The sequence below is a fragment of the Pseudomonas sp. PMCC200344 genome (assembly GCF_030053095.1).
Taxonomy (GTDB): domain Bacteria; phylum Pseudomonadota; class Gammaproteobacteria; order Pseudomonadales; family Pseudomonadaceae; genus Aquipseudomonas; species Aquipseudomonas svalbardensis.
The window spans coordinates 6,070,901-6,127,881 of the sequence record NZ_CP125618.1; the positions used below are offsets into that span (position 1 = coordinate 6,070,901).

The window sequence follows — 56,981 nt, forward strand, 5'->3', positions numbered from 1 at the left end:
TCGCCCAGCTCAGGCAAATAGGCCATTAAGCTGGCTGCCGTCACGAGCCCTATTCCCTTGACCGAGCACAAACGGGCTATTTTATCACTGTCCAGGTCTTGGGCACTTTGACGGATCAACTTCTCTATCGACTTTATTGCTTGGCATAAATAGTCGATATGCCTCTGCAGACAGGGTTTTACCCGGTCTACAGAGGCTGTTTTGAGGCGCCGAATATCATCGCTTTGCTGCTGAACAAAGTTTTCACGTTGCTGTACCAGCGCACGCAAATTGTCCTGTTCAGGGCTGGTGATGCGGTTGCTTGGCGACTTTATGACTTCTGCAAACTGCGCGAGAAGTCGCGCATCTATCGGGTCGGTTTTAGCGTGCTGCCCCATCGCCTTGGCAAAGTTCTTGGCGCGACGAGGGTTGATCCGCAAGACTTCGAAGCCCGCGGCCTGAAGCGCTTTCATGGCCTCTCGCTCATAGCCGCCGGTGGCTTCCAGCAATACGCGGTTGACCTGGTAGCGCTTTAACCAATCAATCAGCGCAAGGAAGTCACTGGCGGTATTGAGGTAACTTGCGCCAACGTCTTGCGGGTTAATCCGAACCTCAAGAGTATCTTTGGCAACGTCGATGCCTGCGCAGGAAAACATAGCTGAATCCTCTTACACTCAAAGGTGAGAGCACTCTGGCTGGGCACCACGCTTGTAAATGTTCGAGGTAGGCTCGTTCAACTGTTCGGGCTCAATAACCAGAGTGGAGAGGTGAATGGCAGCATGGGCTCCCACACGTGCTTTAAGCACTCCGGGCATTCAGCTTGCCATTCACCGCTCTCATCCTCAGTCTAATTCCTGCGCAAGACACAAGCGGGCTTGCTCGCGAAGCTTTTAAGACTTTTCCCACACTTCGAAGTTGTACGCCGGCTTGTCATCCACAGCCGGATTCTCGGTGTTCGACACCAGTTTCCACTCTTTCAAATCAAACTCCGGAAACCACGCATCCCCTTCCGGGCTCAGCGCCACGCGCGTCAAATACAACCGATCAGCCCGAGCCATCCCCTGCGCATACAATTGCGCGCCGCCAATCAGCATCAGCTCATCGACACCCTGTTCCCTAGCCCACTCTTCAGCGCGAACCACTGCAGCCTCCAGCGACGGATAAACCTCCGCGCCTTCCAGCAGCAGATCCGCCTGACGACTGACCACGATGTTCAACCGGCCCGGCAACGGACGACCGAGGGAATCCCAGGTCTTGCGACCCATGATGATCGGCTTGCCCAGGGTGGTGGCCTTGAAGTATTTGAAGTCCCCCGGCAAGTGCCAGGGCATGCTGTTGTCGACGCCGATCACACGGTTTTCACCGAGGGCTGCGATCAGGCTGAGGGGGAGTGATTTAGTCATGCCGGCGAGGATACCAGAGCCTCCCGTACCCCGATAAGCGCCACAGCGGTTATGCTCACCGTTCAATTGAGCGACGGGATGCCGCGTGACTGAACTGAATAACCTCTGGTTGACGGAAACCATTCGCCTGCGCGAAGAACACGCCGGCCCCCTGGATGATCTGGAAGCCAACCGACTGGCCCGCAGCGCGGGCGGTGATTTGCCGACACGCATTCAACGCCGCGCCCTGTGGCTGGCGGACCGCGACGGGCTGACCAGCGCCCTCAAACATTGGCTGCAAGGTGCGCGGCTGGCACTGTTGGTATTGGCTGTTCTCGCCGTTGCCAGCGGCGCCGGCCTGGCGCTTGCCGCGCTGGGCGACGGACAACCCCCGGTCAATGTGTTCTGGGCCTTGGGCAGTTTGCTTGGGCTGAACCTGATTCTGTTGCTGAGCTGGGCGTTGGGCCTTGCCTTCGCCGGCGAACACGGCGCCACCCTCGGCCGCTTGTGGTTATGGCTCAGCGAAAAACTCGCTCGCGATGCCAAAGCGGCGCAACTGGCGCCGGCCCTGCTGCTATTGCTGCAACGACAAAAACTCAATCGCTGGGCGGTCGGCGTACTGGTCAACGGTTTGTGGTTGCTGGCGATGCTCAGCGCTCTGGTGATGCTGTTGATGCTGATGGCGACCCGGCGTTACGGCTTCGTCTGGGAAACCACCCTCCTCAGCGGCGACACCTTCGTCGCCATGACTCAGGCTCTCGGAGCCCTTCCGGCCATGCTTGGTTTCAACGTTCCGACCGTAGAAATGATCCGCGCCAGCGACGATGCCGCGCTGAACATCGAAAGCGCCCGTCAGGCCTGGGCAACATGGCTGGTCGGTGTGTTGGTGGTCTACGGTGTTTTGCCGCGTCTGTTGTTGGCGCTGTTTTGCCTGTGGCGCTGGAAAACCGGCCAAGCGACATTACATCTGGATTTGAACCTGCCCGGTTATGCCCAACTGCGCGAACGGCTGATGCCGACCAGTGAACGCCTGGGCATCAGCGACGCTGCGCCAGAGCAATTGCATCGTATTGAAAGCGGCGTCAACGACCTGCCAAGCGATGGCGCACTGTTGGTGGCCATCGAGCTGGACGATCAACGCCCCTGGCCGCCGCCACTGCCGAAAACCGTGGGCAACGCCGGGATTCTCGACAGTCGCGAATCGCGCAACAAACTTCTCGAACAGCTGAGCCGTTTCCCTCCGGCCCGATTGGCCATCGCTTGCGATCCGCGACGTTCGCCAGACCGCGGCAGTCTGGCACTGATCGCCGAACTGGCGCGCAACGCCAGCGCCACCCGCGTCTGGCTGCTGCAAGCACCACCGGGCGAAGCGCTGGATGCCGAAAGGCTGGGCGACTGGCACGTGGCGTTGCAGCAGTTGGACTTGCCGTTCGCCGATTGCGCGCCGTTGAACTGGCTGGAGAGCGGTCATGACTAATCCATGGAAAGCGCCCTTGAAGCTCGCGGTAGTCGGCCACACCAACGTCGGCAAAACCTCGTTGCTGCGCACCCTGACCCGCGATGTCGGTTTCGGTGAGGTGTCTCATCGCCCCAGCACCACACGACACGTCGAGGGCGCACGATTGTCGGTGGACGGCGAGCCGTTGCTCGATCTCTTCGACACGCCGGGCCTGGAAGACGCCATCGCCCTGCTCGACTACCTCGAACGTCTGGAACGACCGGGTGAACGCCTGGACGGCCCGGCACGTCTTGCGCGTTTCCTTGAAGGCAGCGAAGCCCGGCAGCGTTTCGAACAGGAAGCCAAGGTGCTGCGGCAACTGCTGACCTGCGACGCCGGTCTCTACGTGATCGATGCCCGGGAACCGGTGCTGGCCAAATACCGTGATGAGCTGGAAGTGTTGGCCAGCTGCGGAAAACCGTTGCTGCCGGTGCTGAATTTTGTCAGCAGCGCCAACCATCGCGAGCCGGATTGGCGCGAAGCGTTGGCACGTCTGGGCTTGCACGCCTTGGTGCGTTTCGACAGCGTCGCACCGCCGGAGGATGGCGAACGTCGACTGTATGAAAGCCTCGCACTGCTGCTGGAAAACGCCCGCCCGCAACTGGAACGCCTGATCGCCGATCAGCAAGCCCAACGCCAGGCCCGGCAACAGAGTGCGGCGCGGCTGATTGCCGAATTATTGATCGACTGCGCCGCGTGCCGTCGCAGCGTGGTCAGCGAAGCCGAGCAAGAACAGCAGGCCATCAACGAACTGCGCAAAGCGGTTCGACAACGGGAACAACGCTGCGTCGAAGCGCTGCTCAAGCTCTACGCCTTCCGTCCACAGGACGCGGCGGCCAGTGATCTGCCACTGCTCGATGGCCGCTGGGGTGACGACCTGTTCAACCCGGAAACCCTGAAACAACTGGGCGTGCGAGTCGGTGGCGGTATCGCGGCCGGCGCGGCAGCCGGCGCCGGGGTCGACTTGCTGGTGGGCGGCCTGACCCTCGGCGCGGCGGCACTGGCCGGCGCGATTGCCGGCGGCGCCCTGCAAACCGCGCGCAGTTATGGCAGCCGGTTAATGGGCAAGATCAAAGGCCAGCGAGAGCTGACCGTCGATGACGGCGTGCTGCGGCTATTAGCATTGCGTCAGCGGCAACTGCTGCAAGCGCTCAATGCGCGTGGGCATGCGGCGATGGACAGCATTCAGGTGGCCACGCCCCAGGACAAATCCTGGCGCGAAGGCAAACTGCCCGAGGCACTGAACAAGGCGCGGGCGCATCCGCAGTGGTCGCCGCTTAATGCGCATCCGAAGTTGAATCAGGCGCAAAGGCAGGAACAGATCGAAGTGCTGGCGCAGCAGCTCTGAACCTGATCGTTCCCACGCTCCCGCGTGGGAACGATCAAAAGCCGAGCTTCAAAAATTCTCGCACCAGCGACGCGACTCGTCGCCGATCCGTGCGATCAGCACGCCCGTCGTTGTCCACATCCGAACTCAATATCAGCTCGAAATCCCCATCATTATCAAGATCACGGGCAGCTGCTTTATAGGCAATCGTCTGCCCTTCATGAAAATGCAGTCGCACCGTTTCCGGCGTGCCATCACCGCCTGGATTTTCCGAGAAGATCCGTAAGTGGTGCTCCTCGCCTTGCCCCTCGTTGTACCAGGCACACTTCAAATACGTCTTGCCGAAGGTCTTGAGCCACCGAAGTTCAGCGTCCGTAGCCTCACGCTGTAAATGATCACTTTCAGAAAACCGGTAACGCACGATTCCGTCCTGCCCTTGACCGATCGGCGCTTGGGCGATCACTTTCAAGTAGCGCGTCCTCGAGCTCACTTCCATTTGAACTTCAGGTAAGTGGCGCTCAGCAACGACACCAAACCACGGTCCAGTGCATCAATATCGCCATCGTTATCCACATCAAAGTGGATCGACCAGTCCAGTGTGCCGTTGTTATCCGTGTCGTAGGCAGACGCGGTGTAAGTCAGCGTCTTGTCAGTCGGTTTCCCGTTGCCTTCGTGAAAATGCAAACGCACGGTATCCGGGCTGCCATCTTCGGCAAAATCCTCGGCGAAGATCTTCAGATAGCGTTTTGTGGAAGCACCGGGATTGAACCAGTTGAGTTTGAGACAGGCATTGGCGAAGGTTTTCAGCAGACGCTGGTCAACACTGTTTTCCCTGCCGTTGTTAGTGACGTCGCCCATTTTGTAATCGACGTTGCCATCAGCATCGAAATCCAGTGCAAAGGCTTTGTTGGCCAGGACATCTTTCCTGGCGTACAAGCAGGTTCATAGAACTGCAGCAAAACAGAATCCGGTCGTCCATTGCCGATTCGATCCTGAACGGTGACTTTCAAATAGCGCATGAGCATTCCTTGGCAATTAAAGAAGCTCAAACACTAGCGGCTCGAAAACCTCGTAGCCATGGCTCGACTTCGCCGTGACAAGTAAGGAGTTTCGCTAAGCATCCGTCGCAAAAGACGTCTCCGTTGCAGGAGACTTGCTCTTGGCCAGCAACGCTGATGCTTTCGCCTTCAATATTTTGAGGTCGATCACCGGCACCCACATGTCCTTCGCCTGCTCATCCCACTGGCGCATCCGCAAACTGACCTCGCACAACGGATCCTTCTCGAAGGCTTCAGCCTCGGCAGCGGTCATCACCCCGCCCTGATACTCCAGAGTGCGGCGACTGGCTCCACTCAAGCGCTCGTAGTACCCAGGCTCTTTCAGCGTCAGGTAGCGCTTGGCCTGAACGTGGTATTCCACAAGCCGCGCCATGCGCTCGCTGAAACCTGCACGACGCAAGTATTCGGCGCCCAGACGCTCGTGACTGACCACGCCGAAGCCGCCCATGTTCTCGGCACTCTCGGCGCAGATATGCCCGATGTCATGGAAGAATGCCGCCAGCACCACTTCGTCATCGAAGCCCTCGGCCAGGGCCAGTTCGGCGGCCTGGGACATGTGCTCGATCTGCGAGACCGGCTCGCCGATATAATCGCGGTCACCAAAGCGCTCATACAGACCGAACACCTCGGCGATCACTTGCTCATTGCGGTCCATCAACGCTCTCCCAACACAGTCGCTACGTTGCGTTCAGCCATCGCCGGCCCGACGCTCATGCCGACACCACTGTGCATCAGTGCCACGCTCACGCCCGGCATCGGACGCAGGAACGAGAACGGCCCCGGCCCACGAGAACCATAGACACCCTGCCAGCGTTCCACCACTTGCACCTTGCAACCCAACGTCTGCTCGGCCAGTTCAATCATCCAGTTGTCCACTTGCTCGGCGTTGAACGGCGACGGGTCGCTGCCGTAATGGTGGGAGTCGCCGATGATCAATTCACCGTGAGGCGTCGGGCTGATCAGCAGGTGAATGCCGTTTTCATGCAGATGCGGTTCCTCTCGCAGGATTTGCGCGTGCACCGCCGCCGCTTCCGGCAGATCGGCGAAGGCGCCGTAGTGCACGCAGCTCAAACCGGTGAGCAAGGCGTGTTGCAGGTTGAGGTTGATTTGCGACCGAGCGCGGAGCATTTGCAAACGACAAATTTGCGGGTTGAGTTCGGCGATCGGCTCGGCCAGCAACGTCTGATAATCGTGGCCGGAACAGACGATGATCTGTTCGGCAGTGAAGGCCCCGGCGGTGCTGTGCAAGCGGCCAGGCTCGATATCGCGCACGAGTGTGGAGAAGTGAAACGCGACGCCGAGTTCGCGGCGCAGATAGTCGATCAGCGCTGGAATGGCTTCACGGGAATACAGTTGCTGATCGTCCATGCCGTGCAACGCGGCGCGGTGATGGCTGAATTGGCCGCCATACAAGTCACGCAACGCAGCGCCATGCAGCAGGTCGACGCGGTAACCGTGTTCCACGGCGCGGCCGGCGCAGAAGGCTTCCAGCAGGTGTTCTTCGGCTTCGGTGCGGGCAAACAGGTACGAGCCGTTGCGCTTGAGCTGCAGACCGGCGAGCTGTGCCAATTGGCCCCATATTTCGCGACTGGCTTTGGCCAGTTCGAGCATCGGGCCCGGTGGTTGGCCGGTTACCAATGCCTGACCGAAGTTGCGTACCGATGCGCCTAAGGGCGTTTCGCTGCGCTCGAAAACGGTGACTTTCAGACCGCGCTTGGCGGCGGCGTAGGCGTGGGACAGGCCGAGGATGCCGGCGCCGACGATCAGCATGTCGTTGTGTTGTGTCATGGAGTTTTGTCCTGAACTCGAAGCCGCCTTCGCGGGCAAGCCTCGCTCCTACAGGGGAACCCGTATCCCTGTAGGAGCGAGCGGTGCGGCGATCCGACTTGCCCGCGAAAGAGCCCTCACAGCCGATGAAGATCTTACTTGGCAGCCACGTTCTCGGACTTGCCGTCATAGCGCTTGCGCCACTCGGTGAGGATTTCATCGCGATTCTTCGACGCCCAGGCAAAGTCGTTTTTGATCAAACGCTGCTCATAATCCGCCGGCAATTCGGTCTGCGGTTTGGCAATACCCGGTTGCGCGAGCACGGCGAAGTTCTCTTTATAAAGCTCCATCGCAGCCGGGCTAGCAGAGAAGTCAGCCAGTTTCTTCGCCGCCTCTTCATGCGGTGTGCCCTTGATCACGGCGGTGGCTTCGATCTCCCAGCCCAGGCCTTCTTTCGGCAGGATGATGTCCAGCGGTGCGCCTTGGCGTTTCAGTTGAACGGCCGGATATTCAAAGGAAATACCAATCGGGAATTCACCCGCAGCCGCCAGTTTGCAAGGCTTGGAACCGGAGTGAACGTACTGGCCAATGTTCTGGTGCAGGTCGTCCATGTACTGCCAGCCCTGCTTCTCGCCGAAGGTTTGCAGCCAGGCGCTGACGTCGAGGAAACCGGTGCCAGACGAGGCCGGGTTGGGCATGACGATCTTGCCTTTGTACTCAGGCTTGGTCAGGTCCTGCCAGCTCACGGGTTTGCTCAAACCCTGTTTCTCGGCTTCGACAGTGTTGAAGCAAATGGTCGCGGCCCAGACGTCCATGCCGACCCAGGCCGGCGGGTTGGCGGCGTCGCGGTAGTTGCCGCCGATCTTGCCCAGGTCCTTTGGTGCGTAGCTGTGCAGCATGCCTTGCTGATCGAGGATCGCCAGGCTTGAAGCCGCCAGGCCCCACACCGCGTCAGCCTGCGGGCGGGCTTTTTCGGCCAGCAGCTTGGCGGTGATGATGCCGGTGGAGTCGCGCACCCACTTGATCTCGACGTCCGGATTGGCCTTTTCGAAGGCTTGCTTGTAGGTCTTCAGTTGTTCGGCTTCGAGGGCGGTGTACACCGTCAACTCGGTTTTCGCCGCGAAGGCGTTCAGGCTGAAAGCGGTGAGGACAGCAGCGGCCAGGGCCAGGGGCTTGAACATGATCTTTTCCTGTTTTGAGTTGAGGGGTTTTCGGTTTTAGGAGCAGCGAATCAATTGCCAGGCGCGGTCTGCCGCCAGGCCTGGGAACGGCGCAGCAAACCGCGCGAGGCCCAGGCCAGCAGCAGCGACACGCCCGCCGAGGTGAACAGAATCAGGGTCGACATCGCTGCCGCGCCGCCGACGTTGCCGGCGTCGTCCATGTTCAGCACCGCCACGGCCGCAAGGATGGTGTCGGGGCTGTAGAGGAAGATCGCCGCCGAGACGGTGGTCATGGCCGAGACGAACAGGTAGCGCACGATGTCCAGCAGCGCCGGCAGGCAGATCGGCACGGTGACGCGCAGGTAATGCCGATACAGCGGCGCCTTGAGCGACAACGCAGCGGCTTCGAACTCGGCATCGAGTTGGCGCAGCGCGGTGGTGGCGGTCATTTGCGCAGTGGTCAAATAGTGAGCAATGGTGCAGACCACCAGCAGGGTCATGGTCCCGTAGAGCACATGCAGCGGGTTGCCGGTGAGGTTGAAGAAGAAGACGTAACCCAGGCCCAGCACCAGACCCGGCACCGCCATCGGTACGAAACTGAGCATGCGCAGTGTCAGATTCAGCCCGCGTTGGCCCTTGGTTTTTTCCATCAGATAAGCGCCGGTGAAGATCAGCACGCTGCCGATCAACGCCGTGCACAAGGCCATCTTCACGCTGTTGCCATAGGCCAGCCAGCCACCGCCCGCCGTGTCGTTGAACTGGTAATGATTGAGCGACAGCGACAGGTTGTACGGCCAGAACTTCACTAATGACGAATACACCGCCATGCCGAACACCAGCAGCAACACCGCGCAGATCAGCAACACGATGGCCAGGTAGCAACCGTCCCGCAGTTTCGACGGCGCCGGTTGAAAGACTTGCGCCCGACCGCTCATGGAGTCGCCGTGACGCCGACGCAGCCAGGCGTCGACACCAAAGCTGAACAGCGCTGGCAGCAGCAGGACCATGCCGATCAACGCGCCGCGGCCGAACTGTTGTTGGCCAACCACGGCTTTGTAGGCTTCCAGCGCCAGTACTTGATAATCGCCACCGACCACCACGGGCACGCCGAAGTCGGTGATGGTCAGGGTGAACACCAGACAGAACGCCGCGAACACCGCCTGACGAGTCGCCGGCCAAGTGATGCTACGGAAAGCTTTCGCCGGACTGGCGCCCATGCTGGAGGCCGCATCGAACAGTCGCGCATCCGCCAGGGACAGCGCCGACAGCAGAATCATCAAAGCGTGTGGGAAGGTGTAGATGACCTCGCCCAGAACAATGCCCCAGAAGCCGTAGATATTGTCCGAGAGCAAACCGCGCAACATGCCCTGGTTGCCGAACAGATAGACCAGCGCAATACCCGGCAACATCGACGGCGCCATCAGCGGCAACAGCGACATGCCGCGCCAAATGCCTTTGCCCGGTATCAATGTGCGTTGCAGGGCGTAGGCAAACAGGTACGCCAGCGGTACGACAATCGCCGCAACGCTGAGGGAAACCTTCAGGCTGTTGCCCAGCAACCAGTGGAAATTCGCACTGGTCACCAATTCACGGGCGGCCACCAGACCACCGCCCTGCCCCGCCTCAGAACTGAAACCGCGCCAGAAGATCGCCAGCAACGGCATCAATACCGCGACGCCGAGCAACACCAGCAAAAGGACTTTGCCGCCGACCACGAACACCCGGTCGCCGATTTCGGCACGGGAGGTCTGCCGAACCTGCTTGTGCGGTATCGGCAGCGCGAGGTTCGCGCTCATCAGGCAAACACCTGCAGGCTGCGTGGTGGCAAGGCGACCATGATCTGCTGGGCGCCGAGGCGTGGCATGGCTTCCGGCGCGAGCTCGGCCAGCAATGCGTGGCCTGGCAGTTGATCGAGTTCGAAGCTCATGCGGCAGCGGTTGCCGAGGAAGGTGATCTCGCGAACCTTGGCCGGGAACAGGTTTTCTTCATGCACGGGCGGGTTGACGTTGATCGCTTCCGGGCGGCAAAACAGACGACCCGATGCGGCGTTGCCCGAACCGGCGGCCAGGCGCATGTTCATACCGCCGACCTGAGCGTGGCTGTCGCTGCTGCGCTGGAATGGCAGCCAGTTTCCCTGGCCGACGAACTCCGCCACAAACGGTGTCGCCGGGCGGTCGTAGATTTCCTGCGGCGTAGCGTATTGCTCGACCTTGCCGTTGTTCATCACGGCAATGCGGTCGGCCATCAGCATGGCTTCGTCCTGATTGTGCGTGACCATCAGGGTGGTGATGCCGAGGTTGCGCTGCAATTGGCGCAGTTCGGTGCACAGATGCTCGCGTACCCTGGCGTCGAGGGCCGACATCGGTTCGTCCAGCAGCAGCAACGAAGGTGCCGGCGCCAAGGCCCGAGCCAGTGCGACGCGCTGCTGTTGGCCGCCGGACAATTGGCCGGGGTACTTTTTCTCACTGCCGATCAGGCCGACCAGCTCCAGCATCTGAGCGACACGCTTGCGCACTTCATCGCGACCACTGCCGGCGAGGCCGTAGGCGATGTTCGCTTCGACGGTGAGATTGGGGAACAACGCGTAGGACTGAAACAGAATGCCGTAGTCCCGAGCCTGAGGTGCCAGGTGGGAAACGTCGCGATCGCCGAGGTACAACTCGCCGCTGTCCTGCTTCTCAAGACCGGCAATGCAGCGCAGCAAAGTGGTTTTGCCACAGCCCGACGGGCCGAGCAGGCACACCAGCTCACCGGCCGCCACGTCGAGGGACACGTTATCCAGCGCGGTGAAAGCGCCGAAGCGTTTCTGCACGCCGCGCACTTTCATCGGGGCGCCGGGATTGGTCAGGGCAGTTGCGATCGAGTGGTTCATGGACAGGCCTCATCAAGCAGATGAAGGCCATCCTAGATTTGTAATGCGTCCGTCATGTGGCAGTGAGGCAAAAACAGCTGATAGTGGTATTCAAGGATTTGGGTTGCCCGGTCTGACGCCATCGCGAGCAGGCTCGCTCCCACAGGGGAATGCGGTCACCTGTGGGAGCGAGCCTGCTCGCGAAGGCGTCAGCTCAGTCAGCACAAGACTTCAGGCCGGAGCCATTTCCTGCGCCAACCCGAGAAACGCCGCCGGCAGTCGCGCGCTTTTTCGCTCTTTGAGGCAGTACAAATACTCGGGAATCTGCGGCGCATTCTCGATGGTCAGCACGCGCAATTGCGGATCGTGCGGCACTTCCTGCCGGGCAATGATGCTGATGCCGATATTGCGCAACACCGCCTCACGGATCGACTCGCGGCTGCCAATCTCCAGCAAAGGCCCGAAACTCACCCCGGCGCTGGCCAGCAATTCCTCGGTCAGACGTCGAGTGGTCGAGCCCGACTCGCGCATCAATAAGGTATGCCCGGCTAATGCACTCAGAGGAACATGGTCGTGGACCGCCAACGGATGATTGCGATGCACCGCCAGCACCAGCGGATCGCTGCCGAGCACCCGGCGAATCAGCCGCGCATCCTCCAGTAACTGCGAAGACGCAGCGATATCGACCCGGTATTCCTCCAGCGCTTCGAGCACTTGCTGGGAGTTGCCGATTTCCACCGACACTTCCACCTGCGGCAAGCGCTCGCGAAAGGTCTTCACCAGATCGAGGATGTAATACGGCGCGGTCGCGGCGATGCGCAACGTGCCTTGGACCTGACCGCTGTTACGCAGGAAAAACTCGATGTCGGCTTCCTGCTGCAACAGCGCCTTGACCATCGGCAGCAGCCGCGCGCCTTCATCGCTGACACTGAGGCGGCGGCCACCACGGTAGAACAATTCAACCGAGTACTGGCTTTCCAGATTGCGAATCTGAGTCGTCACCGTGGGTTGGCTCAGGCCAAGTTTTTTCGCCGCCAAAGTGATGCTGCCCAAGCGGGCCACCATGTAAAACGCCTTCAGCTCGGCACTCAGCACACCCTTTCCTCATCGCTTATTTGCGCAACAGGCGCAAACCGTTAAACACCACCAACAGGCTGACGCCCATGTCGGCGAACACCGCCATCCACATGGTGGCGATCCCGGCGAAGGTTACCCCAAGAAAGATCGCTTTGATGACCAATGCCAGGGCGATGTTCTGTTTGAGGATGCTTGAGGTTTGCCGTGACAGCCGGATGAAGGTCGGAATCTTGCGCAGATCGTCGTCCATCAGGGCGACATCGGCGGTCTCGATGGCGGTATCGGTGCCCGCCGCAGCCATGGCAAAACCGATCTCGGCTCGCGCCAGCGCCGGAGCGTCGTTGATGCCGTCGCCGACCATGCCGACGCTATGGCCCCGTGCATAAAGGGCTTCGATGGCTTGCAGCTTGTCGGTCGGCAGCAGATCGCCCTTGGCCTCGTCGATGCCGACTTGCGCGGCAATCGCCTGAGCGGTGTGGACGTTGTCGCCGGTGAGCATCAGGGTTTTGATGCCCAGGTCGTGCAGTTGCTGGATTGCTTCGCGGCTGGACTCTTTCACGGTGTCGGCCACGGCGAACAGTGCCAGCGGGCCGGATTTGTCGAGCAGCAGCACCACTGACTTGCCCTGTTTCTCCAGCGCAAACAGCTTTTCCTCCAGTGCAGGCGAGCACAGGTTCAGTTCTTCCACCAAGCGGTGGTTGCCCAAGTGGTAAACCTGACCATTGATTTCGCCGCGTACACCGCGACCGGCCAGCGCCTCAAAGTTATCCACAGTCAGCGGTGCGAGTTGTTTATCCACAGCCGCGTTGGCAATGGCCAAGGACACCGGGTGATCGGAGCGTCCGGCCAGCGCTGCTGCAATCGCCGGGGCTGATTCGTCCGCGGTCGGATCAAGCGACAGGTAATCGGTCTGCACCGGTTTGCCGTGCGTGATGGTGCCGGTCTTGTCCAAAGCCAGGTAATCGAGCTTGTAACCGCCCTCCAGATAAACGCCGCCCTTCACCAGAATGCCTTTGCGCGCCGCCGCCGCAAGGCCGCTGACGATGGTTACGGGGGTCGAAATCACCAAGGCGCATGGGCAGGCGACCACCAACAAAACCAGCGCCCGGTAGATCCAGTCGAACCACAGCGCGCCCATAAACAGTGGCGGAATCACCGCCACCGCGAGCGCCAGGATAAACACTGCTGGCGTATAGATTTTCGAGAAGCTGTCGACGAAACGCTGGGTCGGTGCACGCGAGCCCTGGGCCTGTTCCACGGCGTGGATGATCCGCGCCAGGGTCGAGTTGTTGGCCGCCGTGGTTACCGAGTACTCCAGGGAACCGGCCTGGTTGATGGTGCCGGCGAAAACCTTGTCACCGACAGTCTTCTCAACCGGCAGGCTTTCACCGGTAATCGGCGCCTGATCGATGGTTGAACTGCCAGCTACCACTTCACCGTCCAGACCAATCCGCTCACCGGGACGCACCCGCACCCGCGCGCCCAGCTCGATCGCTTTGACGTCCCGCTCAATCCAACTGCCGTCGGCCTGCTGCACCGTGGCCTTTTCCGGGGTCATCTGCATCAGACCGCCGATGGCGTTGCGCGCCCGGTCCAGCGACTTGGCTTCGATCAACTCGGCCACGGTAAACAGGAACATCACCATCGCCGCTTCCGGCCACTGGCCGATCAAAATCGCACCGGTCACCGCGATGCTCATCAGCGCGTTGATGTTCAGGTTGAGGTTTTTAAGTGCGATCCAGCCCTTTTTATAGGTACCGAGGCCGCCGCTGAGGATCGAGATCAACGCGATGACCGCTACAACCCAGTTCGGCGCAGCGTTGGTGAAGTGGATAACTTCAGCTGCGAGCGCACCAACACCCGACAGCGCCAAGGGCCACCAGGGCTTTTTCTCGGGGGCCGGCGCTGGCGGTTCAGCGCCCTGCTCCAGCGGCTCGGCCTGCATGCCGAGGGACTTGATCGCGTCGATGATCGGCGCGGTGCTCGGCAGGTCATGGGTGACGCCCAACACGCGGTTGATCAGGTTGAATTCCAGTTGCTGCACGCCCACGAGTTTGCCGAGTTTGTTCTCGATCAGCGTCTGCTCGGTCGGGCAATCCATGGCGTCGATGCGGAAACTGCTCAGGCGCGCGCCAGCCGTTGGAGTTTCGCTGAGTTTGATCAGCGACGGTGCCGCCACTTTTGAGGAACAGCAGGAATCCCCGTGGCCGCCGTGGTCATGCTTCTTCTGCACAGGCTGCAGCTTGTGATCGTGATCATGCCCGTCTTCGGGTTTGTGCGTGTGAAGGGAATCGCTCATTGGGTCGCGTCCGGAAAGGTGCCTGTTGCCAAGTAAAGACCCTGTAGCCACTATAGGGTCAAGCACCCTTTTGGAGATTGCCGTCATGAAGATCGGAGAACTGGCCAAACTCACCGACTGCGCCGTGGAGACCATCCGCTACTACGAGCGCGAAAACCTCCTGCCGGAGCCGGCCCGCAGCGACGGCAACTACCGCGTCTACACCCAGGCCCATGCCGAGCGTCTGACTTTCATCCGCAACTGCCGCACGCTCGACATGACGCTGGAAGAAATCCGCAGCCTGCTGGCCCTGCGCGACAGCCCGCAGGATCAATGTGAAAGCGTGAATGCGTTGATCGACGAACACATTCATCACGTCAAAGCGCGGATCGATGGGTTGCTGGCGTTGCAGACACAACTGCTCGACCTGCGCCAACGTTGCAGCGAAGGGCCGGATATTGATCAGTGCGGGATTTTGCAGCGGTTGGAGGTGAGTGGTGGAGTTGTGGCGACGGAGGTTGAGCATTCCCATGTTGGCCGCAGTCACGGCCATTAAGAACACCACAAAACCAATGTGTGGGGCTTGCTCGCGAATGCTGTGTGTCAGACAACACTTCTGTCGACTGTCACACCGCATTCGCGAGCAAGCCCGCTTGTGTCTTGCGCAGGAATTAGACTGAGGATGAGAGCGGTGAATGGCAAGCTGAATGCCCGGAGTGCTTAAAGCACGTGTGGGAGCCCATGCTGCCATTCACCTCTCCACTCTGGTTATTGAGCCCGAACAGTTGAACGAGCCTACCTCGAACATTTACAAGCGTGGTGCCCAGCCAGAGTGCTCTCACCTTTGAGTGTAAGAGGATTCAGCTATGTTTTCCTGCGCAGGCATCGACGTTGCCAAAGATACTCTTGAGGTTCGGATTAACCCGCAAGACGTTGGCGCAAGTTACCTCAATACCGCCAGTGACTTCCTTGCGCTGATTGATTGGTTAAAGCGCTACCAGGTCAACCGCGTATTGCTGGAAGCCACCGGCGGCTATGAGCGAGAGGCCATGAAAGCGCTTCAGGCCGCGGGCTTCGAAGTCTTGCGGATCAACCCTCGTCGCGCCAAGAACTTTGCCAAGGCGATGGGGCAGCACGCTAAAACCGACCCGATAGATGCGCGACTTCTCGCGCAGTTTGCAGAAGTCATAAAGTCGCCAAGCAACCGCATCACCAGCCCTGAACAGGACAATTTGCGTGCGCTGGTACAGCAACGTGAAAACTTTGTTCAGCAGCAAAGCGATGATATTCGGCGCCTCAAAACAGCCTCTGTAGACCGGGTAAAACCCTGTCTGCAGAGGCATATCGACTATTTATGCCAAGCAATAAAGTCGATAGAGAAGTTGATCCGTCAAAGTGCCCAAGACCTGGACAGTGATAAAATAGCCCGTTTGTGCTCGGTCAAGGGAATAGGGCTCGTGACGGCAGCCAGCTTAATGGCCTATTTGCCTGAGCTGGGCGAGGTTGGACGGCACGAGATTGCAGCGCTGGCAGGCATAGCCCCCTACAACGATGACAGCGGCAAGCATGAAGGTCCGCGCCATATTAGCGGCGGCAGGTTTGCTGCGCGTCGCGCGATGTACATGGCGTGCTGGGTGGTGATTCAGCGACAGCCTGAGTTCAAAGCGCGGTATGACGCACTGCGTCATAAGGGTAAATGCGCAAAAGTAGCGCTCATCGCCTGTATGCGCGTGCTGCTGATACGACTGAACGCCATGATCCGAGACCGAACTGAGTGGAAACAACCCTTGGCCTAAAACGGGTCGCGGTGTTCCTGTAGGGCATCGCATGGCGTAAAGCTGTGGGAATTCAGCTGTCTATCAATATGCCTTCAAAATAAAGATCATCAAGACAGTTGCTCCCACAGTTGGTAGGCGGTGAGGCTTTAGACCGCCATCGGCGCAGTCATCGGCGCGTGGTGCTCGTAGCCTTCCAGCGAGAAATCGCTCGGCTCGATCAACTCCAGCCACTCCGGCTGATACACACCGGTCTTGGCAAACTCAGGCACACGATCACTAATCATTAGTTTCGGCATCGGGAACGGCTCGCGCTTGAGCTGTTCATTCAGCATGTCCAAGTGGTTTTCGTAGACGTGGGCATCACCGATGAAATAGGTGAACCAGCGCGGCGTGTAACCGGTCAGGCGACCGATCAGGCTCAGCAGCGCGGCGCCTTCGGTGAGGTTGAACGGCGTGCCCAGGCCCAAATCATTGGAGCGGATGTACAACGTCAAAGAGATCTCTTTGGTCTCTACATTCGGGTGGAACTGGTACAGCAAGTGGCACGGGGGTAGTGCCATTTCATCGAGCTGGGCCACGTTCCAGCCGTGGAACAGAATGCGGCGGCTGCCCGGGTCTTTGATGATGGTGTCGACGCATTGGCGGATCTGGTCGATCGCCTTGTACAGCACCACATAAGCTTGGCCGTCTTCTTCGCCTTCGGCGATTTGGCGGTAGCCCTGACTCAGGGTCTGTTCGATGGCGGCCTGGTTGCTGACCGGAATCTGCTTGTACGCCGGCCATTTGCGCCATTGCACGCCGTAGATCTCGCCAAGGTCGTCCTCGCCCTGACGGAACGGGTTGGCCAGCCACTGGGCGTTTTCGTTGGCGTTCTGATCCCAGACCTTGCAGCCCAGCGCACGGAATTCGGCGGCGTTGTTCACCCCGCGCAGAAAACCACACATCTCGCCGATGGCCGATTTGAAGGCCATCTTGCGCGTGGTGATGGCCGGGAAACCTTCCTTAAGGTCATAACGCAGCATCGCGCCAGGGAAGCTGATGGTGTTTACGCCAGTGCGGTTGGCCTGTTTGGTGCCGTTCTTGATGACGTGGGCGACCAGTTCGAGATATTGCTTCATGAGTTACCTGTGTCCTTGAACCCGGGACCGTCGCCCCGGGGTTCGAATTTATACAGCCGCCGCTGGAGCCGCCGGTGCACGGTGATACGCCAGCCAGATCAGGAACAGACCGCCGACGATCATCGGTACGCACAGTACCTGACCCATGGTCAGCCAGTTCCAGGCCAGATAGCCCAGTTGCGCGTCCGGCACCCGGACGAATTCGACGATGAAACGGAAAATGCCATAGAACAGCGCGAACATTCCGGACACCGCCATGGTCGGCCGCGGCTTGCGCGAGAACAGCCAGAGAATGGCGAACAGCGCTACGCCTTCGAGCGCGAACTGGTACAGCTGCGACGGGTGACGCGCCAGCTGCGCCGGATCGGTCGGGAAGATCATCGCCCACGGTACATCGGTTGCCTTACCCCACAACTCGGCGTTGATGAAGTTGCCGATGCGCCCGGCACCCAGGCCGATCGGCACCATCGGTGCGATGAAATCCATCAGTTGGAAGAACGACTTGCCGTTCTTTTTACCGAACCACAACGCGGCCAACATCACGCCGATGAACCCGCCGTGGAACGACATGCCGCCCTTCCACACTTCAAAGATCAACAGCGGGTTGGCGAGGTAAGCACTCAGATCATAGAACAGCACATAGCCCAAGCGGCCGCCGACAATGACCCCCATCGACATCCAGAACACCATGTCGGAGAGCTTCTCTTTACTCCAGGTTGGGTCAAAGCGGTTCAACCGGCGCGACGCCAGTAGCCAGGCGCCGCCGATGCCGATCAGGTACATCAAGCCGTACCAGTGGATTTTCAGCGGACCGATGGCCAATGCCACCGGGTCGATCTGCGGGTAAGGCAGCATTGCGACTCCTTGTTAGAGTTAAAACCAAAATTCCTGGGCGACGCTGCCACGCCAGGATTAAGCCAGGATTGCGGTACGCGTCAGAGCAAAAAGCTCAGGCCGACGCAGAACAGCAAAGCGGCGAACAGTCTTTTCAGCAACTTCGGCGACAGGCTGTGGGCCAGTCGTGCGCCGAGTCGGGCGAAGACCATGCTAGTCAGGGCGATCCCCAGCAGCGCCGGCAAATAAACAAAACCGAGACTATGGGCCGGCAGCAACGGGTCGTGCCAGCCCAGAATCATGAAAAATAATGCACTGGACAACGCAATCGGCAGACCGCAGGCGGATGAAGTCGCCACGGCTTGCTGCATCGGTACGCTGCGCCAGGTCAGGAACGGTACCGTCAGCGAGCCGCCGCCAATCCCGAAAATCGCCGAGGCCCAGCCAATCACACTGCCGGCGACGGTCAGACCGACTTTACCGGGCACCGTTCGGCTGGCCTTTGGTTTGAAGTCCAAGGCGAGCTGAACTGCGATGATCAGTGCAAATACGCCAATGATTTTCTGCAAGTTAGGCCCGGAGATCGCCTCTGCCGTCAGCGCGCCAAAACCGGCACCGATGAGAATACCGAGGGTCATCCAGGCAAAAATCGGCCAACGCACGGCACCGCGACGGTGATGTTCGCGGATCGCATTGACCGAGGTAAATATGATTGTCGCCAGGGACGTACCGACCGCCAGGTGCGTGAGGATCGACGCATCGAAACCCTGCAAGGTGAAACTGTACACCAGCACCGGAACGATAATGATCCCGCCGCCGACCCCGAACAGCCCGGCCAGCACACCTGCACAGGCGCCGAGCGCCAGATAGAGCAGAAATTCCATGCGCATCCCCAAATGAGAGCGGCATGGTAACGGATGCATGGCCTCAAGCTCCACTGGATGGCGATGGATACCCACACGATGACTGAGTAGAGTGGGCAGAAAACACACAAGGACTACCTTATGTGCCTGATTGTTTTCGCTTGGCGACCGGGTCACACCCAGCCGCTGATCGTGGCGGCCAACCGCGACGAATTCTATGCCCGGCCCAGCCTGCCCCTGGCGCAATGGCCCGAAGCACCGCACGTGCATGCCGGTCGCGATCTGGAGGCAGGGGGCACCTGGCTCGGTGTTGGCGCCAATGGACGCTTCGCCGCACTGACCAATATCCGCGATCCGCATCAGCCGCCCGCACGCAAGTCGCGAGGGGAGCTGGTGGCGCGATTTCTTAGCGGGGATATGCCGATAGATGACTATTTGAGCGACGTTGTTGCACGTTCGCTGGAATATTCCGGATTTAATCTGCTGATCGGTAACGCTAACGAGCTGTGGCACTTCAATGCCCGGGAGACTGAGGCGGTGATGCTGCCACCGGGGGTTTATGGGTTGTCGAACGCGGGGCTGGATACGCCGTGGCCGAAACTGCTCAAGGCCCGGGCAGCGCTGGAGGAAGTGCTGGAAAATCCGCAGCCCCAGGCGCTACTGGCGTTGCTGAATGATCCGCAGACGGCGACGTTTGCCGAACTGCCGGATACTGGGGTCGGGTTGGCCACCGAGACGTTGCTGTCGAGTGTGTTTATTGCCAGTCCGACTTATGGGACCCGGGCGAGTACGGCGTTGATTGTTCAGGCGGATGGGACGCGGCATATGGTCGAACGGAGTTTCGGGCCGTATGGGGGGCATTTGGGGGAGGTTGAGGTGCGGGTTTAGATTGTGAGGTGTCAGTTAGAACCACCCCTCACCCTAACCCTCCCGAAACGTCGGACCGCCCCAAAGGGGCGAGGGGACTGACCGTGTTGTTCTTGGAGATACATCGACCTGAAATTCCTGAGTCGAACTCAGGATTTGAAAAGCTCGGAGATCTGCTCCCTTTCCCCCTCTCCCCTATGGGGCGGCCCGACGTTTCGGGAGGGTTGGGGTGAGGGGTGGCTTCAGAATCCGCAGCAAGTTTAGAGGGTCTTCGCCGAAGCCGGATTAATCATCCGCGCCAACCCAAGGTTCTTCAGCGCCAGTTGCAACGAGCTGTGGATAACTTGCGGATTGTCGATGGTCATCAGTTCGGCGAGCAATTCCTTGGCCTTGCTCAGGTTGATCTGACGCAACATCCACTTCACTTTTGGCAAGTTGGTGGCGTTCATCGACAGGCTGTCGAAACCCATCGCCATCAACAGCACCGCCGCCGCCGGGTCACCGGCCATCTCACCGCAGATACTCACTGGCTTGCCTTCGGCATGAGCGTCACGCACCACGCTCTGAAGCGCTTGCAGCACCGCTGGGTGCAGGTAGTCGTAGAGGTCGGCTACCCGCGGGTTGTTTCGGTCCACGGCCAGCAGGTACTGGGTCAGGTCGTTGGAGCCGACCGACAGGAAGTCCACTTGCCGCGCCAGTTCCTTGGTCTGATAAACCGCCGCCGGAATTTCGATCATCACGCCGATCGGCGGCATAGGCACGTCGCAGCCTTCGTCGCGGACTTCGCCCCAGGCCCGGTGAATCAGGTGCAGGGCTTCTTCCAGCTCGTGGGTGCCGGAGATCATCGGCAGCAGAATCCGCAGATTGTTCAAGCCTTCGCTGGCCTTGAGCATGGCGCGGGTCTGCACCAGGAAAATTTCCGGGTGGTCGAGCGTGACGCGAATACCGCGCCAGCCGAGGAACGGGTTGTCTTCCTTGATCGGGAAGTATGACAGCGACTTGTCGCCACCGATGTCCAGGCTGCGCATCGTCACCGGTTGCGGGTGGAACGCGGCGAGTTGCTCGCGATAGATCGCCAACTGCTCTTTTTCACTCGGGAAGCGCTGGTTGATCATGAACGGCACTTCGGTGCGGTACAGACCGACGCCTTCAGCACCCCGCTTCTGAGCCCGCGCCACGTCCGCTAGCAGGCCGGTGTTGACCCACAGCGGCATGCGGTGGCCATCGAGGGTCACGCATGGCAAGTCACGCAAAGCGTCCAGCCCGAGGGCCAGTTGCTTCTCTTCCTCGACCACTTCGGCGAACTGCTTGCGCAACACTTCGCTGGGGTTGGTGTAGACCTCGCCGTGGTAGCCGTCGACGATCATCTGGATGCCGTCGACTTTCGAATACGGCAGGTCGACCAGGCCCATCACTGTCGGGATACCCATGGCTCGCGCCAGGATCGCCACGTGGGAGTTGCCGGAACCGAGTACCGACACCAGACCGACCAGCTTGCCTTCCGGCACCTCGCCGAGCATTGCCGGCGTCAGTTCTTCGCTGATCAGGATGGTGTTGTCGGGGTAGACCAGGGTCTGTTGACGCTCTTCCTGCAAGTAAGCCAGCAAGCGCCGGCCGAGGTCTTTGACGTCGGAGGCGCGCTCACGCAGGTAGGCGTCGTCCATCAATTCGAAACGGTTGACGTGTTCGGTGACCACCTGACGCAACGCGCCCTGGGCCCACTGCCCAGTCTTGATCACGGTGGTGATTTCGCTGCCGAGCGAGGCATCGTCGAGCATCATCAGGTAGACGTCGAACAGCGCCCGCTCTTCCGGGCGTAACTGGTTCGCGAGCTTGGCGGACAAGGCGCGCATGTCGGCGCGCACGCCTTCGATGGCAGTCTTGAACAGCCCAAGTTCGGCGGCGATATCGGTGATGGTCTTGTCGGGCACCACGTCCAGATCGGCCGGCGGCAGCATGACCACCGCGGTACCGACCGCCGCACCCGGCGAACCCGGTACGCCGATGAACTTGGCTTCCTGAATGCCCTTGCCCTGACGGCCCAGGCCCCGGATCGAACCGGTGGCTTCGGCGTGGGCGATAACGCCGGCAAGCTGCGCGCTCATGGTCACGAGGAAGGCTTCTTCACCTTCATCGAACTGGCGACGTTCTTTTTGCTGAATGACCAACACGCCGACGACGCGGCGGTGGTGAATGATCGGCGCCCCGAGGAATGAGGCGTAGCGCTCTTCACCGGTCTCGGCGAAGTAGCGGTAGCGCGGGTGATCCGCGGCGTTTTCGAGGTTCAGGGGTTCTTCACGCGTGCCGACCAGGCCGACCAGACCTTCGTTGGGTGCCATGCTGACTTTGCCGATCGAGCGCTTGTTCAAGCCCTCGGTGGCCATCAGCACGAAGCGGTTGGTCTCAGGGTCAAGCAGGTAGACCGAGCAGACCTGGCTGCCCATGGCCTCTTTGACGCGCAACACAATAATCCCCAACGCCGCCTTGAGATCCTTGGCGGAGTTAACTTCCTGGACGATCTTGCGCAGCGTATTGAGCATGGCTCGGGGTCGAACTCCGTCGTCAGTCGCGCGATAAAAGGCGCGGGGCAAGCTCTTTGAGAGCGCGTCGATACACTTCGCGCTTGAATGTCACCACCTGGCCCAACGGATACCAATAGCTGACCCAGCGCCAGCCATCGAATTCCGGTTTACCGGTCAAATCCATCCGCACCCGCTGCTCGTTGGAGACCAGGCGCAGGAGAAACCATTTCTGTTTCTGGCCGATGCACAGCGGTTGGCTGTGCGTCCTGACCAGACGTTGCGGCAAACGATAGCGCAACCAGCCCCGGGTGCAGGCGAGAATTTCAACATCTTCGCGCTCAAGACCCACTTCTTCGTTCAACTCGCGGTACAAGGCGTCTTCCGGCGTCTCCTGGGGGTTGATCCCGCCCTGTGGAAACTGCCAGGCATCTTGATTGATACGGCGAGCCCATAGCACCTGTCCGGCATCATTCGTGAGAATGATCCCGACATTGGGGCGGAAACCATCGGGGTCGATCACGGCAACAACCTCGCAAACGCATGTCGCCGCATTGTTCCACAAAGGTTGTGATAGCAGCAACGAGCCGGTCTACCTTATGTGCACTCTTGTGAAAAGTCCGTATTCTGGACACCTTTCTACAGACTTTTCAGCGAGTAACTGCAATGCGGCTGGCTTTATTCGACTTGGACAACACGCTCTTGGGCGGTGACAGTGACCACGCCTGGGGCGATTACCTGTGCGAACGCGGCTTCCTCGACGCCGTCGCCTACAAGGCACGCAACGACGAGTTCTATCAGGATTACCTGGCTGGCAAGCTGGATAACGATGCCTACCTGAACTTCTGCCTGGAAGTGCTCGGCCGCACCGAGATGGCCACGCTGGGTCAATGGCATCTGGATTACATGCGCGATTGCATTGAGCCGATTGTGTTGCCCAAGGGTCTCGAACTGCTGGCCAAGCACCGCGAGGCGGGTGACAAACTGGTGATCATCACCGCGACCAACCGTTTTGTTACCGGGCCGATTGCCCAGCGTCTGGGCGTCGAAACCCTGATCGCCACGGAATGTGAAATGGTTGATGGCCGCTACACCGGGCGCAGCACCGACGTCCCGTGTTTCCGCGAAGGCAAGGTGACGCGGTTGAATCGTTGGCTGGAAGAGACCGGGTATTCGTTGGAGGACAGCTATTTCTACAGCGACTCGATGAATGATTTGGCGCTGCTTGAACAAGTGGCCAATCCGGTTGCGGTCGATCCTGATCCAAATCTGCGCGCTGAAGCCGAGAGGCGTGGCTGGCCGGTGATGTCTCTGCGCGACTGAAATTGCCTGTAGCAGCTGCCGAGGTACGAGGCTGCGTCGCGGTCTGCAGGACCGCCCATGGGGCCGCTTCGCAGCCCAACGCAGCCTCGTACCTCGGCAGCTGCTACAGATTCCGCGCTAAACCGGCTTGGCGCCCATCAACCCCGCAATGGCGATAAAGCAGACAAAACTGAACAACGCCAAGGCAAACGTAAACTTCCCATTGCTCCCCGCCGGCGCCTTGCGCAACTTGTTAAGCCGCACCAGCAACCAGAACCAGCCCAACGCCGCGACGGTGTAAAGCACACTGGAAGCCAACAACCAGATCTGCCCCAGCGGCCAGCCCACCAGATGCACCATCCACCAACCGGTAAATGGCATGCTCAGCAACGCCAGCCCCATCACCAGCCAGATGAACACGCGCGGGCGCTGCAACGTGCGCGCGTGAGCCGTTGCGTCACCGTTACGGCGTGTACGCCAGACCCAGATGGCCAGACCCAGCGCGCTGACCAGCAGCAACACCGTCGCCACCATATGAGCGACTTTCAGGGCGGTTAACGTTTCCATTGTTCGATTTCCTTATGGCCTGGCCATCAGCGTAGCCGCTCAGCCGAGAAACAGCTGATAGGCCGGGTTGTCGCTTTCGTCCCAATATGGGTAGCCGATTTCTTCCAGCGCTGCGGGCACCAGGTGGCGTTCATCATGAGGTACTTGCAAGCCCGCGACCACACGACCATCCGCCGCGCCATGGTTGCGGTAGTGGAACATCGAGATGTTCCAGCGCCCGCCGAGCTTGTTGAGGAAGTTGAACAGCGCACCCGGACGCTCCGGGAATTCGAAGCGCAGAATCACTTCATCCACCACATGAGCCGCACGGCCGCCGACCATGTGGCGGATGTGCAACTTGGCTAGTTCGTTGTCGGTCAGGTCGAGCACCGGGAAACCCTGCTCGGTCAGGCTGGCAATCAGCGCACTGCGCGGATCGTTTTCCGGATGCGTCTGCACACCAACAAAGATGTGCGCCTCGCTGCCGGTGTTGTAGCGGTAGTTGAATTCGGTGATCTGACGCTTGCCGATGGCTTCACAGAACGCCTTGAAGCTGCCCGGCTTCTCGGGGATCGTCACGGCGATAATCGCTTCGCGGCCCTCGCCCAGTTCAGCGCGCTCGGCGACGTGGCGCAGGCGGTCGAAGTTGACGTTGGCACCGGAATCGATGGCCACAAAGGTGTGACCGGTGACGCCGCGTTGCTCGACGTATTTCTTGATCCCGGCCACGCCCAATGCGCCGGCAGGTTCAGTAATCGAGCGGGTATCGTCGTAGATGTCCTTGATCGCCGCGCAGATTTCATCGGTGCTGACGGTGATCACTTCATCGACATAGTCTTTGCAGATGTCGAAGGTGTGCTGACCAATCTGCGCCACAGCAACGCCGTCGGCGAAGAGGCCCACGGTCGGCAGGATCACGCGCTCGCCAGCCGCCATGGCGGCTTGCAGGCAGTTGGAGTCGTCCGGCTCGACGCCGATGATTTTGATCTCAGGTCGCAAGTACTTCACGTACGCCGCGATGCCGGCGATCAGCCCGCCGCCGCCCACCGGGACAAAAATCGCATCCAGACGGCCAGGGTGCTGGCGCAAAATCTCCATCGCCACCGTGCCCTGCCCGGCAATGGTGTGGGGATCGTCGTAAGGGTGAATGTAGACGTAGCCTTTTTCGTCGACCAGTTTCAGCGAGTAGGCCAGGGCTTCCGGGAACGAATCCCCGTGCAACACCACTTTGCCGCCACGGGAACGCACGCCTTCGACTTTGATTTCCGGGGTGGTCTTGGGCATGACGATGGTCGCTTTCACGCCCAACACTTTCGCCGCCAGGGCCAGGCCTTGCGCGTGGTTGCCCGCGGAAGCAGTGACGACACCGCGAGCGCGCTCTTCGTCGGAAAGCTGCGTGAGCTTGTTGTAGGCGCCGCGAATCTTGAACGAGAACACCGGCTGCAAGTCTTCGCGCTTGAGCAAAATACTGTTGCCCAGCCGCTCGGAGAGCTGGCGGGCAGTCTGCAATGGGGTTTCTACGGCAACGTCATAAACGCGCGAGGTGAGGATCTTTTTGACGTACTGTTCGAGCATCGGAAAGCATCACTGAGCGGGTTGGGCAGGGCCAAGGAGTCTAACCCGGCTTTCGGCTGGGCGACCACACGAATCAAGAGGTTTTAGCCGGGCATGGGGCTATAATGCCGGCCTTTCCGTTCTCCCCTTGCCCGCTTCGGAGCCCGCATGACCCAGGATCAACTCAAACAGGCAGTGGCTCAGGCCGCCGTCGACTTCATCCTCCCGAAACTCGACGACAAGAGCATCGTCGGGGTCGGCACCGGCTCCACCGCCAACTGCTTCATCGACGCACTGGCCAAGCACAAAGGCGCGTTCGACGGCGCGGTCGCCAGTTCCGAAGCCACCGCTGCCCGCCTCAAGGGCCACGGCATTCCGGTGTATGAGTTGAATACCGTCAGCGATCTGGAGTTCTACGTCGACGGCGCCGATGAAAGCGACGAACACCTGAACCTGATCAAGGGCGGCGGCGCAGCCCTGACCCGCGAGAAGATTGTGGCGGCTGTGGCCAAGACCTTCATCTGCATCGCCGACGCCAGCAAACTGGTGCCGGTGCTCGGTGCGTTCCCGCTGCCGGTGGAAGTGATCCCGATGGCCCGCAGCCACGTGGCCCGCGAGCTGGTGAAGCTCGGCGGCGACCCGGTCTATCGTGAAGGCGTGCTGACCGACAACGGCAACATCATCCTCGACGTGTTCAACATGCAGATCACCAACCCGGTGGAGCTGGAGACGCAAATCAACGCCATCGTCGGCGTGGTCACCAACGGTTTGTTCGCGGCACGTCCAGCGGATTTGCTGCTGCTGGGCACCAGCGAAGGCGTGAAAACCCTGCGCGCAAAGTAAACCAAACACATAGCAAAACCTGTGGGAGCGAGCCTGCTCGCGAAGGCGGTCTGTCAGCCGACATTTCCATCGACTGACACGGCCTATTCGCGAGCAGGCTCGCTCCCACAGTTGTTTTGGGGTGATTGTTAGGGTTGTGGCGGTTTTTTGAAGACGTAGAACAGGTTCGGCTCGCTCACCAAATACATCGTACCGTCGTCATCCATGGCGATCCCTTCCGCTTGCGGCACTGTCTTCTGCAACCCCTGACGCCCCTTGCTCAGTGACATGGTGCTCAGCGGTCGTCCGTCCACATCGAGTTCCAGAATCAACCGCGACTCATCCGACAACGCCAGCAGATGGCCGCTGCGCTCGTCGTATTGCAGGCTCGACAGGTCCGTCACGAACATCCCGGCATCGCGTTTGGGGTTGTTCACTACGTGCACCGCGTAGGACTTTTCCGGGTTGTAATGCGGAAAGCCGTGCACTTCGTAGATCAGCATCGGGTCGCGTTCCTTGGCGACAAACAACCGCTTGCCCACCGAGTCGTAAGCCAGGCCTTCGAAGCCCTTGTTGCCGCTCATGTGCACGCCAAGGGTCATCTGTTCGGCATCCGCTGCGTCGAGGAACGTTGTGTCGTTCTCCAGATGAATCTTGATCAGCCGCTGCTGACGTTCATCAGTGATCACGTAAGTGTCGGCACTAATGAATTCCACGGCTTCAGGATCGCCAAACCCGACCAGCGCAATGCGTCGAATAATCTGGCCGTCCAGCGACAGTTCGATCAGCTCTGAGTTTTTGTTGGTGACGGTGAACAGGCTTTTGCGCACTGGATCGAAGGTCAGCGCCGAGACATCGTCGTCCAGCCCAACAATGACTCGCGCCTCAACCGCTACCTGGTACTGATCCAGAGCGATGGACTGACCGTTCACTGGCTGCCAAAGGGTGTGCAGGTTGAACCAGGCGCGCTCGAACAGGCGCAGGTACTGGCCGGCCGCAACCAGCGCGATCAACGCAATGACCGACAGGATCAGAATCAGGGGTTTGGGGCGGGCAAGTCGGCGCATTCGGGCAAGCTCGGAATCAGGACGGGCGGATGAAATACCACGGCAGTCTGAATTGAAGCTTAATGGCCAGTGGCCGCGGCCCCGAAGGTGTACGCCAACAGGCGACCGCGCGCCACCCTCACTGCGGGCTTATTTCTGTTTTTCGAAACGGTAGAATAGGTTTGGTTCGCTCACCAGGTACAGCGTGCCCGCATCGTCCATGGTCACGCCTTCGGCGCGAGGAATGGTCTTCTTCAAACCATTGAAGCCACCCAGCAAGGTCATGAAGCTGACCTGCTCGCCCTTCTCGTCCAGCTCCAGCAACAAGTGGGAATCGGCAGACAGCACCAGGGTGTGCCCAGTGCGCGGGTCGATGGCCAGCGCCGAGAGGTTGCGGATGTCCAGTTCATCACTGAAGAGTTTTTGCTTGTCACCGGTGAGTGTCTGGCCATCGTTGCTTTTCCAGGTGAACAACGCCGGTGGACGCTCTTCACCCAGCAACATTTGCTGATTGCGCGAATCCCAGACGATGGCTTCGAACGCCTTGTTCTGGTCTTTCGAAGGACCGAGGTCGTATTTCGGGAAGTTGGCGATGTTCAGCTCGCGGGTATCGGCATCGACCTTGACGATGGAGAGCATGTGTTCGCGCTCATCGACGATGGCCAGCAGACCGTTACCCATCGCGGTCACCCCTTCCGGATTGCTCCAGCCCACCAGCGGCATCTTGCGCAGCACGTCACCCTGCAGAGTCAGTTCGACCAGGAACGGATTTTTGCCCATGACCGAAAACAGGGTTTTGGACTGCGGATCGTAGGCCAGGTCCGACGCTTCGTCCTTCTCCATGCCCGGCAGCACCTTGGCATCGATCACTGCCCGGTAATTCGGCAGCCAGATGCTCTCCTGACGTTCGGCGGGGCTTTCGAAACGCTCCAGCACCCAGAGCACACCACGGTCATCCCAGTGCATCGCAAACGCGAGGCCATACACGGCGGCGGCCACTAGCAAAAGCCAGGAATACCAACGCATGACAAAGCGCGAGCGGCGGGCAGTTTTAAGCTTGGGCAGTGGTTGGGTGACCATCGAGGGATGCGTTCCAGAAATTCAGGCTAAGGGTAATAGCACAATTGGGACCGGCTCAGACGCCGCAAGTCCCGGAATTATCCGGACAATATGTGAAAAAAACGGGAAATGGCGGGAAAGCCCTTTTGCGGCCGAGCACAAAAACCAATGTGGGAGCGAGCCTGCTCGCGAAGGCGGTGCGTCAGTCGACATTAAAGTTGACTGACACACCGCCTTCGCGAGCAGGCTCGCTCCCACAGGTTTTTGCGGTGTTGCGACTAGCGGACGCTGCTGGTGAAGCTGCTGGCGCCTGGCAATTCAATCACCAGTTCGTCACCGACATTCAGCGGGCCAACGCCAACCGGCGTACCCGTCAGGATCACGTCACCGGCCTGCAGCGAGAAGCAGCCGGCCATGTGCTGGATCATCGGCACGATCGGGTTGAGCATTGCGCTGCTGTTGCCATCCTGGCGCACTTCGCCATTGATGGTCAGGCGGATGCCAATGTCGGTCAGGTCAGCGAACGTGCTGCCGGACACGAATGGCGCAATCACCGCCGCACCGTCGAAGGACTTGGCGATTTCCCACGGCAGGCCCTTGGCTTTCAGCTCGGCCTGCTTGTCGCGCAGGGTCAGGTCCAGGGCCGGGGCGAAGCCGGAGATAGCATCCAGCACTTCTTCACGGCTCGGTTTGGTCGACAATGGCTTGCCGATCAACACCGCGATTTCCGCTTCGTAATGCACCGAACCACGTTCGGCCGGAATGCTGAAACCACCTTCCAGCGGCACTACGCAACTGCCCGGTTTAATGAACAGCAGCGGTTCTGTAGGCACCGGGTTGTCCAGTTCCTTGGCGTGTTCGGCGTAGTTACGGCCAATGCACACCACTTTCCCCAGCGGGAAGTGAATACGCGTACCGTCGACATACTGGTGCTGATAGCTCATTACCGACTCCTGTTTCGTGCTCTTGAGTTCGAAGAATCAAACAGCGAAAATTTTGCCCGGGTTCATGATGCCGTTCGGGTCGAACACGGCTTTGACGGCTTTCATGTACTCGATCTCAACCGGCGAGCGGCTGTAGGTCAAGTAATCACGCTTGGTCATGCCCACGCCGTGTTCGGCGGAAATCGAACCGTTGTACTTCTCGACGGTTTCGAACACCCACTTGTTGACGGTCGCGCACTTGGCGAAGAACTCATCCTTGCTCAGGTTTTCGGGCTTAAGGATGTTCAAGTGCAGGTTGCCGTCGCCGATGTGGCCGAACCAGACGATTTCGAAATCCGGGTAGTGTTCGCCGACGATCGCGTCGATTTCCTTCAGGAACGCCGGGACTTTCGACACAGTGACCGAAATGTCGTTCTTGTACGGCGTCCAGTGGGAGATGGTCTCGGAGATGTATTCGCGCAGCTTCCACAGATTTTGCAGCTGGGTTTCGCTCTGGCTCATCACGCCGTCCAGCACCCAACCCTGCTCGACGCAGTGCTCGAAGGTTTCCAGGGCGTGGTTGGCCACTTCTTCGGTGGTCGCTTCGAATTCCAGCAGCGCGTAGAACGGGCAATCTGTTTCGAATGGCGCTGGTACGTCACCGCGGGCCATCACCTTGGCCAACGCTTTGTCGGAGAAGAATTCGAAAGCGGTCAGGTCGAGCTTGCTCTGGAACGCGTGCAACACCGGCATGATCGAGTCGAAATCGGCCGTGCCGAGGACCATCGCGGTGAGGTTTTTCGGGGCTCGGTCCAGACGCATGGTGGCTTCGACCACAAAACCGAGGGTGCCTTCAGCGCCAATGAACAGCTGACGCAGGTCGTAACCTGTAGCGTTCTTGATCAGGTCTTTGTTCAGTTCCAGCAGATCGCCCTTGCCGGTGACCACTTTCATGCCCGCGACCCAGTTACGGGTCATGCCGTAACGAATCACTTTGATCCCGCCGGCATTGGTGCCGATATTGCCGCCAATCTGGCTCGAGCCTGCCGAGGCGAAATCCACCGGGTAGTACAGGCCTTTTTCTTCGGCGACGTTCTGCAAGTGTTCGGTGACCACGCCCGGCTGGCAGACCGCGGTGCGGTCGGTCATGTTCACGTCGAGGATCTGGTTCATGTAGTCGAAGGACACAACGACTTCGCCATTGGCAGCCACGGCCGCGGCGGACAGCCCGGTACGACCGCCGGACGGCACCAGCGCAATTTTGTGCTCATTGGCCCAACGAACAATGGCCTGGACCTGCTCGGTGGTCTTGGGGAACACGATGGCAGTCGGGGCCGGGGCGAAATGCTTGGTCCAATCCTTACCGTAAGCATTCAGGGAGTCGGCATCGGTCAGCACCTTGCCAGGCTCAACCAGGGTCTTCAGCTCTTCAATCAAGGCAGGATTGGTCATCGACAGAACTCTCGAACAATTCATGGTCATCCTGAGAACGCTTCACGTCGCAGGAATGAGTGTTTAGCGGGGTGCATATGCTAGCATACCGACCCCGCAGGATAGTGCCCAACGGCTATTCTGTGGCGACGGCTTTCTTGCCGTCCGGGTCAGCGTCTGCTGGCTATTTCCTGCCATTTTTCTCCGGGATACAGGTTTACGCAGATGAGCAAGACTTCTCTCGATAAGAGCAAGATCAAGTTCCTTCTTCTCGAAGGCGTCCACCAATCGGCTGTCGACGTCCTCAAGTCGGCGGGCTACACCAGCATCGAGTACCTCACAGGTTCTCTGCCGGAAGCCCAGCTGAAGGAAAAGATCGCTGATGCGCACTTCATCGGCATTCGCTCCCGCACTCAACTGACCGAAGAGATCTTCGATCAGGCGAAGAAACTGGTCGCTGTCGGCTGCTTCTGCATCGGCACCAACCAGGTTGACCTTAATGCTGCCCGCGAACGCGGCATCGCAGTGTTCAACGCTCCGTACTCCAACACTCGCTCCGTTGCCGAGCTGGTGCTGGCCGAAGCGATCCTGTTGCTGCGCGGCATCCCTGAGAAGAACGCTTCCTGCCACCGTGGCGGCTGGATCAAGAGCGCAGCCAACTCCTTCGAAATCCGTGGCAAGAAGTTGGGTATCGTCGGTTACGGCTCGATCGGTACTCAACTGTCGGTCCTGGCTGAAGGCCTGGGCATGCAGGTGTACTTCTACGACACCGTGACCAAGCTGCCATTGGGCAACGCCACTCAGGTCGGTAACCTGACCGAGCTGCTGGGCATGTCCGACATCGTCACCCTGCACGTTCCGGAAACCGCTGCGACCCAGTGGATGATCGGCGAGAAAGAAATCCGTGCGATCAAGAAGGGCGGCATTCTGATCAACGCGGCTCGCGGCACTGTAGTTGAACTGCAAGCGCTGGCGGACGCGATCAAGGACAAGCACCTGATCGGCGCGGCCATCGACGTATTCCCGGTGGAGCCTCGTTCCAACGACGAAGAGTTCGAAAGCCCGCTGCGTGGCCTGGACAACGTGATCCTGACCCCGCACATCGGCGGTTCCACCGCTGAAGCGCAAGCCAACATCGGTCTGGAAGTGGCAGAAAAACTGGTCAAGTACAGCGACAACGGTACGTCGGTATCGTCGGTGAACTTCCCGGAAGTGGCCCTGCCGGCTCACCCTGGCAAGCACCGTCTGCTGCACATCCACGAGAACATTCCGGGTGTGATGAGCGAGATCAACAAGGTCTTCGCCGAAAACGGTATCAACATTTCCGGTCAGTTCCTGCAGACCAACGAGAAAGTCGGCTACGTCGTGATCGACGTCGACGCCGAGTACTCGGAAATGGCGCAAGAGAAGCTGCAGCACATCAACGGCACCATTCGTTGCCGCGTGTTGTTCTGATAGTGACTTGAGCGACAAAAAAGGGAGACCCTCGGGTCTAATGCCAGTCAGTTAAGCTGACTGGCATTTTTCTTTCTGATCGGATATTTCGGTGATTTGAGCCTTATGGCGCGGGGATAAATGCGCTCTTCCCGTCGATGCGGCAGAACATAATGCGGGGCAGAGGCGTGCAGCTCGGCCAGATATTTGGGGATGTTCCCGGAACGGTCGGCCGAAACGCTGTTGATAAACCCTAAAATTGCCCAAGTACACGCGGTAAAGCTCATTTCGCACGGGTAAATACCTGGACAGTGGCGGCTCATTTCCACCATCTGGTAGCGCAGCAGGTTGTAGCCCAGCAACACACCCCACAGTTCCTGCTCGATCATCTCGGGCGTCTTGCTACGCAATGTATAGCTGCTGTTGAGCAGCGTCTGTTTCATCTCGCGAAACCCTAATTCGATCTCCCATCGCTGGCTGTACAGGTCGACGATTTCGTCGGACGGGAAGCGTAGCGGATCGGCCATCGACGTCAGGATCTGACAAACCTTGCCCTTGACGGTTTTGCTCAGCAATCGCGCGGTCAGGCGCTCCGGCAGCCCCGGCCATTGCGTGCGGGCCTGCGGCGAAGTGCTCAACGAGACCACAGCGTCCTGGCGCCCCAAGCGCTGAATCACTTCGTACTGCGCACCTTTGCGCAGAGGCATCAGCCAATGTCGCTCGATGCCTGCTTGCTGCCACTGATGCAGCAAACCCAAGGAGTAAAAACCGCGATCGAACAGCGTCAGCGAGTGATCGGGCGTGGTTTCGATCAGTTGCTCCGCCAGTTTCATTTCGTTGCTGCGATAGCCATCCAACGCGCTGCCGATCAGCATGTGGCTGGTCAACTCCATTTGGCAGACCATGCGCACCTGGGGGAAACCGGTGTCGCCATGCTGGTTGCTGGCGGAATCGTAGCGCGCCCGATTTTCGGGTGTATCGGGCGTTCGCCATACGACACCGTCGACCCCCAGCAAACGCAAGCCTGCCCAAGTTGGGTGATCCACGGCCTCATGCCAACTTTTCTGAGTCAGATGGAAGACTTGTCGTACAGCTTCGCTGCCTAATCGCTGACGGGCCTGGACTACGGCGCTGGGCGCCACCAGCGGACGTTGTCCCGGCAGCATGATGTTCATGCGGCTGACCACATCCCAGGCCGACATGCGTCGAAAGAACGCCATGGAGATCACGCACCAAAGCATCATTTCCAGCGGCAAACGCCGCTTGCGCAGGGTCGCCACGCCGGCCTGTTCAAGTGCCTGCTCGACCAAAGATGGATCGAGTAAAGAATCCAGTCCCTCGATTGAGTTAGGGGTGGAGGCGATATTGTGGGTCAGTTCCAGGGCCCGAGCGAGACGCATAAAAAAATCCGATGCCAGTACAGGCATCGGATTTTGATTTCTTGCGGCCAAAGGTCAAGCGAGAGGGCTTAACTGATCGGCATTAGACCCTCGGGTCTCCCTTTTTCATGCCTGTGGAAAAGTTACTTCACATTCACGGTGATTTTCTTCGAAACGATTGGCGGATCGAACGGCATGTGGCCGCTATCGCCCAGTTCCAGCTGCAAGGTGTGTTTGCCCGGCGTCAGCTTTACTTCAGCCTGGGTCTGCGCCTTGCCGAAATGCAGGTGATTGGCATCGTTGGGGATCGGCGCACCGGCGGCTGGCAGTTGATCGACATCGATCAGCAAGTGGTGATGGCCGGTGTTCTTGGTGACATCGCCCGCTGGCGCCAGCGCAATATTCTCGACAGCGAACTTGACGACGACGGTTTGCGGAACCGTGGCTCCGTCCGCAGGAGAAACGATGGACACTTCTGCACCTTTGGGAGCCGGTGTACCAGCCGTTGCCAGCATCGAAGCACCCATCAACAGGCCAGCCAATGCTGCTCGTGACATAAAGGTTTTCATTCTCTTCTCCAGTTTTTTCGTAAAATCCGTGTGGCCATGACAACTTCACGGCCAATCGTTGTCGAAGGCACTCGACAACCATAGCAAAGCGAGCCTGAATCAGAGCATCGCGATAATGAATTCAAAGGAGTGACCATGCGTTTTTTGCCTGGCCTGATCTGCCTGCTACCCCTTCTGAGCCCTTTGGCTCATGCCGAGCTGATTGACGATGTAAACGACCGAGGCGAATTGCGTATTGCCCTTGAGGCTAATACACCGCCCTTCAATTTCAAGGAAGACGGCAAACTCACCGGGTTCGAAGTCGAACTGGGGCAAATGCTGGCCAACGAACTGGACGTACGGGCCGACTTCGTCGTTACCGATTCCAGCGATCTGTTGCAAGGCGTTGAAACCGGCAAGTACGACGTCGCCATCAACCACATAGCAGTGACCCCGGACCTCGAGGATCGTTTCGACTTCAGCGAACCTTACATTCACACCAACGCGCAATTGATCGCGCAGAAGGAAGAGCCACGCTCAATCCTGCTGGTGCAATCGCTGACTGAAGAAAAGCCAAAAGACAGCTCGCCGGTTAGCCTGGCGATTCCGTTTCAGAAGGGTAACCCGGCGTTTCATGCCAGCCTGGAGAACGCGCTGCAGCGGATCAAGGCGGATGGGCGATTGGAGGCACTGGAACAGAAGTGGTTGGGGGTGGATACGAGTGTGGCGCCGAAACCCTGATTTCAGGGCTGACGAATAACTACTGTGGGAGCGAGCCTGCTCGCGAAAGCGGTGTGACAGTCGACATTAGGCTGCCAGACACATCGCTTTCGCGAGCAGGCTCGCTCCCACAGTGGTTTGTGTTGGTCGCTAGTCGAGTGAACTCAGGGATTGCGCAGCTTCAGCCAACTCCAGCTCACTGAAGACTTGAACGCCATGGCGCTTGAGCAATGCGGCAGTCACGCCTTCACCACTCACCTTCACACCACTGAACGTCCCGTCATAGGTCAACAGATTCCCGCAAGACGGGCTGTTGGCCTTGAGCACGGCAATGCGGATGCCGTGCTTTTGCACCAGTTCCAACGCCTGATAAGCCCCCGAGAGAAACTCGGCGCTGACGTCCTCGCCCTCGGTGGTGATCACTGAGCCGTGGCCATCAAGCACTTCAGCACCCTGCCCACCCGGAATTTCCGCCGCCGCTCTCGGCGTCGTCAACCCACCAGCAACCTCCGGACACAACGGCACCACCCGACCTTCATCAAGCCACTGTTGAAGCGGATCGAACGGCCCACTCGCCCCGCCGTCATAACGTACGAGGTGGCCCAGCAGACAGCGGCTAACCAGAATTTTTTGCATGATCAGAACGGCTCGTTGCCACGACGCCGGAACCAGCCGGTCAACGACAGGCGATCGCGGGTCGCGGGCAGGACTTCGTGGGGCACTTCACCCGACAGAAACACCACCAGGCATCCGCCGGTAGGCACTACATCGTGCTCGACGCCTTCACCCAGGTACATACGCAACTGGCCGCCGTGCTCGGGCAGCCAGGCGTCATTGAGATAGACCACCGCCGACACCATGCGCCGGTCGTCGTCGCGAAAGCGGTCGACATGCTTGAGGTAGAACGCGCCGGGCGGGTACAGCGCGAAATGGCTTTCGAAATCTTCCAGGCCCAGAAACAAACCGCGATTCATCGCCTCGCGCAGGCTGTCCATCAACTCCAGATAGCTATCGCACGCCAACGCCTGGCCGGGCTCGATCCACTGGATATGGTCGCCGCGAATCCCCTCGCGAATCTCGGATGTCGACCCGCGCCCCACGGCGGCCGGGGCCAGTTCGCCCTCGGCAGCACGTTTACGGCACTCAGCCGACAGTTCCCGGGTCAGACCCAGAGGAAGGAAAATATTCTGCTGCGACCAGCCATGTTCAGCCAGGTCGTCGACGATACGTAACAGCAGCGGGTGATCAGAGGGTATTGGCATGCCGCGCATAGTATTCCTGTGCCTGAAAATCCGACAGAGCCGCGCAGCGGCTTGATACGAATTCTCGACAAGGACGAATGCCACACGGAGAATAGTCGCCTGCTGACAGGAGTCCCTATGCGCCGTTTGCTTTTCTCAATGCTGATGTTCTGCGTTATGCCTGCTTGGGCAGACGGCCACGACCAGTTGTACAAGGTCGCCGGTTGGCCAGAACAACGCGCGCATTTCAACGACGCTCTCTCGGCCGCTCAGCAGCGGTACCAGAACAGCCTGCCGCCGGCAGTGTTCCAGGCGCTGGTGAACAACAGTAATCAGCGCTTTGACCCCCAGGCCGTGGACCAGCGCGCCGAAGCGCAATTGCGCAAGACCCTCGCCGATCCGAAACCTGCGCTGACATTCTTTCAATCACCCTTGGGCAAGAAAATCGTGGCCGCCGAATTGCTCGCTACCCGTCGCGATCAGTTGGCAAAAAACGCCAAGGGTTTGCCCAAGATCCAGGCCAGCGACAGCCGCATGCTGATCATCGGCCATCTGGCCCAGGCCTTACCCGTTCGCGAGGCTGGCGCGGAAGTCAGCCTGGCGATTGCCGGCGTCGCGGCTGATAGCCTCAGTTCGATGATCCCCGGCCTGCTCGGCGGTGGTCAGGCTCAAGGCATGTTGAACGGTCAGCGTCAGCGCTTGATGGACCAGATCGGCAACGACCTGAACAACACGCTGTTGTATGTCTATCGCGACCTGTCGGATGAAGAACTGGAAGAGTTCGCGACCTTCGCCGAGTCCACCGAGGGCAAGGCTTATTACCAGGCAGCATTGGCGGCGATTCGCGCGGGGCTGGCGGTGGGGCAGGATACTTCAAGTCTTCGCCAGTAATATTCGGCGCCTGTAGGATCGCTTTCGCGAGCAGGCTCGCTCCCACAGGAGTATGCATTCCAATGTGGGAGCGAGCCTGCTCGCGAAGAGGCCCGAACTACCGCTAAAGATTCCGACCCTTCATCCGCTTGCTCAAAAACCCGAAATACTCCCGCCGCAACGCCAGCGTCTCATTCGCCAGGTGATGCCGCGCCTCAGGCAACATCAGCACCTGCGGTCGATCGAACTTGCCCCGCAACACCTCAAGGTTATGTTCCCAATCCACGGTCATGTCCGCCTGCCCCTGAACAATCAGCGGCCGCCGCGTGCTGTCCGGTGCGGCTTCGATGCGTTTGATCCAACGCGCCAATGCACCGACCCAAGCGGTCGGCAAACGTAGCGGCTGCAATGGATCGGCTTGCAGGAAGGGCAAAAAATCCGGGTCGTTGGAGTTTTCGCTGAAGCGCCGGGCGATGGCTTTGACGAAAGGCTTGAGCAGGTAATAGCTGAGTTGCGACCAGCCCCAGGCCCGCGGTCTCACCAGCGGCGACAGCAGGATGACCTGGCCCTGGGCCGGACTGCTGGCGCCCTGATTGAGTACATGATCGATCACGATCGCGCCGCCGGTGCTTTGCCCGCACAGGTGCCACGGCTGCGGCAGATCGAGGGATTGTGCTTCGGTGAACAACCCTTGCAGCGTGTCCTGATACTCGGTGAAATCCTTGATGCTGGCCCGTTCGCCACTGGACAGCCCGTGTCCCGGCAGGTCGCAGGCAATCACCGCAAAATCCTGATCCAGCGCCCATTCGATCACATGCCGGTAAAGCCCGGCGTGATCGTAAAAACCGTGGAACAAAAACAGCGTCGCCTTCGCCCGCTCGGGCCACCAGACCTGGCTGACCACTTCATAACCATCGACCGCGAAACGTCCAAGGCCACTGCGCACGTTACGCCCCGCAAAATCCAGCCCGTAGAAGCGCTGGTAAGCCAGCGCTTCCACCGACAGCGGCTGCCAGTCGGCCAGCGGCCGCAGGCTGGCACGCAGATGATCGGAGTCGAAAGTGGCAGACATGAGCAATTCCAGAACGCAAACGGACTTTATGGGCCTGCGATATTCATCTGTTGGGACAAGCATGGCAAGCTAGCGCACCTTCGAGGACTGAAATCCATGCGCTCGCCCTTCCGCGCCACACTGCTTGCCAGCCTGCTCGCCCTCGTGTGTGCCGGCGTGCTGTGGACTGCCTACGACTGGTTTCAGGGCCGCTACCTGCGAGCGTTCAGCGAGCACACCGCGGTGTTCTCCGGCGACCCGCTGCGCCTGCCCGACCCTCTCGCCGGCCCCGGCGCCATCCGCCTCGTGCACTTCTGGGACCCGGCCTGCCCGTGCAACGTCGGTAACCAACAACACCTGAGCGAACTGGTTGAGCACTATGTACCGCAAGGCGTGGAGTTTTATGCGGTACAAAAGCCTGGCAGCCACGGTCAGTTACCGAGCACCTTAAGCAGCCTGAAAAGCATCGCCGTCCTCCCAGGCTCCGAACAGATCCCCGCCAGCCCGGCCGTGGCGATCTGGGATCGCAGCGGCAAACTGGCGTATTTCGGCCCGTACAGCGAAGGCCTGACCTGCAATTCGAACAACAGCTTTATCGAGCCGATCCTGCAAGCGTTGAACGAAGGGCGCGCGGTGAATGCCACGCACACACTGGCGGTGGGTTGTTACTGCCCGTGGCCCGTCGACACAACGAAGTAAGGCTGACAGGAGACGCGAATACCTCCTAAGTGCGATGGCCTTATCGCCAAGCCGTGTTAAAACAGTGCCGCCAGGGATCTGCTGCCACTCATAACAACAAGGAACCACCATGAAACGTAGCCTGACCGTTCTCGCCCTGCTGATTGTCGCACTCGCCGCAGGTGCCGGCGGGTACGTCTACAGCAAGCAGCCGACACGCCAGGGCATGGTGGAGCTGCGACACCTGCAAGGTTCGGTCACCGTGCGCTACGACGAGCGCGGCATCCCGCACATCCGCGCCGAGAACGAAACCGACCTGTACCGCGCCCTCGGGTACGTGCACGCCCAGGACCGGCTGTTTCAGATGGAAGTCCTGCGCCGCCTCGCCCGCGGCGAGCTGGCCGAGGTCCTGGGCCCGAAACTGCTCGACACTGACAAGCTGATGCGCAGTCTGCGCATTCGTGAACGCGCCGACACCTACCTGGCGAATCTGGACCAACAGTCGCCGACCTTTATCGCCATGCAAGCCTATCTGGACGGCATTAACCAGTATCAGGACAGCCATCCAAAACCCGCAGAGTTTGATGTTCTGGGCATCCCCAAACGCCCGTTCACTGCTCAGGACACCATCAGCATCGCCGGCTACATGGCCTACAGTTTTGCCGCGGCGTTTCGCACTGAACCGTTGCTGACCTACGTGCGCGATCAGTTGGGCGCCAACTACCTGAACGTCTTCGATCTCGACTGGCAGCCCAAAGGTGTGCTCAACGGCAGCACGCTGCCCCTCGCCAGCACCGACTGGAAAGACCTCAATACCCTCGCCCGCCTTAGCGAACACGCACTCGCCGACAACGGTTTGCCGCAGTTCGAGGGCAGCAACGCCTGGGTCGTCTCTGGAGGCCGAACCAAAAGCGGCAAACCGCTGTTGGCCGGCGACCCGCATATACGCTTTTCCGCGCCGTCGGTGTGGTACGAAGCGCACCTCTCGGCGCCGGGTTTCGAGCTCTACGGCCACTATCAGGCATTGATGCCGTTCGCCTCTCTCGGGATGAACCGCGACTTCGGCTGGAGCATCACCATGTTCCAGAACGACGACCTCGATCTGATCGCCGAAAAGGTCAACCCGGACAACCCCAATCAGGTCTGGTATCGCGGCAAGTGGGTGGACATGGTGACCAGCGAACAGCAGATCGCGGTCAAGGGCCAGGCACCGGTAACACTGGTGCTGCGCCAGTCGCCCCACGGCCCGATCGTCAACGATGCGTTGGGCAGCGGCGTCGGCAAAACGCCGATCGCCATGTGGTGGGGTTTTCTCGAAAGCCAGAATCCGATCCTTGAGGGCTTCTATCAGCTCAACCGCGCCGACACCCTGGCCAAGGCGCGCAGTGCCTCCGCAAAGGTTCAGGCGCCGGGCCTGAACATCGTCTGGGCCAACGCCAAGGGCGACATCGGCTGGTGGGCAGCGGCGCAACTGCCAAAACGTCCGGCGGGTGTGCATCCGGGGTTCATCCTCGATGGCAGCACCGCCGACGCGGATAAGGAAGGTTTTTACCCGTTCAGCGCCAACCCACAGGAAGAGAACCCGGCACGCGGTTACATCGTCTCGGCCAACTTCCAGCCGGTGTCGCCGACCGGCATGGAGATACCCGGTTACTACAACCTGGCCGATCGAGGTCAGCAGCTCAATCGTCAGCTCAGCGACAAAACCATCAAGTGGGATCTGGACGCCAGCCAGAAGCTGCAACTGGGCACCACCACCGCCTACGGCCCGCGTTTGCTGGCGCCGTTGTTGCCCGTACTGCGTGAAGGGGTGAGCGATCCCGCCGAACTCAAACTGGTTGAGCAACTGGCCCAATGGAAAGGCGACTACCCGCTCGACTCCACCAGCGCCACGCTGTTCAACCAGTTCCTGTTCAACCTGGCTGACGCGACGATGCGAGATGAACTGGGCAATGACTTCTTCGAGACTTTGCTGTCGACCCGGGTGATTGATTCCGCACTGCCTCGCCTGGCCGCGACTGCCGATTCGCCGTGGTGGGACAACCGCAACACCCTCGGCAAGGAAACCCGCGCCGATACGGTCAAGGTTGCGTGGCAGGCGAGCATTGCTCATCTCAAAACCACCCTCGGCGGCGATTTCGCGCAATGGCAGTGGGGCAAGGCGCACACGCTGACACATGGCCATCCGGTGGGACAGCAAAAGCCGCTGGATCGTCTCTTCAATGTCGGCCCGTTCGCGGCGCCAGGCACTCACGAAGTGCCGAACAACCTTTCGGCGAAAATCGGTCCGGCGCCATGGCCAGTGACTTATGGTCCGTCGACCCGCCGCCTGATCGACTTCGCCGACCCGACCCACAGCCTGACCGTCAACCCGGTTGGCCAGAGTGGCGTACCGTTCGACAGCCACTATGACGACCAGGCTGAGGCGTATATCGAAGGGATCTACTACCAGGCGCATCTCAATGAAGAAGAGGTTACGGCCAATACGCGGAGCACGTTGAAGCTGTTGCCGGCACGGGCTGCGCAGTAGATTTTTGTTGGCCGGGCTGACGCCTTCGCAGGCAAGCCCGCTCCCACAGGAGAATGCATTCCAATGTGTGCGGGCTTGCTCGCGAAGAGGCCATCACAGGCAACAACAATGCCTGCTCAAACCATCGCCGCAAAGTTCAGCCTGAACTGCTGCGGCGTCACCCCCAGCCTGCGGTTGAACACACTGCGCATGTGCTGGGCATCGCGAAATCCGCACTGATAAGCCACGGTCTTCAGCGGCGACTGGGTGCTTTCGAGCAGCACCCGCGCCGCATCCACTCTGGCCCGTTCAACGAATTCCGCCGGGGTGACTTTCGCCTCTTTGGCAAACACCCGGGAAAAGTTGCGGGCGCTCATGGTGGCGGCGTTGGCCAGGTCGGCAATTGTCAGGTCGCCCGTCAGGTTGGCCAACACGTAGAGCTGCACCAACGCCACGGCAGAAGTGGGTTCGGCATGTGGCGTGAGGAATGGGCTGAACTGTGACTGCCCGCCCGAGCGCTGAGTGAACACCACCAATCGTTTTGCCACACTCAATGCGACTTCCGGCCCGTGATCCCTGGCCAGCAAGTACAGCGACAGATCAATCCCGGCCGTGACACCCGCCGAGGTGTAGAGCTCGCCGTCCTCCACGTAAAGACGATCCGCCTCGACCTGAGTCGACGGGCACAACTGCGCCAGCGCCGCGGCGTCGCCCCAGTGGGTGGTCACCGTTCGCCCGTCCAGCAATCCGGCCCGGGCGAGCATGAACGCGCCGTTGCAGATCGAGCCAAAGCGTTGCGCCCGTGTGCAGGCATCGCGCAGCCAGGCATCGAAGGCCGCACCAAAATCCATGAACGGCAACCGCGGCCCACCGGCCACCAGCAGCAGGTCGTAAGCCTCCAGCGCTTCGCTGAAATGCCGATGGGCATTGAGTGACAAACCGTTGGAACACGCCATCACCCTGCGCTCGACGCCAATCACCTCCAGTCGATAGTGATCTGCCGGCTCAAGGAAACGATTGGCTTCGCAAAACACATCCATGGGACCGGTGACGTCCAGGGACTGAACGCCGGCGAAGACCACGATGGCAACGGTTTTACTCATGGCAAGATTCGCCTTCCAGGTATTGAAATGAAAGTCGGCCATCACACGATCTGTAATTGAATGGACTCGCCCACGCCGAGGCTGCGTCCGGCTGCGCAGCAGTCGTGAAATCAGGCACTGCGGTCTTTCAGGTGAATCGCGTGCGCAGGGTTTGCGACTGCTGCGCAGCCGGACGCAGCCTCGCGGGCTCGGCAGCTGCTACAGGGCATGCGTGCAACCTGGATTCAAACTTAGCCAATCCTCGCGCAACAAGCGAGTTGGCGCGATATGCATGCTCATTGGCCGGGATCGCAGCTATGGATCGATTGTCCGGTTTCGGGGGCGCGGCTTCAAACCGATGAACTTCGTCGAGATCATCCGCAAGTCACCTTGGGTTTCCTGAAGAACACACCTGATCGTTCCCACTCCGCGTGGGAACGATCAGGTGAGGATCAAGCAGCTTCCGGAGCCTGCTGAGCGCGACGTACGTCCGGTTGTTTCCAGGAGTCGGCTGCGCTTTCTTCGATCGCCTGCTGGATTGCACGCTTGCGCGCTTCTTCGGCACGGCGGCTGAAGAACCAGACCAGGAAGGTCATCAGCGATACCGCCAGCAGAATCAGGCTGGCCACGGCGTTGATCTCGGGTTTCACGCCCAGACGCACCGCCGAGAACACTTCCATCGGCAGGGTCGTGGAACCCGGACCCGATACGAAGCTCGCCAACACCAGGTCATCCAGCGACAGGGCGAAGGACATCATGCCACCGGCCCCCAGGGATGGCGCGATCATCGGAATGGTGATCAGGAAGAACACCTTCCACGGCTTCGCACCGAGGTCCATGGCCGCCTCTTCGATGGACAGGTCAAGCTCGCGCAAACGCGCCGATACCACCACCGCCACATAGGCTGAACAGAAGGTCGTGTGGGCGATCCAGATGGTGACGAGGCCGCGTTCCTGCGGCCAGCCAATCATCTGCGCCATGGCGACGAACAGCAGCAACAGCGACAGACCGGTGATTACTTCAGGCATCACCAGCGGCGCGGTGACCAGGCCACCGAACAGCGTGCGACCCTTGAAGTGGGTGATACGGGTCAGCACGAATGCCGCCAACGTACCCAGCGCCACCGCCGCCACCGCCGTGTAGCAAGCGATTTCCAGCGAGCGCACCACCGACCCCATCAACTGGGTGTTGTCCATCAACCCGACGTACCACTTGATCGACCAACCGCCCCACACCGTCACCAGTTTCGAGGCGTTGAACGAGTAGATCACCAGGATCAGCATCGGCGCGTAGATGAACAGCAAACCCGCTACCAGCATGAAACTCGAAAAACGGAAGCGCTTCATTCCTTGCCCTCCATTTCTTTGGCCTGACTACGGTTGAACAGGATGATCGGCACAATCAGGATCAACAACATCACCACTGCCAGGGCAGAGGCCACCGGCCAGTCACGGTTGTTGAAGAACTCTTGCCAGAGCACTTTACCGATCATGAGGGTTTCCGGACCGCCGAGCAGTTCCGGGATCACGAACTCGCCCACCACCGGAATGAACACCAGCATGCAACCGGCGACGATGCCGTTCTTGGACAGCGGAATGGTGATCTTCCAGAAGCTGTTGAAGGTGCTCGAACCCAGATCGGACGCGGCTTCCAGCAAACTGTTGTCGTGCTTCACCAGGTTGGCATAGAGCGGCAGGATCATGAACGGCAGGTACGAATACACCACGCCGATATACACGGCGAGGTTGGTGTTGAGGATCTGCAGCGGTTCGTCGATCCAGCCCATGGTCATCAGGAAACCGTTGAGCAAACCGTTGTTGCTGAGGATGCCCATCCACGCATACACGCGGATCAGGATCGCGGTCCAGGTCGGCATCATGATCAGCAGCACCAGCACCGTCTGCATCTCTTTACGGGCGCTGGCAATGGCGTAGGCCATCGGGTAACCGATCAGCAAACAGAGGATGGTGCTGATCAGCGCCATCTTCAACGAACCGAGGTACGCGGCGATGTACAACTCGTCACCGGCGAGCATCGCGTAGTTGCCGAGGTTGAGCAGCACCTGCAGCTTCTGCTCGACGAAGCTATAGATCTCGGTGTACGGCGGAATGGCCACGTCGGCTTCGGCGAAGCTGATCTTCAGAACAATGAAGAACGGCAACATGAAGAACATGAACAGCCAAATGAACGGAACCCCGATGACCAGCTGACGGCCACCGGGAATTATTCGATTGAGGCGGCGTTTGAATTTGCGCATGTTCATGAGCGAAGTACCACGCCGCTGTCGTCTTCCCAATACACGTAAACCTGGTCACCCCAGGTTGGGCGCTGGCCACGGCGCTCGGCGTTGGCGACGAAAGACTGGACGATCTTGCCGCTCGGCAGTTCGACGTAGAACACCGAGTGGCCACCGAGGTAGGCGATGTCGTGCACCTTGCCGCTAGACCAGTTGTATTCGCAGGTCGGCATGGTCGGCGTCACCAGCAGTTTTTCCGGACGGATCGCGTAGGTCACGGATTTGTCCTGCACCGACGTGCTGATGCCGTGGCCCACGTAAATCTGGCGGTCCAGGTCCTTGCAGGTAATGGTCGCGTGACCTTCGGCGTCGTCGATCACTTCACCGTCGAAGATGTTGACGTTGCCGATGAACTCGCAGACCAGACGGCTGGTCGGGGTTTCGTAGATGTCGATCGGGCTGCCGATCTGGGCGATCCAGCCCAAGTGCATGATCGCGATGCGCTCGGCCATGGTCATGGCTTCTTCCTGGTCGTGGGTCACCATGACGCAGGTTACGCCGACCCGCTCGATGATCTCGACAAGCTCAAGCTGCATTTGCGAACGCAGCTTCTTGTCCAGAGCACCCATCGGTTCGTCGAGCAGCAACAGCTTCGGTCGCTTGGCCAAAGAACGCGCCAGGGCCACACGCTGACGCTGGCCACCGGACAACTGATGCGGCTTGCGCTTGGCGTACTGGCTCATCTGTACCAGCTTGAGCATGTCGGCCACGCGCGCATCGACTTCAGCGGCGGGAAGCTTGTCCTGCTTGAGGCCGAACGCGATGTTCTGCGCCACGGTCATGTGCGGGAACAAGGCGTAGGACTGGAACATCATGTTGATCGGCCGCTCGTACGGCGGCATGTCGGTGATGTCTACGCCATCGAGGAAAATGCGCCCCTCCGTGGGCCGTTCGAAGCCTGCGAGCATGCGCAGCAACGTGGATTTGCCCGATCCCGAACCGCCGAGCAGGGCGAAAATCTCGCCTTTCTTGATTTCCAGGGACACATCGTCCACGGCAATCGTCTCGTCGAACTTCTTCGTGACCCGGTCGATTTTGACCAACACCTGTTTAGGTGATTGGTCGCCCTCGAGGGCTTTCTTATAGGCGCCGGAGGCAACTGCCATTTACGAAACTCCCAGAAAAAAAGAGTGCAGTTCGCTCAAGGTGAGCCAACCTTGGATAATTTGAGCCTTTTTAGCTATTTACCCGACTTGACCTTGGTCCAGCTGCGGGTCATCAAACGTTGAATGTTTGGTGGTAACTCGATAGACACGTAAGTCTTGTCGAGGACTGCTTGCGGTGGATAAACCGATTCGTCGGTGCGAATGGACTGTTCCATCAGTGTGTCCGACCCTGGGTTAGGGTTGGCGTAACCCACGGAATCACTGACCTGGGCGATCACCTCAGGTTTCAGCAAATAGTTGATGAAGGCATGGGCTTCCTTGACGTTGGCCGCATCCTTGGGGATCGCCAGCATGTCAAACCAGAGCGCGCCGCCCTCTTTCGGAATCGAGTAGGCGATGTTCATGCCTTTGCCGGCTTCAGCCGCGCGGGCCTTGGCCTGGAACATGTCGCCGGAAAAACCGATCGCCACGCAGATATCGCCGTTGGCCAGGTCCGCGATGTATTTGGACGAGTGGAAATAGGTCACGTAAGGCCGCACCGCCAGCAACTTGGCTTCAGCCTTTTTGTAGTCTTCGGGGTTGGTGCTGTTGGCGTTCAGGCCCATGTAGTTGAGGACCGTGGGCATCATTTCATCGGCGGAGTCGAGGAACGCCACGCCACAGCTGTGCAGTTTCTTGATGTTTTCCGGCTCGAACACCACATCCCAGGAATCGATCTTGTCGAGACCCAGTACAGCCTTCACTTTGTCGACGTTGTAACCGATGCCGTTGGTGCCCCACAGATACGGCACGGCGTACTGGTTACCCGGATCGTTTTGCTCCAGGCGCTTGAGCAGCACCGGGTCGAGGTTGGAATAGTTGGGCAGCTTCGACTTGTCGAGCTTCTGGAAAGCGCCCGCCTTGATCTGCTTGCCAAGGAAGTGGTTGGAAGGCACGACCACGTCATAACCGGTACGCCCGGCCAGCAACTTGCCTTCCAGGGTTTCGTTGGAATCAAAGACGTCATACACCGGCTTGATGCCGGTCTCTTTCTGGAAGTCTGCCAGGGTCGTCGAACCGATGTAGTCCGACCAGTTATAAATATGCACGGTGCCAGCGGCCTGGACACTAACGGCAAGCGTCAGTCCGGCGCCGACCAGCAGTGCATTGCGCAACAAAGAAAAAATAGGCACGTGGAGGTCCTCTAAAATTAGTTGGGCCAAGTGGCCCCGCGTTACATGACAGCCATGGCTGCCTGGCAACAAAACCGGCGCGCAACTTACCCTCGAAAAACCGTTCCAGCAAAACTTTTATGCAGATACCTGTAGCAGCTGCCGAAGGCTGCGTTAAGGTCCGAAGGACCTTCCCGCGTTTTCAACAGCACAACTGCTTCGCAGTTGGACGCAGCCTGCGGCAGCTGCTACAGGGTTTTACTTACTTACCGGATTTGATCTTGGTCCAACTGCGAGTCAGGATCCGCTGGGTCGCGGCCGGCAAGTCGGCAATCGCGTACAGTTTGGCCAGCACGTCTGCCGGCGGGTAGATGCCTGGGTCGGCGGTGATTTCTTTATCGACCAATGCGGTGGCCGCCGCGTTACCGTTCGGGAAGCGTACGGCGTTGGTGATTTCAGCCATGATTTCCGGCTTCTGCAGGAAGGTCATGAACTTGTAGGCGCCTTCGACGTTTTCGGCATCTTTAGGGATGGCGACCATGTCGTAGAAGCTGCCTGCACCTTCTTTCGGAATGTTGTAGCTGACTTTCACCTTGTCACCGGCTTCAGCCGCGCGGGACTTGGCCTGGTAGATGTCACCCGAGTAACCGACGGCCACGCAGATGTTGCCGTTGGCCAGGTCGGAGATGTACTTGGACGAGTGGAAGTAGCCCACCGAAGGACGAATCTTCAGGAACAGTGCTTCGGCTTCGGCCAGTTGTTTTTTGTCCTGGCTGTCGGTTGGATAGCCCAGGTAGTGCAACGCCACCGGAATCATCTCGGTTGGCGAATCGAGGAAACTGATACCGCATGACTTCAACTTGGCAGCGTTTTCAGGTTTGAAGAGCAGGTCCCAGGAATTGGTCGGTGCATCGGCACCCAGTGCAGCCTTGACCTTCTCGGCGTTGAAGCCGATGCCGATCGACCCCCACATGTACGGGAACGCGTGTTCGTTGCCCGGGTCGCTCACCGATACTGCTTTAAGCAGGTCAGGGTTCAGGTTCTTCCAGTTAGGCAGCTTGGACTTGTCGAGCTTCTGGTAAACGCCAGCCTTGATTTGCTTGGCCAGGAAGTTGTTCGACGGTACGACGATGTCGTAGCCGGACTTGCCTGCCAGCAACTTGGCTTCCAGGGTTTCGTTACTGTCGAATACGTCGTAAACAACCTTGATTCCCGACTCGGCTTCGAACTTCTTGACGGTATCCGGTGCGATGTAATCGGACCAGTTGTACACGTGAAGAACCTTGTCGTCCGCCTGAGCTGCGCCCACCATCACGCCCATCAGGGACATGGCGAGGAGGGTCTTGCCAGCTATCTTCATACCTAATGCCTTCATGGGTAATGCTCCAATTTTTCTTCTTAACCACGTTCTTGTTAACCAAGAGCCAGCGGCCTATTCCTGGGCAACTAAAACAACCGGTAGTCTGGCAAGATCCAAGGCAGGCTTTCAAGGAAAGACCCATCCTTTGTTTGCGCTGAGCGAAATGCGAACTTCACACCCCGCTCAGAGCCTAGCACTTAGCCCTGCAATGCACTCAGGGTCAGGTCCAGACACTTGCGTGCCTTGGTCACCAACTCATCGATTTCAGCCGGTGTAATCACCAGTGGCGGAGCGATGATCATGGTGTCGCCCACGGCGCGCATGATCAGGCCGTTCTCGAAGCAGAACGTGCGGCAAATCATGCCAGCGCCCTTGCCTTCGTAACGCTTGCGAGTGGCCTTGTCCTGCACCAGCTCGATCGCCCCCAGCAGACCCACCCCACGCACTTCCCCCACCAACGGATGATCGTTCAGTTCCCGTAGACGTTTTTGCAAATAGGGTGCCGTTTCTGCATGAACGCGCTCGATAATTTTTTCTTCGCGCAGGATGCGGATGTTCTCCAGTGCCACCGCAGCGGCCACCGGGTGCCCGGAATAGGTGAAACCGTGGTTGAAATCGCCACCTTCGTTGAGCACCGCAACCACTTCGTCACGCACGATCAGGCCACCCATAGGGATGTAGCCGGACGTCAGGCCTTTGGCGATGGTCATCATGTCGGGTTTGAGGTCGTAGAAATCGCTACCGAACCACTCACCGGTACGGCCGAAACCACAGATCACTTCGTCAGCCACGAACAGAATGTCGTACTTGGCGAGGATTTCCTTGATGCGCGGCCAGTAGGTGTCTGGCGGAATGATCACGCCGCCGGCACCCTGGATCGGCTCGGCGATAAAGGCACCGACGTTGTCCACGCCGACTTCCAGAATCTTCTCTTCCAGCTGATTGGCCGCCCAGATACCGAACTCTTCCGGTGCCATCTCGCCGCCTTCAGCGAACCAGTACGGTTGCGCGATGTGGACGATACCCGGGATCGGCAAGTCGCCTTGTTCGTGCATGTACTTCATGCCACCCAGGCTCGCGCCGGCCACGGTGGAACCGTGATAACCGTTCTTGCGGCTGATGATGACTTTCTTCTTCGGCTGGCCCTTGATCGCCCAGTAGTGACGAACCATACGCAGCATGGTGTCGTTGCCTTCAGAGCCGGAACCGGTGAAGAACACGTGGTTCATGCCTTGTGGCGCGATGTCGGAGATGGCCTTGGCCAGTTCCAGCACCGGCGGGTGAGCCGTCTGGAAGAACAAATTGTAGTAAGGCAGTTCGCGCATTTGTTTACTGGCGGCATCAGCCAATTCATCGCGACCGTAGCCGATCGCCACGCACCACAGGCCTGCCATACCGTCGAGGATCTTGTTGCCTTCGCTGTCCCAGAGGTAAACGCCCTTGGCGTTGGTGATGATCCGCGGGCCTTTCTCTTTCAGCTGCTTGAAGTCGCTGAACGGGGCCAGGTGGTGATCGCTGCTCAGGGTTTGCCATTCACGGGTTTGCGGGTTGTTGCTGGTCATGCGAATTCTCCTAAGATTTCAGTGAAGGGCGCCGCCAAGAGGGCGTGATTACCGTAAATGACGGCCGCGTTGTTTCTGTGATCGCGCCAGGCAAGGCGCGGGACGAAGGTAAGGGTTGTTTCCTTGCCGAGTCCCGCAACGCCGCATGGCGCGATCACAGAAACAACCCGAAGGGCCGTGTCCCGCAAAGCGCAATACGTCGTTACTCGTCGTTCATTTGAAGAAACCAAATCTCACTCCTCGCGCCTAGTCTTGCGCTTTGCGGGACGATGGCGCGGCCATCATTTACGGTAATCACGCCCTCTCAGCCGCGCCCGGCGCATCAGACGGCGAAGAGCAGGAATTCCCGCTCCCACGAACTGATCACGCGCTTGAAGTTTTCATGCTCGGCCCGCTTGACCGCGACGTAGCCAGTGATGAATTTCTTGCCCAGGTACTTCTCGATAGTCGCGCTGTGTTCCATGCGTTCCAGCGCGTCTTCGATGGTCAGTGGCAGGCGCAGGTTGCGGCGTTCATAGCCACGCCCCACCACCGGCGCACTCGGGTCCAAGCCTTCGACCATGCCGATGTAACCGCAGAGCAGGCTCGCGGCAATCGCCAGGTACGGGTTGGCGTCGGCGCCCGGCAGGCGGTTTTCCACCCGACGGTTTTGCGGCCCGGCATCCGGAACCCGCAGGCCCACGGTGCGGTTCTCTTCGCCCCACTCCACGTTCACCGGTGCCGAGGTGTCTGGCAGGAAGCGGCGGAACGAGTTGACGTTCGGGGCGAACAGCGGCAACAGCTCGGGGATCAGTTTCTGCAAACCACCGATGTGGTGCAGGAACAGCTGGCTCATGGTCCCGTCTTCGTTGGAGAAGACGTTCTTGCCGGTCTCGATGTCGATGATGCTCTGGTGCAAGTGCATCGCACTGCCCGGCTCGCCGGTCATGGGTTTGGCCATGAAGGTGGCGGCCACGTTGTGCTTGAGCGCGGCTTCGCGCATGGTGCGCTTGAACACCAGGATCTGGTCGGCCAGGGACAGGGCATCGCCGTGACGGAAGTTGATTTCCATCTGCGCCGTGCCGTCCTCGTGGATCAGCGTGTCGAGGTCCAGCTCCTGCAATTCGCACCAGTCGTAGACGTCTTCGAACAGCGGATCGAATTCGTTTGCCGCTTCGATCGAGAAGGATTGGCGACCGGTTTCCGGGCGGCCGGAACGGCCTATCGGCGGTTGCAGCGGGAAGTCCGGGTCTTCGCAGCGCTTGGTCAGGTAGAACTCCATTTCTGGCGCCACGATCGGCTGCCAGCCTTTGTCGGAATAGAGTTTCAGCACCTTTTTGAGCACGTTGCGCGGCGACAGCTCGATTGGGTTGCCTTGCTTGTCGTAGGTGTCGTGGATCACCTGAGCGGTGGGCTCGATGGCCCAGGGCACAAGGAATACCGCGTTCTGGTCGGGACGGCAGATCATGTCGATGTCGGCCGGGTCGAGCAGTTCGTAATAGATGTCGTCTTCGACATAATCGCCGGTCACGGTCTGCAACAGAACGCTCTCGGGCAGGCGCATGCCTTTTTCGGCAATGAACTTGTTGGTCGGCGAAATCTTGCCCCGGGTGATCCCGGTCAAGTCGGCGATCATGCATTCGACTTCTGTGATCTTGTGGTCTTTCAACCAATCGGTGAGCTGGTCGAGGTTGTTACTCATAAATGCCTCTAGGCTTGGTTTCCTGACTCTTATAAGTCAGGCGTTGTTTGACGCATCGGCGTCGCGTTGTAATGCGTGCTTACGGCAGGCATCGCCAAATGCCTGGAAGATCGCAAGGTAATCCGGGTTTGAGCTTACCTGCCATTCGGGATGCCATTGCACTCCCAAAGCAAAACCCTTGCCCTGCGGGACCGAGACTGCCTCGATCAACCCGTCAGGAGCCAAGGCTTCGACGCAAAGGCCCGGCGCCAGACGTTCAACGCCCTGACCATGAATCGAATTGACGTGTATCTCGCTCGCCAGGCCCAGACCTGCAAGCACACCACCCGGTTGAATGTGCACCGGGTGACTTGGCGCATACTGTCCTTCAAGCGGTAGGCTATCGTCTTCACGGTGATCCATGAAGGGACCGGCATCGTGGACTTTTTGATGCAGGCTGCCGCCGAACGCCACATTCATTTCCTGGAAGCCGCGGCAAATACCGAGTACGGGAATGCCGGCCTCGACTGCGGCGCGGATCAACGGGAGGGTTGTGGCATCGCGTGCAGAATCATGAGCAGTGCCCGGCGCGCTGGCTAGGCCGCTATAGTGAAACGGTTCTATATTGGAAGGAGAGCCTGTAAAGAGGATGCCATCCAAACTGTCCAGAATATCGGACGGTGCCAGCAAATCGGCCAGGGACGGAAGAATCATCGGCAGGCCCTTGGCCGCTGAGGCCACGGCGCGGACGTACTTGTCGCCACTGATGTGATAAGCATGCAGACCGATCTGCTTAGAGCAGGCGGTGACGCCGATTAACGGCAGGCGAGACATGAAGCACCCCGGTATTATTGGTGTTATGGGTTTGAATCGAGCTTAGCCTTGTTCATTTTTTTACACAACACCCCCGTAAAAAATACAACACGGCCCGCTCAAGTGTGCATCAGCCAAAGCGTTCAAAGGCATAAAAACGCCCCAAAGTGCCTCAAAAAAGCCTTACGAGCGCTTTTTTAGGGCAAAAAAGGCCTCGCTTGACTTCGGCATGCCGTTCGGGTTGACTGGAATCCGCAGAGATCAATGATTGATATTTTTAACAACAAAGGTGTTGCATCATGTCGGTACCCCCGCGTGCCGTTCAGCTTAACGAAGCGAACGCGTTCCTTAAGGAACATCCTGAGGTTCTGTACGTTGACCTTCTGATTGCGGATATGAATGGTGTGGTGCGCGGCAAGCGCATTGAACGCACCAGCCTCCACAAGGTTTACGAGAAAGGCATCAACCTGCCGGCCTCTCTATTTGCTCTGGATATCAATGGCTCGACGGTGGAAAGCACCGGCCTGGGCCTGGACATCGGTGATGCTGACCGAATCTGCTATCCAATCCCTGACACCCTGTGCAACGAGCCTTGGCAGAAGCGCCCTACCGCGCAACTGTTGATGACCATGCATGAACTCGAAGGCCAGCCATTCTTTGCCGACCCGCGAGAAGTGCTGGCCAATGTGGTGCGCAAGTTCGACGACATGGGCCTGACCATCTGCGCCGCGTTCGAACTGGAGTTCTACCTGATCGACCAGGAGAACGTGAACGGTCGTCCGCAACCGCCACGCTCGCCGGTCTCCGGCAAACGCCCGCATTCGACACAGGTTTACCTGATCGACGACCTCGACGAATACGTCGACTGCCTCCAGGACATTCTGGAAGGTGCGAAAGAGCAAGGCATCCCTGCCGACGCGATCGTCAAGGAAAGTGCCCCGGCGCAGTTCGAAGTGAACCTGCACCACGTTGCCGACCCGATCAAGGCCTGCGACTACGCGGTCCTGCTCAAGCGTCTGATCAAAAACATCGCCTACGACCATGAAATGGACACCACCTTCATGGCCAAGCCTTACCCGGGCCAGGCGGGGAACGGTCTGCACGTCCACATCTCGATTCTTGATAAAGACGGCAAAAACATTTTTGCCAGTGAGGATCCCGAGCAGAACGCCGCACTGCGTCACGCGATCGGCGGTGTGCTCGAGACCCTACCGGCGCAGATGGCTTTCCTCTGCCCGAACGTCAACTCCTACCGTCGTTTCGGCGCACAGTTCTACGTGCCGAATGCACCGTGCTGGGGTCTGGACAACCGTACTGTTGCGGTGCGCGTGCCGACCGGTTCTGCCGACGCGGTCCGTCTGGAACACCGCGTTGCCGGCGCCGATGCCAACCCGTACCTGCTGATGGCTTCGGTCCTGGCAGGCGTGCACCACGGCCTGACCAACAAGATCGAGCCGGGCGCTCCCGTGGAAGGCAACTCATACGAGCAGAACGAGCAAAGCCTGCCGAACAACCTGCGCGATGCATTGCGTGAGCTGGACGACAGCGAAGTCATGGCCAAGTACATCGACCCGAAATACATCGATATCTTCGTCGCGTGTAAAGAGAGCGAGCTGGAGGAGTTCGAACACTCCATCTCCGACCTCGAGTACAACTGGTACCTGCATACCGTGTAAGCGGTTGCAGTAAAAACAACGCCGCCGGCCTCACAGCTTGCGGCGTTTTTTTATGGCCGCCTTCGGCGGATCGCGAGCAGGCTCGCTCCCACAGGGGATTTCCTGTGTGCACAAAATTCATGTTCGCTGGAGATCAACTGTGGGAGCGAGCCTGCTCGCGAAGGCGTCCTGGCAGACAACATCAATCCCTGCTCGTACAATGCCCGCTGCCCCGCAGGAGACTTCGATGACCCGACTCGCCACCCCACGCAAACCCCGCGCCCGCAGCCAGGCCCGGATCGATTCGATACTCGATGCCGCCCGCACGCTGCTGGCTGCCGAGGGCGTGGCCAGCCTGTCGATCTATAGCGTCGCCGAACGCGCGGAGATCCCGCCCTCCTCCGTGTACCACTTCTTTGCCAGCGTCCCGGCGCTGCTCGAAGCCCTGACGGCCGACGTCCACGCTGCGTTCCGTGCCTGCCTGCAAGCCCCCATCGACCACGAAGCCCTCAACGGCTGGCGCGATCTTTCGCGACTAGTGGAACAGCGCATGCTCGACATCTATGACGAAGACGCCGCCGCCCGCCAACTGATCCTTGCCCAGCACGGCCTGACCGAGGTCACCCAGGCCGACCGCCAGCACGACATCGAACTTGGCGACTTGATGCACAAACTCTTCGACCACCACTTCGAGCTGCCGAGACTGCCGACGGACGTTGATGTGTTTGCGTTGGCCATGGAGCTGGGGGATCGGGTGTATGCACGCTCAGTGCAACAACACGGACAGATCACGCCGCGCATGGCTGAGGAAGGGATGCGGGTATTCGACGCCTACCTAGGGCTGTATTTGCCGCCCTACCTGCCCAAGCGCGCTATTACAGCCTGATTTCTTTATTGACCGTGCAGGCCTCTTCGCGAGCAAGCGCGCTCCCACATTAGATCTCCAGTGAATGCAAAACCTGAGTCCGACGCCGATCAGATGTGGGAGCAGGCTTGCTCGCGAAGGCCGCACCGCCGACCTCACTGACTCACACGCATAAAAAACCCCGAAGGGCTTAAACCGTTCGGGGTTGTTGTTTGCGCACGCGCTTACAACTTGGCGATCGACACCTCGGTGGATTTCACAAACGCGATCACTTCGCTGCCGACCACCAGTTCCAGCTCTTTCACCGAGCGAGTGGTGATCACCGAGGTGACGATGCCGGAAGCGGTCTGTACGTCGATTTCGGACAGTACGTCGCCGAGTACGATTTCCTTGATGGAGCCTTTGAACTGGTTACGAACGTTGATGGCTTTGATTGTCATGATGTTGATTCCTGTCGTTGGATAAGGCTTGAGTTATTGAGCCCAACGCAATTGCGTAGGCAATGGTGAAACAGGTTCCGGTGCCGGCGGTTCGCCGGGCAACGCCAGCACGCGATTGAGGACTTCGGTTTCCAGCGCCGCCAGCCGATGGGAGCCGCGAACCCGAGGGCGCGGCAACTCAACGTGCAGGTCGAGGCCGACTTCGCCCTCTTCGATCAGGATCACCCGATCGGCAATCGCCACCGCTTCACTGACATCATGGGTGACCAGCAACACGGTGAATCCGTGCTTCTGCCAGAGCCGTTCGATCAGCTGCTGCATTTCAATTCGGGTCAGTGCATCCAGCGCGCCCAGCGGTTCGTCCAGCAACAGCAAACGCGGTTGATGGATCAGCGCGCGGGCCAGGGCCACGCGTTGCTTCTGGCCGCCGGACAAGGCCGCTGGCCATTCATTGGCGCGGTCGGCCAGACCGACCGACTCCAACGCTTCCAGCGCTTGCGGACGCCAGTTGCCCTTGAGCCCGAGGCCGACGTTGTCGATGACCTTTTTCCATGGCAGCAAACGCGCTTCCTGGAACATCAATCGGGTGTCTTCCCGCGCCTCATTCAGTGGCGCTGAGCCCGCGAGCAATTCACCGCCCGTGGGTTTGTCGAGACCGGCGAGCAAACGCAGCAAGGTACTTTTTCCGCAACCGCTACGACCGACCACGGCGACAAACTGACCGGCCGGGATATGCAGATCGATCTCGCGCAGCACTTGCCGCGCGCCGAAGGTTTTTTGCAGTTTGCGCACTGCCAGCGCAATCCCGCGCAGCAGGCGTGGAGGTTGTTGAGCCGTCATGCCGCACCTCCTTTAACAACCTGATAGGCCGGGTGCCAGCGCAACCACACGCGCTCAAGTCCACGGGCCGCGAGGTCGGCGAGTTTGCCGAGCACGGCGTACAAGAGAATCGCCAGCACCACTACGTCGGTCTGCAGGAACTCCCGGGCATTCATTGCCAGGTAGCCGATGCCGGAGCTGGCGGAAATGGTTTCCGCGACGATCAACGTCAGCCACATGAAGCCCAGCGCGAACCGCACACCGACTAGAATCGAAGGCAGCGCGCCCGGCAGAATCACCTGACGGAACAGGCTGAAACCGGACAAGCCATAACTGCGGGACATTTCCACCAGCGCCGGATCGACATTGCGGATGCCGTGATAGGTGTTGAGGTAGATCGGGAACAACGTGCCCAACGCCACCAGGAAAATCTTCGCCGACTCATCAATGCCGAACCACAGGATCACCAGTGGAATCAGCGCCAGGTGCGGCACGTTGCGGATCATCTGCACCGAACTGTCGAGCAGACGCTCGCCCCATTTCGACAGGCCGGTGATGAAGCCCAGGGTCAGGCCGATGGTGCCGCCGATGGCGAAGCCCAGCGCCGCACGCCAGCCGCTGATCGCCAGGTGAGTCCAGATTTCACCGCTGCGCACCAGGCTGACGCCGGCTTCGATGACCGCGATCGGCGCCGGCAGAATCC

At 59.5% G+C, this 56,981-nt stretch carries 53 protein-coding genes (2 of these 53 running past the window's edge); 14 read left to right on the top strand and 39 right to left on the bottom strand.

What is annotated here, in order from left to right; genetic code table 11:
• Window positions 1–635, bottom strand: partial view of a transposase gene (locus tag QFW87_RS27900; protein WP_283188224.1) — the 5' portion only. It extends 295 nt beyond the left edge of the window; only the first 635 of its 930 coding nucleotides appear in the window; the start codon lies at window positions 633–635; its stop codon lies beyond the left edge, outside the window.
• A 234-nt stretch (window positions 636–869) separates the two neighbouring features.
• Complete coding sequence (locus tag QFW87_RS27905; RefSeq protein ID WP_283182063.1) at window positions 870–1,382, bottom strand: dihydrofolate reductase; 513 nt, start codon at window positions 1,380–1,382, stop codon at window positions 870–872.
• Window positions 1,383–1,467: 85 nt separating this feature from the next.
• Here QFW87_RS27905 and QFW87_RS27910 point away from each other — a divergent pair, with 85 nt between their 5' ends.
• Complete coding sequence (locus QFW87_RS27910) at window positions 1,468–2,838, top strand: DUF2868 domain-containing protein (protein WP_283189347.1); 1,371 nt, start codon at window positions 1,468–1,470, stop codon at window positions 2,836–2,838.
• Complete coding sequence (locus tag QFW87_RS27915) at window positions 2,831–4,207, top strand: GTPase/DUF3482 domain-containing protein (protein ID WP_283182065.1); 1,377 nt, start codon at window positions 2,831–2,833, stop codon at window positions 4,205–4,207. Before QFW87_RS27910 ends, QFW87_RS27915 begins: the two co-directional genes overlap by 8 nt.
• A gap of 34 nt (window positions 4,208–4,241) precedes the next feature.
• Here the strand turns inward: QFW87_RS27915 and QFW87_RS27920 are convergent, their stop codons facing one another.
• The 9 genes from QFW87_RS27920 to QFW87_RS27960 all read right to left on the bottom strand — a co-directional run bounded on the left by QFW87_RS27920 (window position 4,242) and on the right by QFW87_RS27960 (window position 14,398).
• Entirely contained in the window at window positions 4,242–4,649 is a 408-nt protein-coding gene (locus tag QFW87_RS27920) for a hypothetical protein (protein WP_283184645.1), read from the bottom strand.
• Window positions 4,650–4,672: 23 nt separating this feature from the next.
• Window positions 4,673–5,122, bottom strand: a complete 450-nt coding sequence (locus tag QFW87_RS27925; protein WP_283189348.1) for a hypothetical protein — start codon at window positions 5,120–5,122, stop codon at window positions 4,673–4,675.
• A gap of 177 nt (window positions 5,123–5,299) precedes the next feature.
• The gene (locus QFW87_RS27930) at window positions 5,300–5,899 is read right to left on the bottom strand and encodes a phosphonate degradation HD-domain oxygenase (protein WP_283189349.1); all 600 of its coding nucleotides are present in this window, start codon (window positions 5,897–5,899) and stop codon (window positions 5,300–5,302) included.
• A complete protein-coding gene (locus tag QFW87_RS27935) occupies window positions 5,899–7,032 on the bottom strand; it encodes a TIGR03364 family FAD-dependent oxidoreductase (RefSeq protein ID WP_283189350.1) in 1,134 nt (377 codons plus the stop codon). The genes QFW87_RS27930 and QFW87_RS27935 overlap by 1 nt, the downstream gene beginning before the upstream one ends.
• Before the next feature lie 134 nt (window positions 7,033–7,166).
• Window positions 7,167–8,192: a putative 2-aminoethylphosphonate ABC transporter substrate-binding protein gene (locus QFW87_RS27940; RefSeq protein ID WP_283189351.1), complete on the bottom strand. Its 1,026-nt coding sequence runs from the start codon at window positions 8,190–8,192 to the stop codon at window positions 7,167–7,169.
• A 50-nt stretch (window positions 8,193–8,242) separates the two neighbouring features.
• A complete protein-coding gene (locus QFW87_RS27945) occupies window positions 8,243–9,967 on the bottom strand; it encodes a putative 2-aminoethylphosphonate ABC transporter permease subunit (protein WP_223429463.1) in 1,725 nt (574 codons plus the stop codon).
• Window positions 9,967–11,043, bottom strand: coding sequence for a putative 2-aminoethylphosphonate ABC transporter ATP-binding protein (locus tag QFW87_RS27950; RefSeq protein ID WP_283182071.1), 1,077 nt, complete (start codon window positions 11,041–11,043; stop codon window positions 9,967–9,969). Before QFW87_RS27950 ends, QFW87_RS27945 begins: the two co-directional genes overlap by 1 nt.
• A 210-nt stretch (window positions 11,044–11,253) precedes the next feature.
• The gene (locus QFW87_RS27955; RefSeq protein WP_283189352.1) at window positions 11,254–12,117 is read right to left on the bottom strand and encodes a LysR family transcriptional regulator; all 864 of its coding nucleotides are present in this window, start codon (window positions 12,115–12,117) and stop codon (window positions 11,254–11,256) included.
• Between the two features lie 16 nt (window positions 12,118–12,133).
• Window positions 12,134–14,398 carry a heavy metal translocating P-type ATPase gene (locus QFW87_RS27960; RefSeq protein WP_283189353.1) on the bottom strand — a complete coding sequence of 755 codons (2,265 nt, stop codon included), beginning with the start codon at window positions 14,396–14,398 and terminating at the stop codon, window positions 12,134–12,136.
• An 85-nt stretch (window positions 14,399–14,483) separates the two neighbouring features.
• Here QFW87_RS27960 and cadR point away from each other — a divergent pair, with 85 nt between their 5' ends.
• Together cadR and QFW87_RS27970 are read left to right on the top strand one after the other, a co-directional pair.
• On the top strand, window positions 14,484–14,933 hold the full coding sequence (gene cadR, locus QFW87_RS27965) for a Cd(II)/Pb(II)-responsive transcriptional regulator (protein WP_046045180.1): 450 nt from the start codon (window positions 14,484–14,486) through the stop codon (window positions 14,931–14,933).
• A 310-nt stretch (window positions 14,934–15,243) separates the two neighbouring features.
• The gene (locus QFW87_RS27970; protein WP_283189354.1) at window positions 15,244–16,173 is read left to right on the top strand and encodes a transposase; all 930 of its coding nucleotides are present in this window, start codon (window positions 15,244–15,246) and stop codon (window positions 16,171–16,173) included.
• 128 nt (window positions 16,174–16,301) lie between these two features.
• On the opposite strand, the gene QFW87_RS27975 is transcribed toward QFW87_RS27970, so the two are convergent.
• The 3 genes from QFW87_RS27975 to QFW87_RS27985 all read right to left on the bottom strand — a co-directional run bounded on the left by QFW87_RS27975 (window position 16,302) and on the right by QFW87_RS27985 (window position 18,991).
• Complete coding sequence (locus QFW87_RS27975) at window positions 16,302–17,273, bottom strand: thymidylate synthase (protein WP_283189355.1); 972 nt, start codon at window positions 17,271–17,273, stop codon at window positions 16,302–16,304.
• Between the two features lie 48 nt (window positions 17,274–17,321).
• Window positions 17,322–18,128, bottom strand: a complete 807-nt coding sequence (gene lgt, locus QFW87_RS27980) for a prolipoprotein diacylglyceryl transferase (RefSeq protein WP_283182074.1) — start codon at window positions 18,126–18,128, stop codon at window positions 17,322–17,324.
• 80 nt (window positions 18,129–18,208) lie between these two features.
• Window positions 18,209–18,991 carry a sulfite exporter TauE/SafE family protein gene (locus QFW87_RS27985; RefSeq protein ID WP_283184646.1) on the bottom strand — a complete coding sequence of 261 codons (783 nt, stop codon included), beginning with the start codon at window positions 18,989–18,991 and terminating at the stop codon, window positions 18,209–18,211.
• Between the two features lie 120 nt (window positions 18,992–19,111).
• Between QFW87_RS27985 and QFW87_RS27990 the strand changes: the two genes are divergently transcribed.
• Window positions 19,112–19,858, top strand: a complete 747-nt coding sequence (locus QFW87_RS27990) for an NRDE family protein (RefSeq protein WP_283189356.1) — start codon at window positions 19,112–19,114, stop codon at window positions 19,856–19,858.
• Between the two features lie 239 nt (window positions 19,859–20,097).
• On the opposite strand, the gene ptsP is transcribed toward QFW87_RS27990, so the two are convergent.
• On the bottom strand, window positions 20,098–22,377 hold the full coding sequence (ptsP, locus tag QFW87_RS27995) for a phosphoenolpyruvate--protein phosphotransferase (RefSeq protein ID WP_033060547.1): 2,280 nt from the start codon (window positions 22,375–22,377) through the stop codon (window positions 20,098–20,100).
• A gap of 22 nt (window positions 22,378–22,399) precedes the next feature.
• Window positions 22,400–22,879: an RNA pyrophosphohydrolase gene (locus tag QFW87_RS28000; RefSeq protein WP_008150514.1), complete on the bottom strand. Its 480-nt coding sequence runs from the start codon at window positions 22,877–22,879 to the stop codon at window positions 22,400–22,402.
• 143 nt (window positions 22,880–23,022) lie between these two features.
• Between QFW87_RS28000 and QFW87_RS28005 the strand changes: the two genes are divergently transcribed.
• Window positions 23,023–23,679 carry an HAD family hydrolase gene (locus QFW87_RS28005; RefSeq protein ID WP_283182077.1) on the top strand — a complete coding sequence of 219 codons (657 nt, stop codon included), beginning with the start codon at window positions 23,023–23,025 and terminating at the stop codon, window positions 23,677–23,679.
• Window positions 23,680–23,796: 117 nt separating this feature from the next.
• Here QFW87_RS28005 and QFW87_RS28010 read toward each other — a convergent pair whose 3' ends face one another.
• Window positions 23,797–24,225 carry a DUF2269 domain-containing protein gene (locus QFW87_RS28010; protein ID WP_283182078.1) on the bottom strand — a complete coding sequence of 143 codons (429 nt, stop codon included), beginning with the start codon at window positions 24,223–24,225 and terminating at the stop codon, window positions 23,797–23,799.
• Window positions 24,226–24,264: 39 nt separating this feature from the next.
• Window positions 24,265–25,779 (bottom strand): threonine ammonia-lyase, biosynthetic, encoded by a 1,515-nt coding sequence (gene ilvA, locus QFW87_RS28015; RefSeq protein ID WP_283182079.1) that lies wholly within the window; start codon window positions 25,777–25,779, stop codon window positions 24,265–24,267.
• A gap of 147 nt (window positions 25,780–25,926) precedes the next feature.
• Between ilvA and rpiA the strand changes: the two genes are divergently transcribed.
• Window positions 25,927–26,601, top strand: coding sequence for a ribose-5-phosphate isomerase RpiA (gene rpiA, locus QFW87_RS28020; RefSeq protein WP_134420752.1), 675 nt, complete (start codon window positions 25,927–25,929; stop codon window positions 26,599–26,601).
• A gap of 128 nt (window positions 26,602–26,729) precedes the next feature.
• On the opposite strand, the gene QFW87_RS28025 is transcribed toward rpiA, so the two are convergent.
• The 4 genes from QFW87_RS28025 to QFW87_RS28040 all read right to left on the bottom strand — a co-directional run bounded on the left by QFW87_RS28025 (window position 26,730) and on the right by QFW87_RS28040 (window position 31,060).
• Window positions 26,730–27,647: an SdiA-regulated domain-containing protein gene (locus QFW87_RS28025; RefSeq protein ID WP_283182080.1), complete on the bottom strand. Its 918-nt coding sequence runs from the start codon at window positions 27,645–27,647 to the stop codon at window positions 26,730–26,732.
• A gap of 129 nt (window positions 27,648–27,776) precedes the next feature.
• Window positions 27,777–28,706, bottom strand: a complete 930-nt coding sequence (locus QFW87_RS28030; RefSeq protein WP_283182081.1) for an SdiA-regulated domain-containing protein — start codon at window positions 28,704–28,706, stop codon at window positions 27,777–27,779.
• A gap of 257 nt (window positions 28,707–28,963) precedes the next feature.
• Entirely contained in the window at window positions 28,964–29,629 is a 666-nt protein-coding gene (locus tag QFW87_RS28035) for a fumarylacetoacetate hydrolase family protein (RefSeq protein ID WP_283182082.1), read from the bottom strand.
• A 36-nt stretch (window positions 29,630–29,665) separates the two neighbouring features.
• Window positions 29,666–31,060, bottom strand: a complete 1,395-nt coding sequence (locus QFW87_RS28040) for an FAD-binding oxidoreductase (protein ID WP_134420760.1) — start codon at window positions 31,058–31,060, stop codon at window positions 29,666–29,668.
• 204 nt (window positions 31,061–31,264) lie between these two features.
• Here QFW87_RS28040 and serA point away from each other — a divergent pair, with 204 nt between their 5' ends.
• A complete protein-coding gene (gene serA / locus QFW87_RS28045) occupies window positions 31,265–32,494 on the top strand; it encodes a phosphoglycerate dehydrogenase (protein ID WP_140675198.1) in 1,230 nt (409 codons plus the stop codon).
• Between the two features lie 47 nt (window positions 32,495–32,541).
• On the opposite strand, the gene QFW87_RS28050 is transcribed toward serA, so the two are convergent.
• On the bottom strand, window positions 32,542–33,873 hold the full coding sequence (locus QFW87_RS28050) for an IS4 family transposase (RefSeq protein ID WP_283188801.1): 1,332 nt from the start codon (window positions 33,871–33,873) through the stop codon (window positions 32,542–32,544).
• 122 nt (window positions 33,874–33,995) lie between these two features.
• A complete protein-coding gene (locus tag QFW87_RS28055) occupies window positions 33,996–34,421 on the bottom strand; it encodes a DUF4399 domain-containing protein (protein WP_283182083.1) in 426 nt (141 codons plus the stop codon).
• A gap of 135 nt (window positions 34,422–34,556) precedes the next feature.
• On the opposite strand from QFW87_RS28055, the gene QFW87_RS28060 reads away from it, so the two are divergent.
• The gene (locus tag QFW87_RS28060) at window positions 34,557–35,141 is read left to right on the top strand and encodes a transporter substrate-binding domain-containing protein (RefSeq protein WP_283189357.1); all 585 of its coding nucleotides are present in this window, start codon (window positions 34,557–34,559) and stop codon (window positions 35,139–35,141) included.
• A gap of 129 nt (window positions 35,142–35,270) precedes the next feature.
• Here QFW87_RS28060 and QFW87_RS28065 read toward each other — a convergent pair whose 3' ends face one another.
• A complete protein-coding gene (locus QFW87_RS28065; RefSeq protein WP_283189358.1) occupies window positions 35,271–35,756 on the bottom strand; it encodes a DUF523 domain-containing protein in 486 nt (161 codons plus the stop codon).
• 2 nt (window positions 35,757–35,758) lie between these two features.
• Complete coding sequence (locus QFW87_RS28070) at window positions 35,759–36,391, bottom strand: 2OG-Fe(II) oxygenase (RefSeq protein WP_283182087.1); 633 nt, start codon at window positions 36,389–36,391, stop codon at window positions 35,759–35,761.
• 108 nt (window positions 36,392–36,499) lie between these two features.
• Here QFW87_RS28070 and QFW87_RS28075 point away from each other — a divergent pair, with 108 nt between their 5' ends.
• Window positions 36,500–37,252 (top strand): DUF2059 domain-containing protein, encoded by a 753-nt coding sequence (locus QFW87_RS28075; protein ID WP_283182088.1) that lies wholly within the window; start codon window positions 36,500–36,502, stop codon window positions 37,250–37,252.
• A 103-nt stretch (window positions 37,253–37,355) separates the two neighbouring features.
• Here QFW87_RS28075 and QFW87_RS28080 read toward each other — a convergent pair whose 3' ends face one another.
• A complete protein-coding gene (locus QFW87_RS28080) occupies window positions 37,356–38,303 on the bottom strand; it encodes an alpha/beta hydrolase (protein ID WP_283182089.1) in 948 nt (315 codons plus the stop codon).
• 96 nt (window positions 38,304–38,399) lie between these two features.
• Here QFW87_RS28080 and QFW87_RS28085 point away from each other — a divergent pair, with 96 nt between their 5' ends.
• On the top strand, window positions 38,400–38,981 hold the full coding sequence (locus QFW87_RS28085) for a DUF6436 domain-containing protein (protein ID WP_283189359.1): 582 nt from the start codon (window positions 38,400–38,402) through the stop codon (window positions 38,979–38,981).
• A 109-nt stretch (window positions 38,982–39,090) separates the two neighbouring features.
• Window positions 39,091–41,490, top strand: coding sequence for a penicillin acylase family protein (locus QFW87_RS28090; RefSeq protein WP_283189360.1), 2,400 nt, complete (start codon window positions 39,091–39,093; stop codon window positions 41,488–41,490).
• Window positions 41,491–41,606: 116 nt separating this feature from the next.
• Here the strand turns inward: QFW87_RS28090 and QFW87_RS28095 are convergent, their stop codons facing one another.
• From QFW87_RS28095 to QFW87_RS28135, 9 genes are all read right to left on the bottom strand, one after another.
• Complete coding sequence (locus QFW87_RS28095) at window positions 41,607–42,572, bottom strand: GlxA family transcriptional regulator (RefSeq protein ID WP_283189361.1); 966 nt, start codon at window positions 42,570–42,572, stop codon at window positions 41,607–41,609.
• 431 nt (window positions 42,573–43,003) lie between these two features.
• Window positions 43,004–43,897: an ABC transporter permease subunit gene (locus QFW87_RS28100; protein WP_283182092.1), complete on the bottom strand. Its 894-nt coding sequence runs from the start codon at window positions 43,895–43,897 to the stop codon at window positions 43,004–43,006.
• Window positions 43,894–44,775, bottom strand: coding sequence for an ABC transporter permease subunit (locus tag QFW87_RS28105; protein ID WP_283184647.1), 882 nt, complete (start codon window positions 44,773–44,775; stop codon window positions 43,894–43,896). Before QFW87_RS28105 ends, QFW87_RS28100 begins: the two co-directional genes overlap by 4 nt.
• Window positions 44,776–44,810: 35 nt before the next feature.
• Window positions 44,811–45,953 (bottom strand): polyamine ABC transporter ATP-binding protein, encoded by a 1,143-nt coding sequence (gene potA, locus QFW87_RS28110; protein WP_157714327.1) that lies wholly within the window; start codon window positions 45,951–45,953, stop codon window positions 44,811–44,813.
• Between the two features lie 74 nt (window positions 45,954–46,027).
• The gene (locus tag QFW87_RS28115) at window positions 46,028–47,125 is read right to left on the bottom strand and encodes a polyamine ABC transporter substrate-binding protein (RefSeq protein ID WP_283189362.1); all 1,098 of its coding nucleotides are present in this window, start codon (window positions 47,123–47,125) and stop codon (window positions 46,028–46,030) included.
• A gap of 241 nt (window positions 47,126–47,366) precedes the next feature.
• Window positions 47,367–48,464: a polyamine ABC transporter substrate-binding protein gene (locus QFW87_RS28120; protein WP_283184648.1), complete on the bottom strand. Its 1,098-nt coding sequence runs from the start codon at window positions 48,462–48,464 to the stop codon at window positions 47,367–47,369.
• Between the two features lie 197 nt (window positions 48,465–48,661).
• Entirely contained in the window at window positions 48,662–50,026 is a 1,365-nt protein-coding gene (locus QFW87_RS28125; RefSeq protein ID WP_283189363.1) for an aspartate aminotransferase family protein, read from the bottom strand.
• Between the two features lie 322 nt (window positions 50,027–50,348).
• Window positions 50,349–51,707 carry a glutamine synthetase family protein gene (locus tag QFW87_RS28130; RefSeq protein WP_283189364.1) on the bottom strand — a complete coding sequence of 453 codons (1,359 nt, stop codon included), beginning with the start codon at window positions 51,705–51,707 and terminating at the stop codon, window positions 50,349–50,351.
• Between the two features lie 36 nt (window positions 51,708–51,743).
• Window positions 51,744–52,520 (bottom strand): gamma-glutamyl-gamma-aminobutyrate hydrolase family protein, encoded by a 777-nt coding sequence (locus QFW87_RS28135; RefSeq protein ID WP_283182096.1) that lies wholly within the window; start codon window positions 52,518–52,520, stop codon window positions 51,744–51,746.
• Between the two features lie 278 nt (window positions 52,521–52,798).
• On the opposite strand from QFW87_RS28135, the gene QFW87_RS28140 reads away from it, so the two are divergent.
• Window positions 52,799–54,175, top strand: coding sequence for a glutamine synthetase family protein (locus QFW87_RS28140; protein WP_283182097.1), 1,377 nt, complete (start codon window positions 52,799–52,801; stop codon window positions 54,173–54,175).
• 226 nt (window positions 54,176–54,401) lie between these two features.
• On the top strand, window positions 54,402–55,040 hold the full coding sequence (locus tag QFW87_RS28145) for a TetR/AcrR family transcriptional regulator (protein WP_283182098.1): 639 nt from the start codon (window positions 54,402–54,404) through the stop codon (window positions 55,038–55,040).
• 203 nt (window positions 55,041–55,243) lie between these two features.
• On the opposite strand, the gene QFW87_RS28150 is transcribed toward QFW87_RS28145, so the two are convergent.
• The 3 genes in view from QFW87_RS28150 to ssuC are tightly spaced (at most 33 nt apart) and all read right to left on the bottom strand, a layout consistent with a single transcriptional unit that may run on beyond the window.
• Window positions 55,244–55,459: a TOBE domain-containing protein gene (locus tag QFW87_RS28150; protein WP_003229256.1), complete on the bottom strand. Its 216-nt coding sequence runs from the start codon at window positions 55,457–55,459 to the stop codon at window positions 55,244–55,246.
• A gap of 33 nt (window positions 55,460–55,492) precedes the next feature.
• Window positions 55,493–56,299, bottom strand: a complete 807-nt coding sequence (gene ssuB / locus QFW87_RS28155) for an aliphatic sulfonates ABC transporter ATP-binding protein (RefSeq protein ID WP_283189365.1) — start codon at window positions 56,297–56,299, stop codon at window positions 55,493–55,495.
• Window positions 56,296–56,981 carry the 3' portion of an aliphatic sulfonate ABC transporter permease SsuC gene (ssuC, locus tag QFW87_RS28160; RefSeq protein WP_283189366.1) on the bottom strand. It continues 97 nt past the right edge of the window, so only the last 686 of its 783 coding nucleotides appear in the window; its start codon lies beyond the right edge, outside the window; its stop codon occupies window positions 56,296–56,298. The genes ssuB and ssuC overlap by 4 nt, the downstream gene beginning before the upstream one ends.

Excerpts from the sequence above, each read along its gene's own strand:
- QFW87_RS27905 (WP_283182063.1), bottom strand. The coding sequence starts at position 1,382 with ATGACTAAATCACTCCCCCTCAGCCTGATCGCAGCCCTCGGTGAAAAC.
- QFW87_RS27915 (WP_283182065.1), top strand. The coding sequence starts at position 2,831 with ATGACTAATCCATGGAAAGCGCCCTTGAAGCTCGCGGTAGTCGGCCAC.
- QFW87_RS27930 (WP_283189349.1), bottom strand. The coding sequence starts at position 5,899 with ATGGACCGCAATGAGCAAGTGATCGCCGAGGTGTTCGGTCTGTATGAG.
- QFW87_RS27935 (WP_283189350.1), bottom strand. The coding sequence starts at position 7,032 with ATGACACAACACAACGACATGCTGATCGTCGGCGCCGGCATCCTCGGC.
- QFW87_RS27940 (WP_283189351.1), bottom strand. The coding sequence starts at position 8,192 with ATGTTCAAGCCCCTGGCCCTGGCCGCTGCTGTCCTCACCGCTTTCAGC.
- QFW87_RS27945 (WP_223429463.1), bottom strand. The coding sequence starts at position 9,967 with ATGAGCGCGAACCTCGCGCTGCCGATACCGCACAAGCAGGTTCGGCAG.
- QFW87_RS27950 (WP_283182071.1), bottom strand. The coding sequence starts at position 11,043 with ATGAACCACTCGATCGCAACTGCCCTGACCAATCCCGGCGCCCCGATG.
- QFW87_RS27960 (WP_283189353.1), bottom strand. The coding sequence starts at position 14,398 with ATGAGCGATTCCCTTCACACGCACAAACCCGAAGACGGGCATGATCAC.
- cadR (WP_046045180.1), top strand. The coding sequence starts at position 14,484 with ATGAAGATCGGAGAACTGGCCAAACTCACCGACTGCGCCGTGGAGACC.
- QFW87_RS27970 (WP_283189354.1), top strand. The coding sequence starts at position 15,244 with ATGTTTTCCTGCGCAGGCATCGACGTTGCCAAAGATACTCTTGAGGTT.
- QFW87_RS27975 (WP_283189355.1), bottom strand. The coding sequence starts at position 17,273 with ATGAAGCAATATCTCGAACTGGTCGCCCACGTCATCAAGAACGGCACC.
- lgt (WP_283182074.1), bottom strand. The coding sequence starts at position 18,128 with ATGCTGCCTTACCCGCAGATCGACCCGGTGGCATTGGCCATCGGTCCG.
- QFW87_RS27985 (WP_283184646.1), bottom strand. The coding sequence starts at position 18,991 with ATGGAATTTCTGCTCTATCTGGCGCTCGGCGCCTGTGCAGGTGTGCTG.
- QFW87_RS27990 (WP_283189356.1), top strand. The coding sequence starts at position 19,112 with ATGTGCCTGATTGTTTTCGCTTGGCGACCGGGTCACACCCAGCCGCTG.
- ptsP (WP_033060547.1), bottom strand. The coding sequence starts at position 22,377 with ATGCTCAATACGCTGCGCAAGATCGTCCAGGAAGTTAACTCCGCCAAG.
- QFW87_RS28005 (WP_283182077.1), top strand. The coding sequence starts at position 23,023 with ATGCGGCTGGCTTTATTCGACTTGGACAACACGCTCTTGGGCGGTGAC.
- QFW87_RS28010 (WP_283182078.1), bottom strand. The coding sequence starts at position 24,225 with ATGGAAACGTTAACCGCCCTGAAAGTCGCTCATATGGTGGCGACGGTG.
- ilvA (WP_283182079.1), bottom strand. The coding sequence starts at position 25,779 with ATGCTCGAACAGTACGTCAAAAAGATCCTCACCTCGCGCGTTTATGAC.
- rpiA (WP_134420752.1), top strand. The coding sequence starts at position 25,927 with ATGACCCAGGATCAACTCAAACAGGCAGTGGCTCAGGCCGCCGTCGAC.
- QFW87_RS28025 (WP_283182080.1), bottom strand. The coding sequence starts at position 27,647 with ATGCGCCGACTTGCCCGCCCCAAACCCCTGATTCTGATCCTGTCGGTC.
- QFW87_RS28030 (WP_283182081.1), bottom strand. The coding sequence starts at position 28,706 with ATGGTCACCCAACCACTGCCCAAGCTTAAAACTGCCCGCCGCTCGCGC.
- QFW87_RS28035 (WP_283182082.1), bottom strand. The coding sequence starts at position 29,629 with ATGAGCTATCAGCACCAGTATGTCGACGGTACGCGTATTCACTTCCCG.
- QFW87_RS28040 (WP_134420760.1), bottom strand. The coding sequence starts at position 31,060 with ATGACCAATCCTGCCTTGATTGAAGAGCTGAAGACCCTGGTTGAGCCT.
- serA (WP_140675198.1), top strand. The coding sequence starts at position 31,265 with ATGAGCAAGACTTCTCTCGATAAGAGCAAGATCAAGTTCCTTCTTCTC.
- QFW87_RS28050 (WP_283188801.1), bottom strand. The coding sequence starts at position 33,873 with ATGCGTCTCGCTCGGGCCCTGGAACTGACCCACAATATCGCCTCCACC.
- QFW87_RS28055 (WP_283182083.1), bottom strand. The coding sequence starts at position 34,421 with ATGAAAACCTTTATGTCACGAGCAGCATTGGCTGGCCTGTTGATGGGT.
- QFW87_RS28060 (WP_283189357.1), top strand. The coding sequence starts at position 34,557 with ATGCGTTTTTTGCCTGGCCTGATCTGCCTGCTACCCCTTCTGAGCCCT.
- QFW87_RS28065 (WP_283189358.1), bottom strand. The coding sequence starts at position 35,756 with ATGCAAAAAATTCTGGTTAGCCGCTGTCTGCTGGGCCACCTCGTACGT.
- QFW87_RS28070 (WP_283182087.1), bottom strand. The coding sequence starts at position 36,391 with ATGCGCGGCATGCCAATACCCTCTGATCACCCGCTGCTGTTACGTATC.
- QFW87_RS28075 (WP_283182088.1), top strand. The coding sequence starts at position 36,500 with ATGCGCCGTTTGCTTTTCTCAATGCTGATGTTCTGCGTTATGCCTGCT.
- QFW87_RS28080 (WP_283182089.1), bottom strand. The coding sequence starts at position 38,303 with ATGTCTGCCACTTTCGACTCCGATCATCTGCGTGCCAGCCTGCGGCCG.
- QFW87_RS28085 (WP_283189359.1), top strand. The coding sequence starts at position 38,400 with ATGCGCTCGCCCTTCCGCGCCACACTGCTTGCCAGCCTGCTCGCCCTC.
- QFW87_RS28090 (WP_283189360.1), top strand. The coding sequence starts at position 39,091 with ATGAAACGTAGCCTGACCGTTCTCGCCCTGCTGATTGTCGCACTCGCC.
- QFW87_RS28095 (WP_283189361.1), bottom strand. The coding sequence starts at position 42,572 with ATGAGTAAAACCGTTGCCATCGTGGTCTTCGCCGGCGTTCAGTCCCTG.
- QFW87_RS28100 (WP_283182092.1), bottom strand. The coding sequence starts at position 43,897 with ATGAAGCGCTTCCGTTTTTCGAGTTTCATGCTGGTAGCGGGTTTGCTG.
- potA (WP_157714327.1), bottom strand. The coding sequence starts at position 45,953 with ATGGCAGTTGCCTCCGGCGCCTATAAGAAAGCCCTCGAGGGCGACCAA.
- QFW87_RS28120 (WP_283184648.1), bottom strand. The coding sequence starts at position 48,464 with ATGAAGATAGCTGGCAAGACCCTCCTCGCCATGTCCCTGATGGGCGTG.
- QFW87_RS28125 (WP_283189363.1), bottom strand. The coding sequence starts at position 50,026 with ATGACCAGCAACAACCCGCAAACCCGTGAATGGCAAACCCTGAGCAGC.
- QFW87_RS28130 (WP_283189364.1), bottom strand. The coding sequence starts at position 51,707 with ATGAGTAACAACCTCGACCAGCTCACCGATTGGTTGAAAGACCACAAG.
- QFW87_RS28135 (WP_283182096.1), bottom strand. The coding sequence starts at position 52,520 with ATGTCTCGCCTGCCGTTAATCGGCGTCACCGCCTGCTCTAAGCAGATC.
- QFW87_RS28140 (WP_283182097.1), top strand. The coding sequence starts at position 52,799 with ATGTCGGTACCCCCGCGTGCCGTTCAGCTTAACGAAGCGAACGCGTTC.
- QFW87_RS28145 (WP_283182098.1), top strand. The coding sequence starts at position 54,402 with ATGACCCGACTCGCCACCCCACGCAAACCCCGCGCCCGCAGCCAGGCC.
- QFW87_RS28150 (WP_003229256.1), bottom strand. The coding sequence starts at position 55,459 with ATGACAATCAAAGCCATCAACGTTCGTAACCAGTTCAAAGGCTCCATC.
- ssuB (WP_283189365.1), bottom strand. The coding sequence starts at position 56,299 with ATGACGGCTCAACAACCTCCACGCCTGCTGCGCGGGATTGCGCTGGCA.